Genomic DNA, 57,671 nt, shown 5'->3' with positions numbered 1-57,671 from the left:
CATGGCATATGGAATCCTGGAATATCGTCATATGTTCGGTAGCATGGAGAAATATAAAAGCGGTAATTTCTGGGCGAAATGTGGTTTTGTCGGTTGGATCGGCACGGGTACGATCGGGAACGCTCCCATCGTAGACTGGAGCAAATGGAAATTCAACTATGGCGTAGGCCTCCGTATCCAAATGCAACCCGGCAAGAACTTCCGCCTAGACATAGGTAAAGACCCGAGCCAAAAAGGAATGGCGGTTTATATGAATATGACGGAAGCCTTCTAAAACCAGAGCGAAGGGAGGATATATAACCTTGCGTTAAAATTATCGTTTAAAAGCCGGAAATATTTTAATATCGATTTTTTTCATTAAGTTCGCGTTATTAAAGGGGTGCCATACTATATGGGCTGAGATCATACCCTTATTACTTGATGCGGGTAATGCCGCCGTAAGAAAAACGAATGTTGGATGAATAAAAATGAAACGTACCGTTATCCGGTAGCTTTGACGATCGCTGGTTCTGATAGTGGCGGTGGCGCCGGGATACAAGCGGATATTAAGACTTTTTCCTCACTGGGGGTTTTCGGAACCTCGGCGATAACCGCTATAACCGCTCAAAACACACAAGGTGTACGAGGAATCCAGGCGATCTCCCCAGAGATTCTAAAAGGACAAATCGAGGCTGTTTTAGAGGATTTTATTGTAGATGCCATAAAAATAGGGATGCTGCATAATGAGGATGCCGTAAAGGTCGTAGCAGAGACTTTGCCTTCCTTCCGACAGACCCCTGTCATTTTAGATCCCGTGATGATATCCACGAGCGGAAGTAAATTATTGGAAGATGACGCGATCCATGCCATAATCGAAGAGCTGTTCCCTAAAGCGACGTTGCTTACGCCGAATATTCCTGAGACAGAATATCTTTCCGGTATAAAAATCAATAACGAGAAGGAAATCCTACTTGCGGCCCGGAAACTACAGGAAAAAGGCTGTAACGCTATACTGATTAAAGGAGGACATCTTCCCGGAGCGGAAATGGTGGATTGGTTATTTATCAATGAGGACGCCCCGATTTGCTTGGCCTCCCCAACGGTAGAGACATTCAATACGCATGGAACCGGTTGTACGCTGTCGTCTGCCATCGCCGCTTATATGGCACTCGGCCATTCATTGGTAGAGGCCGTACGATTAGCCAAGGAATATATGGACAACGCGCTCATACACGGCGCGAATGTACATATGGGGGAAGGGCACGGGCCTGTAAACCATTTCTTCTCCCCTTCCACCCTTCATAAAATCCGATGGAATCATGAATAAGCTGATCGTGATCACCACACCTTCTTTTTTCCCGGATGAAGCTTCCTTGATCAAACTTCTTTTCGCGGAAGGAATGTCTCGTCTGCACCTGCGTAAGCCAGGTTGTGGGCGTGATGAGCTGGAGGTCTTATTGGATAAAATTCCTACGGTCTATTACGAAAGGATCGTCCTCCATGATTGGTTTGCTTTGGCAGAGGAAAGAAATTTGGGTGGAATCCATTTGAACAGGAGGAATCCGGAGGTTCCGCCTTTATATAAAGGTAGTATAAGTCGTTCTTGCCATAGCCTGGAAGAGATTATCGAATATAAACCGGTATGTGATTACGTATTCCTTAGCCCGGTTTTCCAGAGTATATCGAAGGAAGGATACGGAAGCGGATTCTCCTTGGACGAATTGCGGAACGCAAAAGGTATCATCGATGATAAGGTGATCGCCTTGGGAGGCATCAGCCCACAGACAATAACAAAATTAAAAGATATCCCCTTCGGCGGTGCCGCTGTTCTTGGGGCCCTTTGGGGAAATGATCCCTCCCTTCTTGTCGCGGATCAACTTATAAAACAATTCAAACGATTACAAGTATGGCCTTAAATTATTATTTCGGATATGACGAGAATGGAAGAGTCGGTCGGAGAACAACAGGATTACGCCCTCCTTTTGGTGGAAACAACCGCTTGATGTTTATAACGCATCGTACGCCTAAATATACGGAATGCGACGAGGTACGCATGGCAATCCGAGGAGGATGTTCGTGGATACAGTTGCGCATGAAAGACGGTATCTATGAAAATACCGTGCGTGAATGCGCGAACATCTGCGCGGACGAATGTGAGCGAGTCGTGGATTTCTGCGTAAACGATGATCTGGAAGCCGCCGTGACATGTGGCGCTACGGCTTGTCATCTGGGCAAGAATGACATCCCCGTGGATATCGCTTGGGAAGTATTGAGAGACAAGTTAGACTCCAATGCCATCTTTTATATCGGGGCCACAGCCAATACGTTCGAGGATATCCAGCTAGCCGCGGAGCGAGGCGCCTCGTATATCGGGCTCGGGCCGTATCGTTTTACGGAGACTAAAAAGAATTTGAGCCCTGTCTTAGGCCTGGAAGGTTATCGTAAAATTGTCGCTCAATGCAAGGAGGCCGGCATTGATGTTCCTATCTTCGCGATAGGAGGCATTACATTGGAAGACGTGGGGCCTCTGATGGAGACGGGTATAACCGGAATCGCTGTTTCGGGCGCGATTATCAACGCTCCCGATCCCGTGGAGGAAACTCGCCGGTTTATTGAAGAGATCAATAAATATTAAACTTACATATATGGCTAATAAAAAGAATATGCGTATTTCCTATCCGTCCTCGGAAAAGATTTATGTGCCGGGCGAGATCAATAAGATCAAGGTAGGTATGCGTAAGATTAAGTTATTGGACACGGTTACTTTGGATGAGAATGGGGAACGGATCTTCAAGAAGAATAATCCGGTAATCGTTTATGACACGAGCGGTCCGTACTCCGATCCTAAGATATCGATCGATATCGCCAAGGGACTTCCCCGTATACGTGAGGAATGGTACGGTAAGCGTAAGGATGTGATCCAATTGCCGGAACTGACTTCCGCTTACGGACGTGAGCGATTGGCAGACTCGAGCTTGGATTCTCTGCGTTTTCCCGAACGGCATCTGCCTCTCCGGGCTAAAGAGGGTAAGAATATCACCCAGATGTATTATGCGAAGAAGCGTATTATCACCCCGGAAATGGAGTACGTGGCGATCCGTGAGAACCAGCAAATCGAGGCTTTGGGATTGAAGTCTTACATCACCCCGGAATTTGTCCGCAAGGAAGTCGCCGCCGGACGTGCGATCATTCCGGCGAATATCAATCACCCGGAAGCAGAGCCGATGATTATCGGTAAGAAGTTCTTGGTAAAGATCAATACCAATATCGGCAACTCCGCTCTTTCCTCCGGTATCGACGAGGAGATCGAGAAGGCGATATGGAGTTGTAAATGGGGTGGAGACACGTTGATGGATCTCTCTACCGGCGATCATATCCATGAGACACGTGAATGGATTATCCGTAACTGCCCGGTTCCGATGGGTACGGTTCCTATTTATCAGGCCTTGGAGAAAGTAAACGGTAAAGCTGAAGATCTTTCCTGGGAGATTTACCGGGATACGTTGATCGAGCAGGCGGAACAGGGCGTGGATTATTTCACGATCCACGCGGGTTTGCTGCGTAAGCATGTGGAACTGACGGCGACTCGCCTGACGGGGATTGTCTCCAGAGGCGGATCGATCATGGCTAAATGGATGCAGCTTCATAACGAGGAGAATTTCCTGTATACGCATTTCGCCGAGATTTGCGAGATACTGAAAGCCTATGACGTGGCGGTCTCTATCGGCGACGGGCTTCGTCCGGGTTCTATCTATGACGCGAACGACGCGGCGCAATTCGCCGAGCTTCACACGATGGGCGAACTGACGAAAATAGCTTGGGAGCAATTCGTACAAGTGATTATCGAAGGCCCGGGGCATGTTCCCATGAATAAGATCCATGAGAATATGAAGGAACAGCAGTATGCCTGCCACGGGGCGCCGTTCTATACGCTGGGCCCGTTGACGACCGATATCGCTCCCGGATACGACCATATTACGTCGGCTATCGGTGGCGCGCAAATCGCTTGGCATGGAACGGCTATGATCTGCTATGTTACGCCGAAGGAACATTTGGGATTGCCGAATAAGGAAGACGTGCGTAACGGGGTGGTCGCTTATAAGATAGCGGCGCATGCGGCTGACTTGGCGAAAGGGCATCCCGGCGCTCAGGTACGTGATAACGCATTAAGCAAGGCTCGTTTTGATTTCCGCTGGAAAGATCAGTTCAATTTGTCCTTGGATCCGGAAAGGGCCTTGCAGTATTATAAGGAGAGCGCGGTGACGGATGGGGAGTACTGTACGATGTGCGGTCCTAATTTCTGCGCGATGCGGTTGAGTAAGGATTTGCAAAATTGTAAATAGAATACAATACTATTTTGAGGGGATGAGACGGGGCGTGCCCCGTCTCTACAATTGGGTGATTTGTTTGCCGCATTCGTAGCCTTCCTCGTATAGTTCTTCCAGTTTTTGGGTGTTGCTTTCGGTACGACCTACTTTAATTGGGTTTCGCGGACGGATGATGAAGGCTTTTCCTTCGGCTTCCAGTTGGTCTATGTAGTCCAAGACTTCGTTGTACCGCCGGTAACGTAATCGTAATTGTTCCCGGATCGCCGGATATTTCTTATAGATGAAGCCGGGCAAGTAGAAATCTTTTTCTTTTTTCCGATAGCCTTTGTTACGGGTAAGGATAATGACGTTCTTGGAGAAACCGTCGGCGATAGCCCGCCGGATGGGGATAGCGTCGCATACGCCTCCGTCTACCATCGGTATTCCGTCTACGTACGTAATCGGGCAAAGAACCGGTAAGGTGCAAGAGGCCTTACAGATATCTACCAAACGCTTCTTATCTTTCTTCTCCTCGAAATATTCCGCTTTACCCGTCAGGCAATTGCTCGTGACCATAACGAACCGGTCCTTAGACTTGAAATAGGTGTCGTAATCCAACGGATAATACAAATCCGGATAGACATAAAACAAATAATCCAGGTCGATATATCCCCTTCCCCGCAAGAAATGGCGAAGACCGATGTAATTATATTTCTTCAATAAGTCGATATTGCTAAAACGAGAGCGTCCCCGCTGGCGGGAAGCATACGAGATACCGTTACTCGCACCCGCCGATACCCCGATCGTATAAGGGAACCAAATATCATGATCCATGAAATAATCCAATACTCCCACCGTAAATATGGCACGCATTCCACCACCTTCCAACACCAAACCTGTCTGATTGTCTATTTCCATATATACCTCTGAATTAAAAAAGCCATTGCTGGATTTCCACCAAGCAATGGCCACAAAAATATAATAAATCAGCGATAAATAATAGTTCCTTTTTAGAATTTACTTGGTCACTTCGTTCACCAAGGGACGGCCTTCCTCGAAATCCTTGATGTTCCGCAAGGTGGTCTCGGCGATATTATGCAGCGCCTCTTTCGTAAAGAACGCCTGATGGGAAGTAACGATCACATTGTTGAACGAGAGCAGACGGGCCAAGACATCATCATCGATAATCTTATCCGATTTATCCTCATAGAAATAATCTCCCTCCTCCTCGTAGACATCCAATCCGGCGGCAGATACTTTCTTGGTCTTCAATCCCTCGATCAAGGCGTTGGTATGGATCAGTAACCCACGTCCCGTATTGATAATCATCACGCCGTCTTTCATTTTGGCGATCGAATCGTCATTAATCAGGTAACGGGTCTGGTCGGTCAACGGGCAATGCAAGGAAATGATATCGGACTCTTTGTATAACTCGTCTAAAGAGACATAAGAGATCCCTTCCTCCTTGGCGAATTTCTCATCCGGATACAGATCGTTTGCCAGTACACGCATTCCCAATCCTTTTAAGATATGAATCAATATCCTGGCGATCTTTCCGGTACCGATAATACCGGCGGTCTTGCCATGCATATCAAATCCCATCAAACCGTTCAAGGAGAAGTTACCGTCTCTCGTACGCCAGTATGCCCGGTGTATCTTGCGGTTTAACAATAACATCAAGGCCAGCGTATATTCGGCGACCGCGTAGGGTGAGTAAGCCGGCACGCGTACGATCGGCAATTTCCCTTTGGCGGCATTCAAATCCACATTATTAAAACCGGCGCAACGAAGCGCCAACAGTTTCACTCCATTGGCTACCAATGCGTCTATTACGGCTGCATCCGCCGTGTCGTTCACGAAAATACATACTGCGTCTACCCCTTGGGTCAAGACGACATTATTGATATTCAGATGTCCTTTATAGTAACGAATATCGAAACCATACCGCTCATTGATCTTATCGAAAGAAGCGATATCATAGGGTTTAGCGCCAAAAAACGCAATCTTATATGCCATATAACTTTAGTTTTTTAATATAACTAAATTAGGCCCTTGATTGTTTATCGAAAAAGAAATCCATTCGTTTAATTATAGTACTTTTGTCCGCTGGGTAACAATATAGATGAGCATGAATCAATCCCATAAAAGATCTTTTATCGCAGTTCTTGTTTTTATTGGCTTTCTCTCGTTTGTGGCATTTTGGGGCATCGACCTGATCTTAGGGGCGTATGCGGGACATAAATTGGGTAAACTTGCCGAAAGGCATCATCTGGACATACGCTATGATAAAATCCGGTTGACGGGGCTGAGTACCGTACGTATGGAAGGATTGACCGTTATTCCGGTTGGCGCCGATACGTTGATACATGCGGACAGGCTTCAAGCGAAACTGGAGCTTGGCAAGTTATTGCTACTTACCCCTTCCATAGAGAGTGTACAAGCGGATAATTTGCATATTCATTTTATTAAGAAGGGAGAGGTCTCCAATTTTGATTTCCTTTATAAACCATCGAATCATCCGGATGAGCCAGAGGAAACGGCCGTAGATGATAAGGAACGGGATTACGCACGCAAGGCCGAACGCTCCCTGAGTCTGCTTTTCAATTTATTGCCCGGCAATGCTTTGGTACATGATTTATGTGTCTCTTATAGTAATAAAGGAGATGAACTAATACTAGAGATACCCGAGCTTATTCTCGCTAACAATCAATTCTCTACGCATATAAACAGCACGGAGAACGGTGTTCGCAGCGAATGGATTTGCGAAGGTTCCCTCTCCTATCATTTCCGATTGGATCTGGATTTCGGACAGGTAGATAGCTTGATCTTGGAATCTACTTTGAAAGCGAAGGATTTCCAGATCCTCGCTTATGGGAATACGGATTTGCGGAAGATGAACGAGCCATTCGAATATACCGTCTATGAGCGAGGCGAGCCGGTACGCTCTTTCGAGATAGGTCCGGCGAATCCCTCTTTCCGCCCGTTCAATACCGTATCCCGTTATCTTCCTTTGGCGATCATGCAGAGTGAGGACGCGGGCTTCTTTTATCACAACGGCTTTATTCCAAGCGCTATCCGGGAATCGTTGATACAGGATATCAAGGAGCGACGTTTCGCCCGTGGCGGCAGTACGCTCAGCATGCAATTGGTGAAGAATGTATTCTTGAGCCGTAACAAGACGATCGCCCGTAAACTGGAGGAAATATTAATCGTATGGCTGATCGAGAGCAATCATTTGACCTCTAAAGAACGGATGTTTGAGGTTTATCTGAACATCGCCGAATGGGGCCCCATGATTTATGGAGCCGCCGAGGCCTCACGCTATTATTTCGCGAAGGAACCTTCCCAATTAAACCTTGCCGAGTGCATTTTTATGGCCAGTATTATCCCCAAGCCTAAACAGGTCCGCTATTGCTTCGACGGGTCGCGGTTGAAGCCGTATTATGAGGATTTTTACAGGGTGATACTGGATCGCTTGGTAGATCGCGGACTCATATCTTCGGAAGAGGCGGTAGGCGTAACGCCGGAGTCTGTCGAAATAACAGGTCCGGCTAAAGAATACCTGACGGCTACCCAAAGTCGATCTCCACTTTCGTCCCAACCCCTAGATCAGAGGTAATATTCACCTTTGCCCCATAGGTGTTCAATATACGTAGCGAGAGGCTTAGCCCGACACCATGCCCGGCGTATTCCCGGGTATTGCTAGCCCGGTAAAAGGGCTGGAAGATGCGTTTCAATTCCTCGGGAGGAATGCCGATACCCCGGTCGGATATGGTCAGGACACTACCCCGGAGCCACATCTCTACCGGTTTATCGTCCGAATACTTACAGGCGTTGCTCAAGATATTCTTGATCGCTATCTTCAATAAATAGGGATTGGCACTGATCATATAAGAGAAATTATCCGGGGAGAACGAGATCCGGGCCGAGGAGAACTGCATCAAGAAGTCCGCTAGGAAAATCGTCTCCATCGCGCTTTTCTGGATCTCCTTATCTCCGTGCGACAAGAACAACAGGTGTTTGATCAATTGTATGATACGACTCGTCTCCGTGGCGATACGCCTTAATGCCGCTTGGTATTCCTCCGGGGAGCGCTGTTTCAGCAGGCTGATCTCGCATTCGCCCTGAATGGCTGTCAGCGGATTGTTCAACTCATGCGAGGCGTTGCTGATAAACGCTTTCTCGCTTTGGTAAGCAGCGTCGATCCGGTCTACCATCCGGGTCGCGTATAGCCTGCCGACAAAATAGATCAATACCGAGCTAACCAATATCAATCCCAGCAACAGCCAGCCGATCCGATGCTGGATATCCACCCCATACTGATTCCCGGAAAGGACGATCACGATGAAATTCCCCTCGTTGTCCGGATAATACAAGGCCGCCCCCATTTGCGTATCATGCTTGAAGTGAACGATATCCTCATGGTATAAAGATTTTACCTGCATGGTGTCCAGATAACGGGACAACACTTGCCGGGTCTCCAAGCTATCGGCGTTCAGTAGTATCTCGGTAGCGACTGGAAGGGTTTCCTCGTAACGTTGTTGGATGCGGGCATAACTTTCGTCGTCGGTCTCGTCCTTTTCCCAATGCTTCTGTGCCGTGGCATAGGCCTTTTCCGTCAGGTAAGAATAATACAGGCGAGAGATATAGCTTGTGGAAACCAAGTAGAAGACAAGCGTCACGGCGGCTATCACGCCTATGGTAATGGCCGAGTAAAAGAGAGCGATCTTGTTTCCTGTCTTCATGCTTCCATCATATAGCCCACGCCCACTACGGTATGGATTAGCTTAGGTTCGAAGTCCTTGTCTATCTTCGTGCGCAAATAATTCACGTAAACATCGACTACGTTCGTATTGGTATCGAAATCCTTGTCCCAGACATTCTTTAGCAAGTTCATCCGGTTCAAGGCTGTTCCTTGATTCTGTATGAAGTATTCCAAGAGCCTATATTCTTTAACAGTCAGGTCGATGATCTGTCCATTCCGTATAGCCCGGTGGCTTGGAGGATCTAAGACCAGGTCCCCGCACCGGAGCGCCGTATGAGCGGATTCGTTTCCCGAGCGGCGTAACAACGCCTTTATGCGGGCCTCGAGCTCTTGGAAGCTGAAAGGTTTTACCAGATAATCATCCGCTCCGGCATCCAGCCCACTAACGATATCCTCGGTGGTTCCCAAGGCGGTCAGCATGATTACGGGGGCATAGTAACCGAACCGTTGCCGGTACTGTTTGCAAAGTTGCAGGCCGTTCATCTTCGGCATTATAATATCCAGGATCAGCAATTGAAAATCGTTCTTCTGGGTTAGTTCCCAACCGGCGGCACCGTCATAAGCGACGTATACCTCATGTCCGAACTCCCGCAAGCCCCTTTCTATGAAAGAGGCGATGTTTACCTCGTCTTCTACTAATAATATCTTCGCCATTGTATCGTATGTATTAATAAGAATGTCCATCATTAGAGTGCGTACTTAGGGTGATACTAATCGTATCACAGAAGTGAAACGCTCTTTTCACGGTTGTGATACGATCGTTTCACCCCTGTGATATGATCTTTTCACAGCTGTGAAAAGACCAGTAAGCAGAGTGCTTTCGCATAATCACCCCGATCGCCCTCCCTAATAAATCCGGACTTTCTTGCTACAAATATAGCAATTACAACCTACGTTGCACTAATTTACCATTCTTATCATAGAGCATTCGTCGATAAAAAGCCTCCACCATCAGCGGAAAGACAAAGAGAGTGAAGAACGTGGCCCCTATTAATCCACCGATGATCACGATCGCCAAGGGACGCTGGCTCTCCGACCCGATACCGTGGCTCAAGGCGGCCGGAAGCAGGCCGATAGCCGCCATGGAGGCGGTCATTAATACGGAACGTACCCTGGATTTCACGCTCATCTTGATCGAATCCTCCAGAGGATGCCTCTCCCGCAAGTTATTCTTGATGTCCGATATCATGATCACGCCATTCTGTATACAGATACCGAAAAGGGCGATAAAGCCGATACCGGCAGAGATCGAGAAGTTGAAATTCGTGATTAATAAGGCTAAGATACCTCCCACGGCGGCATAAGGCACGTTCAATAAGACCAATCCGGCATCCCGGGCGTTGCCGAAGAGGACGAATAGGATCACGAAGATGATCGCTATACTTACGGGAACGACTTGGGCCAAGCGTTTGGTAGCCCGCTGCTGATTCTCGAAATCTCCGGTCCATTTCAAGGTATAGCCTTCGGGAAGCTTTACCTGTCGCTCCACTTTCCGCTGGGCCTCTGCCACAGCGCTACCCATATCACGGCCCCGGACCGAGAACTTCACGGCGCAGAAGCGGGCGTGGTTATCCCGGTAGATAATCAGCGGGCCGGTAATCGTATGGATGTCTGCCAGCTCGCGAATGGGGATCATGGAACCATCCTTCGCCGGAACCAGTATCTTGCCTATCTCATTCTCGCTGCGGCGAAAAGCGGATTCGTAGCGGACCATGATATTGAACTTGCGCTCGTCCTCGTAAAGCAGGGAGGCGCTCTTACCGCCTATCGCCATCTCGATAATGGATTGTACGTCCTCCTTGGCCACGCCGTAGCGGGCTAAACGAGACTCGTTCAACTCGATCCGTAGCTCCGGCTGGCCGATATTCCGGATAACACCCAGATCCTCGATGCCGTCTACAGTCTCCAAGACCTTGAAAACCTCTACCGCCTTCTTCTCCGACTCGTACAGATCCTTACCGAAGACTTTCACGGCGATGGAACCTTTCACGCCGCTGGCCGCTTCCTCCACATTGTCTGAGATAGGCTGCGAGAAATTAAAGTCTACGCCCGGATAGATCGCCAGATCCTCTTGCATCTTCTCGATCAGGCCGGCTTTCGAGAGTCCGCTTTCCCACTCTTTCTCGGGATATATATCCACATGGAACTCGATGTTGTAGAAACCTGTCGCATCCGTGCCATCGTTTGGCCGGCCGGTTTGCGACAAGACCTGACGAACCTCCGGATAAGCCGCCAGCTTCCGGCGCATCTGGTTGGCCAAGGTAACGGATTCATCCAAAGATATACTTTGCGGCAAGGTCGCACGGATATAAATAGAGCCCTCATTCAATTGCGGAAGGAACTCGCTACCTAGCAAGGTGAAGCTCCAGATACCTACGGCGGCTATCAGCGTGGCGAACGTGATCGTCCGCTTCTTGCGGGCGTGGCACCAGTCGAAGATGCCGATCGACTTCCGGTTGATCCACGCAAGGAACGGATTATGTTTCTCACGCACCTCTTTCTTCAATAGCATGGAAGATAAGACAGGCACCAATGTCAGCGTAAATATCAACGCTCCCAACAAGGCGAACCCCAAGGTATAAGCGAGCGGGCTGAACATCTTCCCTTCCACCTTCTGGAAAGAGAAGATCGGGACCAAGGCAGTGATGATGATCAACTTAGAGAAGAAAACCGCTTTCGCACGATCCTTCGCCGTATGACGGATAATACCCATCTTACTCATCAAATTGAAAGCGGGCATGCCTACTTCACGGGCTTTCCGGTCCAATGCCACGAAAAGTCCCTCCACCATCACGACAGCGCCGTCGATAATAATACCGAAGTCGATCGCTCCCATGGATAAGAGGTTGGCGCTCATCCCCATCGCCCGGAGACAAATAAAGGCGAAGAGAAGCGCCAACGGGATAATGATCGACACGATCACCGTTGTACGCCAATCCGCCATGAAAATCAACACAATGAAAGTTACCAGCAGAATACCTTCCGCCAGATTATGCGTCACGGTCTTGACCGCCAGATTTACCAAATTCTCACGATCGTAGAACGATACGATTCGCACGTCTTCCGGCAAGGAGTTTTGTTGGATATCCTTGATCTTATCCTTCAAGGCAGCGATTACCTCGCTGGGGTTCTCCCCTTTCCGCATGATGACAATACCTTGTACGACATCATCTTCCTCCATACGGCCCACTTGCCCTAGGCGGGGAAGACTGGACTCGTGTACGGTAGCCAAGTGCTTGACAAGGATTGGCGTGCCATTGATATTCTTTACGACGATATTCTCGATCTCTTTCACGTCGTTAATCAAGCCGATACCCCGCACGACATACGCTTGCGAGCTTTTCGTGATCACGTCGCCACCTACGTTGATATTACTTTTCGCGATAGCGTCGTAAAGCTCCAAGGTCGTTACCCCGTAGCTGATCAGTTGGTTCGGGTTGACGCTCACCTCGAAGGTCTTTACCTCTCCTCCGAAGCTGACGATATCCGCTACTCCGGGTACGGCCCGCAATTTCCGCTCGATCACCCAGTCCTGCAAGGTCTTCAATTCCCGGACGGAACGCTTATCGCTACGTAATGTATAGCGGAAGATCTCGCCGGTCGGACCGTATAAAGGTTGTACCTCCGGCGTGACCCCTTCCGGCAGGTCGGCGTCGTTCAAGAGATTATAAACCTGCTGGCGGGCGAAGAAATCATCCACCTTATCTTCGAACATCACGTTGATGACGGAAAGACCGAAAAGGGTCGTGCTACGGATATCCGTCTTTTTCTGTACCGGGTTCATGGCGATCTCGATCGGGATCGTGATGAACTTCTCGATCTCCTCGGCGCTCCTGCCCGGCCATTGGGTGATAATCGTCACCTTCGTATTCGTCACGTCCGGAAACGCGTCGATCGGCGTATGGACAAAGCTGGTGATACCGGTGATTACGGCGATCGTGGTACAGAAGAAGATAAAGAATTTGTTCCGGAGGGAGAACGTTATGATATTATCTATGAATGTGTGCATATCGTCTGGTTACTTTAATTCGTTATACACCAAGAGAGCGTTCCGGTCTACGATACGATCTCCATCCTTCAAGCCGGATCGCAGGTAACAGAACTTCTCGGTTTGCTTATACACCGAGATCTCACGCATTTGTAAATATCCCTCCTTCGAGACATAGACAACGTATTCCTTGCCATCCTCGAAGATCACGGCATGGGCGTTTACGCAAGGCATACTTTCCCCTTTTACCGCGCTCTGTACATATACGTTCGTAAACATACCGGGCTTAAGCATATACTTCTCGTTTCTTAATTTGACTCTTACGCTCATGGTCTTACTTTCTTGGTCTAGCATATGATAGACCTTATCGATCGTTCCCGTAAATTCCATATCCTTATAGGCTAAGGTGGTGATACGAACGGTAGCCCCCTCTTTTACCTTGCTGATATCTCCCTCATAGACATCGGCCATCACCCATACATCGTCGAGACCGGAAATGGTAAACATCTCCTCTCCTTGATCGGAACGTATCTGCATATCCCGGTTTATATTCTTATCGATGATGAAGCCGGAGACCGGTGCTTTCACCACATAGGTGGACGGGTCCGTTATGTTATAAATGGAATACATTTCTTTTATACGCTTGGCCTCGGCCTCGGCATTGGCTTGCTCTTGCCGGGCTTGCAAGAAGTCCCGGTCGGAAGCCATACCGCTGCGGGCCATATCCCGGGTAGCTTCCAGATTACGGTTAGCGATAGCCAGTTGATGCTCGGCCTCCTTTCGCTGCTTGTCGATATCGGCGATCTCACCGCTCCGGATCACCGCCAGGATCTCTCCTTTCCCCACGTAATCGCCAACTTCCGCATGAACGGAGGTGACATTTCCACCGAACATCGGGTATACATGGGCCACTCGCTCCGGATTGAAACTGACACGGCCATTGAGCAACAACTCGTTGGTTAATGGTGTGTCACGAACCGTATCCAGTGTTATAATCTCTTGTAAACTATCATTTAATAGTAAAGGCTCCCGGGTATCGACCGAAGTGGTCGCCTGTTTCCCGCAGGAACATACCAAGGGTACTAAAAGGATGCATGTGATTAGATGCTTATTCATATCGTTTGATTTACTTTTAATAGTTGAATACATGGCTGCCTGTTACGGTATTTACCTCCTCCAAGGCCAGTAACACTTCTTTTTGGGTTTGGTAAAGTTGCAGGCAGGTTGTTTTGTAGGTCTCATAATAATCGATAAACTCTAGGAGGCTGATATTCCGTTTTTGGAAATTCGAGTTCACGCCTTCGATAATCAAGGCGAAATCTTTCTCCAACCCATAGTTCGAGGAACGATAAAGCTGAATCGCCTTTTCCAACCGAGCATAGCTGGTAAATAACTCATTCTCGGCCTGTCGGCGGGCGTATTCTTCCTTATGAGCCTTTTGAGCGACGGATATTTTCGCAGCCCGGATATTCCCTTGATTCCGGTTAAATATAGGAAGGGAGACGCTCAATCCGATCGCCCAATAATCATCGATAAAGTTACCGGCCTTATCATACGTACCCTTTACGCTCACTTCCGGAAAAGCAAGGGAACGTTGTAATCTCACGTCTGCCTCCGAAGCCTTGATGCTTGCTTGCGCCAACTTAAGATCCGGACGTTCATATAATAAAGAGGTCAATTCCGAGAAAGAGACGGAATCCATATCGATCCGGTCTAATACGGACTCATCGAATATCGGCTCGAAGGTATCATTGCCGGATAATCCTAGTAAAAGCCGCATGTCTCCTTGCAGGGAGATAACTTGGTTGGCGATATCATTCCGTTCCTGTCGTAAGGAAAGCAATAGGGCCTCGATACGGGACTTCTCTAATAAAGAGACGTTCCCCTTCTCATTCTGTTCCTTGAGAACCTCCAACAGATGAGCCAATGAATCGATCTCACGATCGTAAATAGACTGGGATTTCCGGGTGAAATAAAGCGTTACGAATTTCTCCTTCAACTCGCTCCGGAGGGTTCTCAATACTTCCTCGAACTGGTAAAGGGCCATTTCTTTATGGATCTTCTCCAAACGGACACGTTTGTTTCGCTGCCCGGCGATATAGATCAATTGTTCCACCTCTACGATCGTTTCCCCTTGTTTGCCGAAATCAAAGTAACGTCCGTTCAAGCGGTTATAGACATTTTGCTCCAAAGAGACCACGGGATTCTCGAAAAGCTTGGCCTGTACCACCTGAGCCTCGGCTATATCGATGTTATACCGTTCGGCTATCACTTCCAGATTGTGTTCAGAGAAACGTTGCTCGGACTCTTTCAAGGAAAGGGAGACAACAGAGGCTTTCGCCCCGAAGAAAAGAAAAGATACAAAAAGTAAAAGAGTGACTCGTCTATCCATTTGCGTTAAATTTTACGCAAAGGTAGAAGTCACTCTCTTATCGCTTATGAATATTTAGTTAGAATACTCTTAGGCCAAATTAGAAGTTTATTAGAGGGATTTAAAGTACAATATCGTTTTCTTCAGCCCTTCCTCTAAACAAACCGTGGGTTCCCAACCTCCTAATCTTTCCTTAGCCAACGTAATATCGGGCTTACGTTGTTTCGGATCGTCTCCCGGTAGCGGGCGATATACGATCTTAGAGGAAGAGTTCGTCAAACGAATCACGATCTTAGCTAATTCATTCATCGAGAACTCTCCCGGGTTTCCGATATTTACCGGACCGATAAAATCATCCGAGGTATTCATCATACGAATCATTCCCTCGATCAAATCGTCTACATATTGGAAACTGCGAGTCTGGGTTCCGTCTCCATAAATCGTAATATCCTTATTTTGTAATGCCTGTATGATGAAATTAGAAACGACACGGCCATCGTTCGTACTCATATTAGGCCCATAGGTATTGAAGATACGGATAATTTTGATGCGAACCTTGTTTTGACGATGGTAATCCATAAATAAAGTCTCGGCGCAACGTTTGCCCTCGTCATAACAAGAGCGAGACCCTATCGGATTTACATTTCCCCAATAACTCTCCGGCTGCGGATGCACGATAGGATCACCGTATACCTCACTGGTAGAGGCTTGCAATATCTTGGCGTTTACCCGTTTTGCCAGACCTAACATATTGACCGCTCCTAACACGGATGTCTTGATCGTCTGTATCGGGTCTATTTGATAATAAACAGGAGACGCAGGACACGCCAAGTTATAAATCTCATCGACCTCCGCATAAAACGGTGTCGAAACATCGTGCCTGATCAACTCAAAATGTGGGTTTTTCAACAGAGGTATCACATTCTCCTTATTTCCCGTGAAATAGTTATCCAAACAAATTACCTCATTTCCTTCGTCCAATAAACGAGCGCATAAATGAGATCCGATAAAGCCGGCCCCCCCGGTGATAAGAATTTGCTTCATTTGTACTAATATTATTTCGTAAATTTGATCCTATAAGGTGGATCCGGACGTAAGTAATCTATATCCAGATAAGGAATCTTCGGATAGATCAAATCCAGATAGCGAAGGTCTAAAGGGCCGGGAACAACTTCTATCCGTACTTTAGCGATACCTTTATCGATAAATCCCAATATTTCGGCGGCGCTTGCTGATACATCAATGATCCGTTTTCTATAATAAGGCCCACGATCCGTCACGCATACGATGACACTGTTCATGTTCTCCAAATTCGTGACTCTTAAAAAAGTACCAAAAGGATACGTGCGGTGCGCGGCAACTAATTCGTCCTTATCATGAATCCTTCCACTAGATGATCTCCTACCGTGGAAACGATGGTGGTAATACGAAGCAAGCCCTTCCTCTTGTGCCCATATTCCTTCTCCACATTTAAACGTGACAAATATAAGGAATATGTAGAACAAGCGGAAGGACATATGTCTTTTTTTAACTAATTATTGAAGCATTTCTCCATTCAAAGTCCTTAGAAAAACAACGATTTTTTCAGTCTCTACGTCATTGATCTTTCTTCCGACTTGAAATTCATGCATAATACGGATAGCGTCCTCTACAGAGGCTACTGTCCCATCATGCATGTACGGATAAGTCAACATTACGTTACGAAGTGTCGGGGTCTTGAACTTATGACGATCGGATTCTTTCTTAGTCACGGCATAGCGTCCGTTATCTCCGTCCGTCAATCCTGTATTCCGGTAATCGAAATAGCTGTTCTTAATACCCATGAACTCGTAAGATTGACCACCGATATTTACACCAACGTGGCAAGTAGCGCATTTATTGTCCTTGAATAGTTGATACCCCTCCAATTCTTCCGCTGTAAGTGCGTTTTTATCTCCCATCAAGTATTTATCGAAACGACTTGGCGTAAGCAAAGTCTTCTCAAACTCCGCGATAGCGTCCGTGATCGTAGATTGGGAGTATCCTTCCGGATACACTTCCGTGAATTTCTTCGTGAAATCCTTATCTTGCGCTAAAGCCTCGCAGATCTGGTCGAATGAGGTACAACCCATTTCTACCGGATTCAAAGGAGGACCGGCTGCTTGCTCTTTCAGGTCTGCCGCACGTCCGTCCCAGAATTGAACAAAATTAAGCGCCGCATTATACACGGTCGGAGCGTTAACGCCACCAAACTGCCCATTAATGCCCTCCGAGTATTGCTTGCGGTCCACACCACCTGTGTTTAAACCATGGCAAGTGGCACAAGAGATCGTATTATCTGCCGACAATCGAGTGTCATGATATAAGGCGAAACCTAACTCCACCTTTGCCGGATCTGTAGGCAAGCTCTTCATAAGAGGCTGAAGGGGCTCATTCTTAAATTCTTCCGCTACGGTTTCGGTCGTAAAATGATCTTTACGGACATTCTTCGCCCATGAGATGATCACCGCTTTTTCATTGTTGTCAAGGCTGGTTCCCCAGTGCATCGGCATATGAGAATACTTAGCCGGTGGCATAGAACCGCTCAAGGCCGTATTCTCTACTTTCGCCAAGTCTACCTCTGAAACGGGCTGGTCGTTCTCCAATGCTTCCACCATAGAGGTCAAGTCCACATAGAGAGCAGCTTCTTTCATGTCTGCTTGCACCATAGAACTGATTAACGGTAAATTACCGTAAAATGGCAGAGGCGCATTTTCAGAGTGGCAAGCCAGACAGTCGTTCTCCCGAAGGATAGAGGCAACTTGCTTACCTTCATTGCCGGTGAATTTCTTGTACTCGGAAGAACCACACGAAGTAACCGTAAAAGCTAAAGCGCAGAGTCCTACCGGTAACACCGCCATTTTAGCATAAATTGTTTTACGCATAACTATATTTATTTAGATTTATTAAGCGCAAATATAGAACAATTCACTTACATGCGTCTTAAAAAGCCTTGGATTTCATTGATATGTTTTATCTATGAGAAGATAAATGGAATTTATGTGGCGAGCTTCCGTCCGGTTCATCGCAATAAGCCCTTTTTTATAATGCCTAGTATGAGGTTCTAACAACGGGCAATATAAGGATGTTATACTGCCCGTTATTAGCAGTCGCCAATCGCAGTTATAAGCTGCCGCCAACCGCTATGTGGATAATCCAATTTTTTTATATAGCTTTGCCCCGTTATGTATAATCAATAAATTATAAGGCAAAGATGTTTAAGAACAAAGTTGTATGGATAATCATCGCTATCGTAGCGATATTATTCTTCTGGGTGAAAGGTGTGTATAATAATATGGTGACTCAAGACGAGGGTGTAAAAACCGCATGGAGCCAAGTTGAGAACCAATACCAACGCCGTATGGACTTGATCCCGAATTTGGTAAACACGGTAAAAGGATACGCCGCACATGAGAAAGAGACTTTAGAAGGCGTGGTCAGCGCTCGTGCCGAGGCGACAAAGACTACAATCGATCCTTCCAACCTTACCGAGGAATCTTTGAAGAAATTCCAGTCCGCACAGGGGGAATTAGGAAACGCCCTCTCTCGTTTGATGCTTGTTCTAGAGCGTTATCCGGATTTAAAGGCAAACCAGAATTTCATGGAGCTTCAAGCGCAATTGGAAGGGACCGAAAACCGTATCTCGGTAGAACGTAAACGTTTTAATGAGGTTGCTCAATCTTATAATACCTATATTCGCCAATTCCCGAACAATATATTGTCTGGAATGTTCGGTTTCCAATCGAAAGCTTATTTTACCGCTGAATCTGGCGCAGATAAGGCTCCTAAGGTAGAATTCTAATAATCCTTCGCTGAATGAGTGAGATAAAGAATATGGGATCTAGGCGTAAGCGTTCGGCAAGCCTTTTGTGGATCGGTTTATTACTGATCGGTTTCGCCTCCTCTATTTTCGCCGCTAAGGATTATTCGATCGAGACTATTCCGAACGTACGTCTTTCCAACCGATTGAACCACGTCAGTAATCCGGATGGTATCATTACCCCGGATGACGTAGTACGTATCAACCAATTACTAAATGTTGTGGAAGACAGCCTAGGTATCGAGGTGGCTGTCGTTGCCGTGAATAGTATCGGAGATAATGACGCCCGGATGTTCGCCACGGATTTATTCAAGTATTGGGGGCTGGGCCAAAAGAATAAAGACAACGGTTTGTTGATCCAGTTAGTAACGGAGCCAACCCAGCGTTCGGTCGTTTTCGAGACGGGATATGGTATCGAAGGAGTTCTTCCCGACGCTATTTGCTACCGGCTTCAACAGCGATATATGATACCGGACTTAAAAGCCGGGGATTATAGTGCCGGAATGCAGAAAGGAGTCATGGCCGTTACCAAATATTTAATGTCTAGCGATTATGAGCGGGCAGGTATGACCGGTAACCGTTCTTCTTCCTCGTCCGATAATGATTTTATATGGATATTCGTGGTGGGGATGGTCGGTATGATCGGCATCTCCGCATTTATCGCATACTTGAAACACCGCCCGAAAGTATGCCCTCGTTGTGGAAAGAAAACCTTTGTTTATATGGGCCAACAAGTAATTCGGGAGGCGACTCATTTCTCGGAAGGTCTGGCCGAAGATGTATACCGCTGTAAGAATTGCGGATATACCGAGAAACATAAACATACCATTGACCGGATACACCGGGGAGGTGGAGGCCCTATTATTATGGGTGGTGGTGGATTCGGTGGCTTTAGCGGAGGTGGAGGCGGCTCCTGGGGAGGAGGAAGTTCCGGTGGTGGAGGTTCAATCAGCCGATTCTGAAAATATTGCTCCATATTACACAAGCGGTCTCGTAAAGCCAACGAGACCGCTTGTTTTTTAGACTTATTGTTCTTTTAGATAGTAATCGGAAAGTATATCCCGGACCTTCTCAGGAGTAACCCTTCCATAAACCTTCCCTCCGATCATGACTACCGGAGCCAACCCGCAAGCACCGACACAGCGTAGACAATCTAAAGAGAACAGACCGTCTGGCGTAGTCTCTCCGACCTTTATTTCCAATTGCCGTTGCATTTCCTCTAGGACTTTTTCCGCTCCACGTACATAACAGGCCGTACCCAAACAAACCGAGATGGGATATTTCCCCTTAGGGGTCATCGTAAAGAATGAATAGAAAGTAACCACGCCGTATACTCTCGATACAGGGATATTTAATTCGGTAGCTATAACCTGTTGGACCTCCGGTGGTAAATATCCGAACAAGCCTTGAGCGGCGTGCAAGATATTGATTAACTCCCCGGGATCATTGTTTCGTTCGGCACATATCGCATGTAGCTCCGCTACTTTTGTTTTAGGCAAATGTATCTCATTCATGGCTTATTTACTTTTTTCAGTTTCTGTATACATACCGACTACTTCCTTCCGGTCTATATAATGGGTATGCAATAATTCATGCGCTTTCGGTCCGCAAGGTTCTCCCAAATAGTCTTTGTACAATTGCTGGATATAGGGATTCTCGTGACTCTTGCGAAGTGGTTTGTTAGCGTCTTCCCTGTAAAGAGCGGCGGCACGCCGACGAAGTACTTCCATACGGCCCCGGTGGAATGGTTGTCCTCCACCGCCAATACAACCTCCCGGACAAGCCATCACCTCGATCGCATGATAAGGTGATGTGCCGTTTTTTATTTCTTCGATCAATTTACGGGCATTTCCCAGGCCATGGGCGATACCGATCTTCACCGGAGTACCGTCAAAATCGACTGTAGCGCTACGGATGCCCTCCAGTCCGCGTAACTCTTCGAAGTCTACTTTATCCAGATTTTTTTTCGTATATAATTCGTAAGCCGTACGGCAAGCGGCTTCAATAACACCACCCGTAGTACCGAAAATAACACTCGCCCCGGTGGATTCACCCAATGGACGATCAAACTCTCCATCCGGTAATTCCTTGAAGTCTATATTCGCATAACGAATCAAACGGGCTAGCTCACGGGTATAGATCGAATAATCCACGTCAGGATTACCCTCCACGCTGAACTCCGGACGGCTAGCCTCATACTTTTTCGCTAGGCAAGGCATGATAGATACGACTACCAAGTTCTTACGGTCTATCCCTAACTTCTCGGCAAAGTAACTCTTAGCGATTGCCCCGAACATCTGCTGTGGGCTTTTGGCCGTAGACAGATTATCCCGTAACTCAGGGAAATGTTGCTCCACAAAGCTAACCCAACCCGGGCAGCAACTTGTCATTAATGGTATCTTCACTTCTTTGTCTCCATTCAAGTAACGACCTAAACGGTGCAATAATTCCGTACCTTCCTCCATTATGGTCAAATCGGCGGCAAAGTCCGTATCAAATACATAATCAAAGCCCAGTTGACGCAAAGCGGAAACCATCTTACCCGTAACCAATGTACCCGGCTCATACCCGAAATCACGTCCCAAAGCAGTACGAACCGCGGGCGCAGTTTGGGCGATAACGATTTTTGTTGGATCGGCCAAAGCATCCAAGACCGGTTGTTGGGTGTTACGTCCGCTAAGTGCGTTAACAGGGCAAACAGATACGCATTGCCCGCAATAAGAACAGGTACTTCCAGCCATATCTCGCTCAAAAGCCGTTGATACGGCAGCGTTAAATCCCCGGTTCACGGCTGTTAAGGCACCAACTGTCTGTATCGTATTACACATAGTCTCGCAACGGCGGCACATGATACATTTATTCATGTTCCGGACAATGGAAGGAGAACGGTCTATAGTAAACGTCGACATGTCTCCTTTATACCGGATCTCACGGATCCCTAAGTCGTGTGCTATCTTCTGTAATTCGCAATGCCCGTTACTACTACATGTCAGGCATTCTGCCGGATGGTTTGAGAGAATCAGTTCCATCACGGTCTTACGGGCATTCATTACCCGAGGGGTATGTGTCCGTACAACCATACCTTCCGTACATTCCATCTTACAGGATGGAGCCAAATTCCGACGTCCCTCGATCTCTACGACACAAATACGGCAGGCTCCCGGATTATTCTCGTAATGTAAGTCCTCCAGCTTCATGTAACAAAGTGTCGGGATGTGGATACCCACACTTTTCGCGGCATTTAAAATGGTAGTTCCTTTCGGTACTTCCACTTCTTTATTATCTATGATTAATTTTATTGTTTCCATGATTGTAAATGAATTTAGTGAACATAAATCGCTCCGAACTTACACTTTTCCATACAGGTTCCACAACGTATACAGGATTGCGGATCGATTATATGAGGAATCTTCCGGTCTCCCGTAATCGCATGTACCGGACAAACACGGGCACAGAGCGTACATCCTTTGCATTTTTCCGGATTGATGAAATATTGAGTAAGTTCCCGGCATTGATGAGATGGACAACGATGTTCACGAACATGTGCCAGATATTCATCATAGAAGTTATCCATCGTAGATAAAACCGGATTTGGGGAGGTCTGCCCTAAACCACATAAAGCGGTATCCTTAATCACTGTCGCCAGGTTCCGCAGACGTGTCAAATCGTCTTCGGTTCCATTTCCACTGGTAATCTTCTGTAAGATCTCATGTAGGCGTTTATTACCGATACGGCATGGAGCGCACTTACCACAAGATTCCTCTACCGTAAAATCTAGATAAAACTTGGCCATGGCTACCATACAATCATCTTCATCCATGACAATCATACCACCGGAACCCATCATAGACCCCGCGCTAAGTAAATTATCATAATCAATAGGAAGATCAAGATGTTTTTCAGTCAAGCAACCCCCTGAAGGACCACCGGTTTGTACGGCCTTGAACTTTTTTCCATCTTTAATACCCCCGCCGATCCCGAAGATAACCTCACGTAAGGTCGTACCCATTGGAACCTCGATCAATCCTACATTGTTCACTTTCCCGGCCAAGGCAAATACTTTTGTTCCTTTGCTTTTCTCCGTTCCGATACTACTGAACCATTTAGCACCTCTTAATAAGATAACCGGGATATTCGCATAAGTCTCTACATTATTTACATTGGTAGGACAACCTTTATAACCATGTTCACTAGGGAACGGGGGCTTTACGGTGGCCTCGCCTCGTAACCCTTCCATACTATGAATCAAAGCGGTCTCCTCCCCACAAACAAAAGCCCCGGCACCGTACCGGATCTCAATATCGAAAGAGAAATCTGTTCCGAATATATTCTCACCCAACAATCCATATTCTTTCGCTTGCCGTATGGCGATCTTCAAACGCTCTACGGCTAATGGATATTCGGCACGAATATACACCAATCCTTTACTGGCTCCCGTACAATATCCGTTGATTGCCATAGCCTCTACTATCGAATGTGGATCTCCTTCTAGAATGGAACGATCCATAAAAGCTCCCGGATCACCTTCATCCGCATTACAAACTACATATTTCTGAGGTGCTTGCACTTTACGGGTAATCTGCCATTTCAAGCCAGTAGGAAAACCACCTCCGCCACGCCCCCGCAAGCCGCTATCCATGATTTCCTTGATTACCTCCTCGGGGGTCATTTCCACCAAAGCTTTTCCCAAAGCCACATAACCATCGCGAGCGATATACTCGTCGATATTCTCCGGGTTGATAAAACCACAATTCCGCAAGGCGATTCGTAATTGCTTCTTATAGAATCCGATGTGTTTAGAATCTGGTACTAGCTCATGAGTCTCCGGATTCACGTAAAGTAACCGTTCAACCTTACGGCCTTTTACCAAGTGTTCTCGTACGATTTCATCTGCGTCGGATGGTTGTACTTGTACATAAAAAGTATTATCGGGGATCATCTTAACCACCGGGCCTTTCTCGCAGAAACCAAAGCACCCGGTACGGATTACTTGGGTATCTTCCAAGCCGTATTGATCGACGGCGGCTTTCAGATTCTCTATGATCTGCTCACTTTGTGATGCGCGGCAACCTGTGCCACCACACACCAATATATAATTCGTGTATTGTGCCATTTATGTAAGATATTAAATTTCTTATTCGGGTTTTACGGCGGTATAAGTCACAGGAATGATTCCATCTACCAAGATGCCCTGACGGATATACTTGTTTATGATCTCTTCAACCTTTGTTTTATCGACATAGCCGAATACCAATGGCTCTTTACCCGGTAGCTTGATCTCGATGGTAGGCTCCGCATAACAATATCCCATACATCCGGTTTGGGTAACCAACGCATCAATATTCTCCCGGTTTAAAACTTCAATAAAATAACTCATTATTTCCTTGGCTCCAGCAGCTATACCGCAAGTAGCCATAGAGACCTTGATTTGTACGAGTTGATCGGGAGTATTGCTTTTTTCACGCAGATCTAAAGACGCACGAAGAGACTCGCGCATTTTCTTAAGATCATCTAATGTCTTAACTTTGTTCATGGTTATATTCTATCATTTAAGGAAAACACCGTAATGTCATTTGTACAAACATACGGAATCTCTTTTAAATAATATCATATTTCCATGAATTTTTCTTCGGCTCGTGTTTGGGATATCTTAGAATTGGGAGGTACGCTATGGGTAAGCCAGATGTTACCACCGATAATGGACCCTCGACCAATGGTTATCCGTCCTAAAATAGACGCATTTGAGTAAATCGTTACATGGTCTTCGATAATCGGATGACGAGGCAAGTCCATAGGAAGTCCTTCATCATCCAACGTAAAACTCTTGGCCCCAAGTGTCACTCCTTGATAAAGGCGGACGTGGTTCCCGATAATAGCCGTTTGTCCCACCACAACACCCGTTCCATGATCAATACTGAAGTATTCCCCGATCTGCGCCCCGGGGTGAATGTCGATCCCGGTTTGCGAATGTGCCATTTCCGTAATAATACGAGGAAGTACCGGTACACCGAGTTTAAATAACTCATGAGCAGCTCGTTGATGTAAAAGCGCATAGACCGCTGGATAGCAGAATATAATCTCACTTACGCTTTTAGCCGCCGGATCACCATCTAGGATAGCCTTCACATCTGTAGACAGCAAATATTTGATATGAGGAATCCGGTTGATAAAAGCAATCGAGATCTCGGAAGCCCGATCCTTGGAATCGCAGCAACGCTCTACCTCAAAACAGAGTCCATTATATATTTGCTCTTGCAAAAGATCATATATCTTCTCTAGATAGACCCCCGTATAATATTGGATAGAACCTATCTGAGCCTCTTGCTCCGTACCAAAAAAACCGGGAAAGATAACCGTACGCAATAAACGCATGATTTCTTGCAACGCCGCGACTGATGGTGACGGTTTCTGATGTAATGGGATATACTTATATTCCGTTACATCAGGAGTCGATAACCGTTCTACGTTCTTTTGTATCTGTTCTAAGATCGTTGTTCTATTCATCTTTAATTATCCCAAGTAGGATCGTAACTGATTAATGAGTTAGAGGCATTGCCTAAACCGATATAAATATAATCATCTAAGACATACATGCAATGGACAGATCTGTTAGCCGCAGGTAGTTGAGACTTCTGGCTCCAGTTTTGGGTATCCGGATCATAACGCCAAATATAACCATCCCCGTCCACTCCATAAATATAATTACCGTAAGCGACAGCACATAAAAGCATCTTTCCGGGGAATGACGCCTCTTTTTCCCAAACTACAGCGTCTCCATCTGTAGACCAAAGTTCTGTCGTATACTCCAAGGAAGGATCTGTTTTATTAATAATACCTAACCCTGCATATATACGACCTCCTATTACAACGGATATTCCACCATATTGTTTAATCGGGAATTTAGATTTCTTACTCCAAATGAAGGCTGCCGGCTCGTAAGTCCAAACTTCATCAATTAATTCATTGCCCCTACGTCCACCTATAAGGAACGCACGACTTTCCATCCTGCAACACGTCGCACGATACATGCCTTTAGGACGTTGCAGATCTGTTTGTACCGCACTCCATGAATTATCTGACGTAGAATATACATATAGACTGTCACATATTTTCCCCGTGTTGTCTAAACCTCCGAAAGTCCATAGGCCAAATCCGATACTGAAACATGCTTGCCCCGATAACTTTTCAGGCTGGGATCTTAAAGGCAGCCACTCTTTCTTTGAGGTCATATATCCCCAAAGCTCATCCGTGTACTCCCGACCTGTATCACCACCTAATAAAAATCCCGTACTATTAGCTAAGGTACAGAACGAGGTAGATCCTGGTATCCGGAAAGCACCCTCAAACCTTATCCCCGCTCCAAATATGTCCGGAGTTTGAAAATAGACATCTTCCCCATAAGCTATACCTTTTTCATTTTTAGCATAAGCCCTCAAATAATAGGTTGTCCCCCCCCTTAATTCATTTATCGTACCTGTAAACGATTGTATACCGGAAGAAAGGGCTAGGGCACCTTCACAATTATCGAAGGCTGGGCTAGGGCTAGTACCCCAACATACGCCAGCCTCTGTAACTGGCGAGGCGCCTTCAGCCAAAACCTCTCCTCCGACCCAAGCGGAACCGTTCTTTAGGCCAGATACCTCCTTGGTGTTGACTGTAGGCAATTCGCTTTCCAGAATCGTATGGATACCTTCGCCTACGCTATAAGTCGTACCTAAATCATTGGTTGCATAGGCACGTACATAATACCCTTTCTGCTGTTGCATATCATAGATTTTACCACTAAACTCTCCGATACCCGCTCCACAAATAATCGTATCACCATTTTCTATTGTCGGAAACTTATCGGTGCTAAAACAAAAGCCACATGCCGTGATCGGTAAATCTCCCTCACTCGTTATTTCCATGGAAAACTCCGCATAGGTAAATTCTGTCGTTATTTTCTTGAATTTACTATCATCTAATACAGGACGACCATTCGTGGTTTTAAAGGTCTCTATTTTTGCCCCGTTATATTCACCATATTTACTTTTTGCGTAGGCTCTGACATAATAGGTAGTTTCCGGTTTTAAACCGGAGATCGTACAATAAAACGAATCGGCCTCCATGTCTATGCGAATTGTAGAGTCTGCCACTGAAGGTTCCGGATTCAACATTAAGTAAACACCTCTTTCTTCAATCTCTGCTTCTCCCTGTTTGGTGATCACGCCTCCACATTGAACGGAAGTAGACATTACATCGACCGGAGATAGGGTCTTAACACTTCCTAATCCATCTTTTGTCTTAAAAGGAAGAATATCTCCATAAGCGGTGTCTACCGCATTGATCGCATAAGCCCGGATATAGTAAGCCTGATCATTGGTTAAACCATCGATCGTAGCCTCATATTTTACCTTGCGCTTGGATACGGCTTTCTTGTTTTTTTCTATTAATGTAAAAGTCGATTCCGTACTCCAACAAAAACCGGCTTCTGTCACCGGAGCTCCGTTTTCTTGCAAGACTTCTCCCGATACTGTCACGGAACTAGCTGTGGATTTCAATATCTCATCTGTTTTAACAGAAGGCTTTTTCGCGTTCCGAATACCACTATCAATATCCGGATCATTTACACATCCAGCCATTAGTAAAATCGCAAGTATGATAGAGAAAAGTAAGTATATATGTTTCATAGACAATCAATATTAAAAGAATATACCTAAACCTGCATTTAAATCTAAATATTTGAAATTAACAGTATTGCATCCAACACTGATAAATACAGAGTTCGTTATTTTCATCATCAAATCAACCTCGGCGGCGACCCCTTTATATGAGGAATCAATATTCCGGCACCATATTTCCCTCGTACTATCATAGTTTTCATAAGAATGGGTCGTAAAAGAATGTAGCAGAGCTCTTTCACCATATCCTAAACCAACGGAGGCATACAACCAAGGGAAACATTTTACGATTAAACCGACCGTTCCTGCCACACTGTTTGTCTTCGAGGATTTACTTGTGTTAAGCTCATAGGATTCTCCCTCTGAATTAGAGAATTTGATAATCTGTCCTTGGTTATTACATTCGTCCGTGTAATTCATAAAAGACATATTCGTCTTAAAACGTACATACCAACCCAAACGTTGTCCCAAACCTCCAACCGTGATTCCATAAGGCGACTCGATCGAATACGAATACCCCACAAAAAACTTCATCCGTTTTCTAGGGGATACCACAATGGAGTCTACCGGTTGGGATTCGGTTTCCACCGGCTTTAACAACATTTCTTGGTACTCTTTCCAATAGGTAGCCAACTCCTCACTTTTAGGGGTTCCGATACCTTCCGAATAATAAATGATTAATTTAGAAATAGCATCCGGATCATCTTCCGTGGCCTTGACAGTCAGACAATTTAAGCATTTATTCATTAAGCTACGCATAGAAGGACGCATTCGCTCGTTAGAAAGCCAAATCGTGGTTAACTGGTTTATGCTGTATGCGTCGCATTGCGATACACCTTCTTCATACCACATTTTAGCGTCACTATAATCAAGACGTTTCATCGCTTCGTCTCCCTTACGATTGTATTCCGTATGCTGTTGCGCCATCAGACCTAAAGGAAATACCACACATATCATCAATATCCAAAGTCTTTTCATATAATAGGTAAATACATGTTTAGTAGTCCATAATGTTACAATCAATAATAAGTAAGACCTTCGCTAATCAATGATCCATCAGAATTATAAATATCAAACAAATTATCTTCCCGTTCGAACGCTCGACCATTATCTGCGATACCGACACTTAAGTACTTACAAGGGATACGTTCTTCCGCTTTCGAATCGATTGCCCCGTATCTATTGTTTGACTTCTTACGTACGATCTTATATCTACCGAAAGCCATTTTTTCCTCGTATTGAGCCTTTTTGTCCGCTATACGTTTTTCCTCGGCTTTCTCATCGCAAGCGATAATCAATCGAACTACCTCTTCCGTAAGTTTCGTATCTTTTGCCTCTGACAAATCTTTCTTAGCACCTGAATAATCAGCTTTAGCCATTTTTTCCTTGCCGGATGTGATTAATGAGTCATATTTCTCATTTATCTCATTTTCCGAAGGCTGATCCGGAAGAACATTCTCTTCTACCGTATGCTCAGTTTCCGATGGCTGCTCCTCTTTCACTTTAGGTGCTTGCTCCTCTGTTTTTACCTCCGAGACAGGTCGTCTCACCTGTGAAACGGAATCATTCGGCATCTCTACATTTTCCACGACCACAGATTCCATGACACTGCTATCCTGATCTGCCGCTGAAGGCAAATCAATATTTCCAACAACCTCTTCCGCTGGTCTATTATTATGCACCAAAAGGGCCGTAGCAGATCCTACCACGACAAATATAGCAATTCCAATAGGAATTATTTTCTTTTTGGAACTTTTCTTTTCCATTACAGGCTCCACAATGGGTGGATTAACCACATTAATGACAGTCTCCTCGTCATCCGATCCCGCTAATTTAGAATCTGTGGAGGATGAATAGATCACTGTTGTTTCCTCATTCGCAAATTCAGGTAATGGGTTGGATACAACCGGAACCTCTTTTTCTGCTTGAGAAAAATCCAAAGAAGCCAACATCTCTCCTACTGTATTAAAACGATCCGTCGGAATGATCTGCATCGCTTTTATGATAGCAGCCTCTGTCTTCGGACTAATCGCCGCATTGATTTCCGAAGGTTTTTGCAAAGGACGTGTAGCACGGAGTATAGATTCCGTAGGGATTTTTCCCGTTAACAGGTTATACATCGTGGCTCCTAACGAATAGATATCCGGACGAGGTGAGAACACTTGTGTTCCTTCATTATCGTATTGTTCTATGGAAGCGAATCCTTTAGAAAGTGTCAACATTGTAGTGCTGGTCTCCTCCTGCTCAATATCATAACGTTTGCTGACCCCGAAATCAATTAATCGAGCGTTCCCATTCTTATCGATCAAAATGTTACTGGGCTTAATATCCAAATGTAAGATACTCTTATCATGAACGAATTGTAATGCCTCTCCAATTTGCCGCACATATTTAAGGACTGTTGCTTCGGGTAATATCCCATTTTTCTCAAGCATATATTTTAACGAGAAACCGGAAATATACTCCATGGCAATATACGCCGTATTGTTTTCTTCAAAAACCTCCAGTACATTTACGATATAGGGATGATGAACTTCCGATAAGATCTTTGCCTCTTTAATCAGTTTTTCCTTAAACTTGTTAAACAAGGCTTTTCCCGTCTCCGAATGAACCTTTACGGCCTGGGAACCAGGGTCTCTATAACAATAATCCTTGAAGAAATATTCCTTGACACAGATCGGGACCTCAGTCTTTACGGTACCTAAAGATCCTTTAACCTCTGTGTACCAAACTCCTCTGTAGGTTATGCCAAAACCACCTTGACCAACCACATGAGTAAGTCTGTATTTTCCGTTTTGAAGAAGATGTCCGTCTGGCAGATTCATAACCTTGAATAATTCCATTTAATCTGCCAAAAGTACGTTATTTATACAAAAGAATAAAGAAAAGAGAGAATATTTTGCTTAAACCCCATGCTATCTTGCACTTTTTGAATAGGTATGATGTAAAAAGAAAAGTTATCCCGCGTCTTACCATCACAAGCCTCCAGAATAGCGTCTTTTATTTCGGGAACAGATAAATGACCATCAAAAATCTCTGCTATTTTTTCACTCTTCAATCTTTCTAAGACCCCATCCGTACAAAGGAATATGAAATCTCCGGGTTGTATGTCACTCAAGGTGATAACATCGGCCTCTGTTGAAGAATGGGTACCTTGTATCGCCCGGATAATCACATTCCGTTGAGGATGGGTCAACGCCTCTTCCGGAGTGATCTTACCTAACTTAACTAATGAGTTTACCAAGGAATGATCTTCTGTTTGATATAAAACTTTCCCCTTTCTCAGATAATAAGCCCGACTATCCCCGATATGAGCCAACACGATTCCGGTGGAAGCGATATAAGCCATAGTAAGCGTAGTGGCCATACCCATCGCCTCAGAATGTTCTTGAACATAAGAATCAAAACATACTTCCGTATAGTGCACGGCCTTATGGATAAATTCAGGAGTAAGATCACCTTTCAGGAATGTCGAAAAGAATGTTTGTATAGACTCGCAAGCTAAAAAACTTGCGACCTCTCCTTTCTCGGCTCCACCAACACCATCGCACACCATAAACAATTTTTGGTCAAAGGTTACTTGTTCAGGAAGTGGATAAATAGAATCCTCGTTATTCGATCTGCCTCCTTTTTCCGTAACGGCACATGGCTTATCAATCGTTATAATCATAACAAATGAGTTTTATTCATTAAAACGCAAGACTGTACGGCCAATAATAATTTCGTCATTATCATTGAGCACGACTACCTCGCCATTCTCTAAGTAACTGTTATTATATAACGTATGATTTTTACTATTATTATCGGTAAGGAAATGTTTATATCCACCTTTTGGATCTTTTTTCACCTCAATACAAATATGCTCACGGCTCATCGTACGATCAGCCGTGATAATTGGCATAGTAGCTTGTGAGGCGTTTGACTTCCGGCCAATAACAACCTTACCTTCGTGAAGAGGAAACGCTTGTTCAGGTGTATCGGCATCAGGAAGAACCGTCAGTCTGCCGATTCCGCTCTTGACTGGTGTCACTAGAATCGTATCGGAATCGACTTCCTGAAGATTACTTTTTTCGGATAATAAGGACAAAGGAATAGATTTTTTACATTTCGGACACTTAAAAGAGGTAATACCGAGGGGGATTTTCCCCTCGTCTACCTTCAATCCTACATGGCAATGTGGACATTTAACCGCGATCATATGATAAATGAAATATCTGCACCATCCATATCCGTAGAGTACAGATCCATCATATCTGTATCGGAAAGCATGACGGTATCGTCTGCCAGTGTTATAAAGTCTGAATGATCGAAAGATTCGATACTGCTATTGTCTATAACCACGGCATCTCCTAAGTCAACACCACCTCCCTCTACATCCACTATGACAGCGTCTGCTGGCATAATGTCATTGCCGTCTAAAGTCACGAATGTATATTCCTCTTCTTGCATAACCTTTGTTCCTAAATCGTTAATATTCCGGAAACAAAAGTACAAAAAGCAATGGATTAATAAACTTACTATTCTCTCTTATAATCAAACATTTGGGTTTCATGTACAAAAGAGGCTGTTTTACTATACGAAAAGAAAGGCTCATTCTCTCACCCATTTAGCCTTACAGGAAGAAACGGGGCATTGTTTCCGGTTTTTCAATGATTCCCAGGGGATCTCACCTAAAAATGTCCCGCATTTCGGACAAACATAGTCTATCTTGAATTGATTGGCGATATCTTGTAATTGCTGAGGTATTTTTGCCGATTGCTTAGCTCCTAAATAAATTCCTACCGTAGGGGCACAAATTGTTATCAGAAGACTGACACCAAATAGTTCCGGGCTACCTTTTCCTAAAAAACCTACCACTACCCCCACTACTCCTGGTAAAGCAAATGGTAAGGATTGGAACAATCTAGTTTTAAACTGATTAGAGGATTGAATCTTTACCTTTTCTTGAATATAATCATCATAAACTTTCTTCAATGCGGCAAATTCCTCGCTATAATCGTTATTATATTTAAGAACTTCGGAAAGATTTAAATTATAATTATCTCCCAATTGAACATGATCAGTGGGAGTAACACGTTTCTTCACAACTTGCGTTCCATTCACGAACGTTCCGTTGGTAGATCCCAAATCTTCTAATAATAAATTACCACCATCCTCACGTATCAAGCGGGCATGATGGCGGCTTACATGAGGATCGTTAACGACAAAATCGTTATCTTCTGCCTTTCCTATCTTTATAATCATGGTCTTATTCTTTTTCTTCCTGGGGCTTCCCCATCTCCTTCTCAAGAGTATCTTTCAGTACTTTCAACGGATCCTTAGATATTACCAACTCCTTGGGCTTACCTTCTTCCGTCAATAGCAACAAACGTTGTTTTGGTAGATTTATTTGTAAGATATGATTCTTATTTATGATATGACTTTTTCCGACACGCATTAATATCTTGTTACAACCTGCGACTTGCTTTTCTAGGATTTCTTCTATTTTTCCGATATTTATGGCAAAAGTAAATTGGATGCCATTTGATAACAATAGTTTCGTATAGTTCCTGTCTGCTTCAAAATAAAGGATCTGACCAATCTTAATGCGCAACAACTCATCCCTTGTTTTTATTATTAAATACCGCTCCATACGTAGAAATTGTTTTTTCGTTTCTCTTTAAGAAACAAATATACGTATTTTCTTTATTCAGTTGACATCTTTTCGGGGAAAGATTGGTAAAGTACACCAAAAACGAGAGCCCTTCCCTAGTTCAGAAGAGACACCGATATGCCCTCCTAATTTTTCGATTATATTCTGACAGATGGCAAGTCCAAGTCCTGTCCCTTGTTTTTGGTTATGTCCTTTATAAAAACGATCGAACACGTGAAGCATTGTTTCCTCCGGTATTCCTTCACCTGTATCGATCACAGATAATAAAACTTCTTTCTCTGTGACTTCATATGATACAGTAATACGCCCCATGGAGGTATGCTTTATCGCATTGGTTATAAAATTACCGAGAATTTGCTTCAAACGAATACGGTCGGAGCGAAATACAAAAGAATCCAATGAGTCCGGATAGCCCAAAGTCACTCCTTCCGAGACCTTGATTTGGAAAGACGATACGGTTTCTTCGAGCAATTGCTTCAGATCAAACTCCGTAAAATTGAAAGTCATGATATCAGACTCAATCCTAGCCAAATCCAATACCTCATTAATAATACCTAATAATAATTCATTATTGGTTTGAATGATACGGATATAATTTTGTCTCATTTCATAATCCTCCTCATCCTCTAAAAGAGAAGAAAATCCGACAATCGCATTTAATGGCATACGAATCTCATGGCTGATGTTCGCCCAAAAAGCAGATTTCAAGCGACCTAGCTTCTCCGCTTCGAGCATTCGTTTTTCCATGGCTTTCAGTTCAGATATATCATAATTCATCAGCAATAAGATTTGTCTTGACTTCTCGCCTCCTACCTCTATTGTATCCTGACGAATCCATTTCCATCCCTCACCATCCTTAACCCGGACTTCCTTTTGGTCATGATCTGTTTCTTCACGAACAATTCGATTTAAGGAAACTTTCATGCTTTCACGATCCTCAGGTTGAACCTTGGAATATATACCTACTATCTGGTCTAGTGGAGTTCCCGGAACTTCCCCCATATTCAGGTACCATTGTTCCATTGCCACTCCTTCCCCGGTGGATAGATCATATTTTGCACAACCTATCTTGGAATGATGGCTTATTTGGGAAAAGAAAGGTTCGAACTCTATGCTTAACGTTGTATTCATATATATCCATTTCTCATTATATTTTTACGCAAAAAGAAGCTCCTACCGTGAAAACGAATGAATTAATCGTTCGTTTTAATTAGTCGTTTATATCTATTATCTTGCAAGGATATAGTAAGTTTAATAAAATGCTCCAAAAGCCGCATTAAAATTACGATCTAAGGTCTTTTTAGCTTTCACATGTAAATGTTTTTTACGACATTTGTAAACGACTAATTAAAACGAACGATTAAAACAGCCGTTTTAACTCTACTCCTATCCTTATAATAATTTGATATACAATATCATAATATGATTATCAAAAAAATAGAGGATAGATTGATCACTCAATCTACCCTCCTTGTCTATCGTGTGCTTAAACTATTAAAAATCAAATTCTTGATTAATCTTCTATAGCCGCCTGCGCCGCTGCGATACGAGCGATAGGAACTCTAAAAGGTGAACATGATACATAATTCAAGCCAACCTTATGGCAGAACTTAACAGAAGAAGGCTCACCTCCATGTTCACCACAAATACCACATTTCAGATCCGGACGAATGGCACGACCTTTTTCTGTTGCCATACGAACCAACTGTCCTACACCGTTTTGGTCTAAAACTTGGAACGGATCCACTTTTAAGATCTTCTTCTCTAAGTAAACCGGCAAGAAAGAAGCGATATCATCGCGAGAGTAACCAAATGTCATTTGGGTTAAATCATTCGTTCCAAATGAGAAGAATTCAGCGCTAGAGGCAATACGATCCGCAGTTAATGCCGCACGAGGTATTTCGATCATCGTACCAACTTTAAAATCGATACGATCGCCAACTTCTTTAAATAACTCTTCAGCCGCATTACGAATTACTTTCTCTTGTTCCTTGAACTCATATAAGATACCTGTTAATGGCACCATAATTTCCGGTTTAGCCTCGATACCTTCTTTCTTCAATTCCAAAGCGGCACCTAAAATCGCACGAGTCTGCATCTCCGTGATTTCTGGGTATGTATTACCCAAACGGCAACCACGATGCCCCAACATAGGATTATGCTCACAAAGGGATTCTACACGTTTCTGGATTTCTTTAACAGATACACCCATTGTTTCAGCCATTTCCTCTTGTCCTTTTAAATCATGAGGAACAAACTCATGCAAAGGTGGATCAAGCAAACGAACAGTAACGGGGCATCCAGCCATAGCTTTGAAAATACCCTTGAAATCCTCTTTTTGATAAGGAAGAATCTTTTCTAATGCTTTCTTACGACCTTCGGCATCTTCGGCCAAGATCATTTCACGCATAGCTTTAATCTTCTCGCCCTCAAAGAACATATGTTCCGTACGGCATAGACCGATACCAACGGCACCAAAACTACGTGCGATAGAAGCATCGTGAGGCGTATCTGCGTTTGTGCGAACTTGTAGTTTCGTATATTTATCAGCCAGAGTCATTAATTCAGCGAAATCTCCTGACAACTCTGCGGCTTTCGTCTCAACCTGTCCGACATACACTTCTCCAGTCGTACCATTAATTGAGATATAATCACCTTCTTTCAAGGTTACACCGTCAACGTCTACGGTCTTATTCTTATAATCGATATTTAAAGCCCCAGCTCCGGATACACAACACTTACCCATACCGCGAGCTACAACAGCCGCATGAGAAGTCATTCCTCCACGAGCGGTAAGAATACCTTCAGCGACAGCCATACCTGCTAAATCTTCCGGGGAAGTCTCTATACGGACCATAACAACTCTTTTACCATCAGCATGCCATTTAGCGGCATCTTCAGCAAAAAATACAATCTGTCCGGTTGCAGCTCCCGGAGAAGCAGGCAAACCTTTTACCCATACTTTTGCCAACTTCTCAGCTTTTTTATCGAATACCGGGTGAAGTAATTCATCCAATTTATTCGGCTCGATACGGCTCAATGCTGTTTTCTCATCAATCATACCTTGATGTAACAAATCAATAGCGATTTTCACCATAGCGGCACCGGTACGTTTGCCGTTACGAGTTTGCAAGAACCAAAGTTTACCTTCCTGTACGGTAAATTCCATATCCTGCATATCACGATAATGATTCTCCAATTTTTCCTGGATAGCATCTAATTGCTTATAAATTTCCGGCATGGCTTCCTCCATGGATGGATATTTAGCGATGCGTTCTTCTTCCGCAATCCCTGCACGCTCTGCCCAACGTTGTGAACCGATCTTTGTAATCTGTTGCGGGGTACGGATACCTGCCACTACATCTTCACCCTGAGCGTTAATCAAATACTCGCCATTAAACAAGTCTTCACCGTTACCAGCGTCACGAGAGAAACAAACACCTGTGGCAGAAGTATCACCCATATTACCAAAAACCATGGCTTGTACGCTAACCGCAGTACCCCACTCGTCAGGAATACCTTCCATCTTACGGTATAGGATAGCACGCTCGTTCATCCAGCTATTAAATACGGCGCAAATAGCTCCCCACAATTGCTCATAAGCACAGGTCGGGAAATCTTGTCCAGTTTGGGCTTTAACGGCCGCTTTAAATTTAGAGACCAATGTTTTTAAGTCTTCAACATCAAGCTCATTATCCAATTTAACGCCTTTCGCTTTCTTTACCTCCTCGATAATCTCCTCAAACGGATCAATATCCTCTTTACTTGTCGGTTTCATTCCCAATACGACATCACCATACATTTGAACGAAACGACGGTAAGAATCCCAAGCAAAACGAGCGTTACCCGTCTTTCGAGACAAACCTTCTACTACCTCATCGTTCAAACCAAGGTTTAAGATCGTATCCATCATACCCGGCATAGAAGCACGGGCACCGGAACGAACTGAAACTAACAAAGGATTGGCAACATCACCAAACTTAGAGTTCATTAGCGTCTCTATGTTAGCGATCGCTTTTTCAACATCTGCCTTCAGCAACTCTACGACCTTATCTTTACCTAATTCGTAATACTCAGTACAAACTTCTGTTGTAATCGTGAATCCCGGAGGAACCGGTACACCTATCAAATTCATTTCGGCAAGGTTAGCACCTTTACCACCCAGCAGATTTCTCATATCTGCCTTACCTTCGGCTTTTCCATTTCCGAATGTGTAAACTCTTTTTCTTTCCATATTCGACAGTATTGAATTTAGATTCTAGTTTTGTTGATTTCAATTATATTATTGCTATCTCAACTTTGCAATGCTGCAAATATATGCTATTTCTACTTTGCAAACACAAATAGCATTAAAGATTTTTACATGTTTTACAACTATTCTTCACCATTTATATTTAGTAAATGCTTATATTTGCGTGCGGAAGTTTGCTAGCTTACGGTTTCGGTGGCCTTCGGTAGTCACGACAACAATTATCACACCCTCTATGTCTATTAGGCTTATGCCGATCATATCTCCTGTGATTGTCAGGGTGGATAGTACCCCAGTGGTAATTCCAATAATTATCTTCATAACGACAACATTCGTGAGACGGGTGGCGGTCCGGATATCTTGGATTCGCATACCATCCCCGATAATCATGGATACGTTGCGGATGTTCCCTTACAAAACGGACATACAGACTGAACTGGTCCGGAGTCAATATACGTTGGATCTTACGATCTCTTTCCATACGTAGATTATAAATACGATGAGCGGCCCGATCCCAATGACGATAATCACAGCGAGCCTCTTTTTCTATTTTTTGCCCATATTTATGGATAATCTTATGATATTCCGCAGCCTGACGAGCGGGCAAATGCATCGCTTGTTCCATCCAAAGGCAATTTTGACAATGCGGCTCATTCCACTCAAAACTGATCCAAAACTGGCTATAAGCAGGTAAACTACACAATATGGCCAGTATACATAATAAACAGACTCGTTTCATTCCTTTTCAATTTTAAGTTAATAATAACGCAAATCGTTTTTATATCAAATTCCTCTATTTAAGACGGTCTTGCTCCAGGAAGGTTTAATCCTTGATTCCTAACAAATCTTTTGCATTGGCTAAAGAAGCCTCTGTCAGCGAAGCCCCACTCAACATACGAGCGACTTCATTCACACGTTCTTCCCCCTCTAATTGCTTGATATGCGTAAATGTACGGTTTTTGGTATCTTTCTTATAAACAAAATAATGAACTTGTCCTTTGGCCGCTATTTGAGGCAAATGAGTAATAGCAAAGACTTGCATCTTCATACCGAGTTCTTGCATGATATCCCCCATTTTATCGGCGATATCGCCAGAGACACCCGTATCTACCTCATCAAAAATAATAGTCGGCAAAGCGGTGAAACCCGCAATCATAGCCTTAATACAAAGCATCAATCTGGAGATCTCTCCTCCTGAAGCGGTTTGAGCTACAGGCTGTAAGTCTGCGCTCTTATTTGCCGAGAACATAAACCGGATATCGTCCATGCCATCACTCTCCGGTTCCTTGCGAGGAATAATGTCCACCCGGAAACGGGTATTTGGCATTCCTAGCGGGATAATCATCTTGACCAATTGTGAGGCCATCGCCGTAGAAGCGATTTTCCGTTGCTCGCTAAGTATAGAAGCTTGTTGAAGTAATTCTTTATACGAAGCATCCAATTGGCTTTCTAATAGGTCAATTTGCTCATCGAAAGAGTCGATCGCATCCAATTGCGCTTGATATTGATCCCGTATAGCGATCAATTCACTCACGGTAGAAACACGATGCTTTTGTTGAAGTGTATAAAGAGTATTCAAACGTTCGTTCACCCATTCCAGTCGTTCAGGGTTAAACTCTACATCCTCCTTTAAAACATCTGTTTCAGAAGCCAGATCATTCAAATCAATATATGCCGAACGGATTCGTTCGGATATCTCTCTAGCTTTCGGGAAGCACCTTTCTATGGAATCTACGGTGGAAAGGGCTTCTTTCAGTATTTGAATAGCTCCTTGCTCTTCGCCATCCAACAATTCAGTTACCTTATATAAAGAGCTTTTGATCTCCTCTGCATGAGAGAGAGTCTCTTGCTCTTGTTCCAACTCCTCTTGCTCGCCCGGTTGAAGGTTCGCTTCCTCCAATTGCTCTAATTGAAAGCGAATATAATCTTCCTCCTGTTTACTTTGAGCCGCTTTTTCCTTTAAATCTTTTAGTTCCTTTCGTAATGCCTGATAGCGGGTAAATTCTTTCTTATAAAGAATAAGTAAAATCTCATTTTCAGCCATTACATCGATCACTTTCAATTGAAAACGGTTATCTCCCAACAATAGATTCTGGTGCTGCGAATGGATATCGATTAAACGACTTCCTAAATCTTTTAGAATCGTAAGGGATACCGGAGAATCATTGACGAAAGCACGGGATTTCCCTGAGGCATAAAGTTCTCGGCGCAAGATGCAACTATCAGCGTCATACTCAAGGTCGTTACTTAGGAAGAAAGGCTCCAATTGATATTTAGAAACGTCAAATACAGCTTCGATCACACATTTATCCGAACCGTTCTTTATACTCTTGCCATCAGCACGTTGCCCTAACACTAATGACAAGGCTCCCAATATGATTGATTTTCCCGCTCCGGTCTCACCCGTTATCACAGAGAAACCTTTATCAAAATGGATATCCAAACTGTCTATCAAGACAAAATTCTGTATAAATAAGGATTTCAACATGGCTTTTTTACCTTACTGTTTTTTGAAGCTCCTCCAAACGAGTGGATTGTGCCGGATATATCTCGAACAACATCTTGTACCCTTCTTGCCGCTCTTGTGTAGTCGCTTTCGAATAAATCGCAATAATCTCATCTAATTTAGCATCGGAAAACATTTGCAAAAGCACAGAGGTAGGCCGGGCTTTTCTTACTTCCTGCAACGCCGGGAGTGCCTCGATGATCGTCGTGCGTCCGCGATCCGGATTGGCCGCCATTTCATCGAGTCCTTTCCGGTGATAGGTATACCACATTTCACGAAAAGCGTCGGATGCATTATCTTGTAGAGCCGTCGCTACAGCATGGCGGTTCTGGTTACTATCAAAAGCTTTCCAACCTGTCCACGACATCTCAGACTGGGCCATATTGACAATTTGCTGGGCCTGTTGTATATAAGTAGATCCACCCTTCGGGGCGAAACTATCAAAATCAAGGCCCAAAATAACATAGACATAAAACACGATGGTTGCTGTAAGATTGCTGGTCAATGTATTTGAGTTATAGTCCAGCGGTTCCCCCTCCGTATATTCAAAATCCAACTGTTGATCCCGGAAATTCAGAAGTGTAGTCGTATAACTGGAATTATAGACCGGACGACGAGCTTGTATCTGGATCTCACTTTTGAAGTTTGTCTCATCCAACTCATTCACGATAATCGTCATCGTACAGTCAATTTTCTCATTAACGGCAAACGTTGCATCCGTCCATTTTCGATTATTAACAAACTCGGTCAAGGAATTCTGCAAGGTCGTGAAGATTTGCTTGTTTGCGGTAGCGATCTTGTCTCCGTTCACCGTAATACGGGCATTCAATTCTTGTGCCTTTCCTAAAAAAGGAACGGCACCGCAAAGCATGAATAGATAAAACAGTCTTCTTATTTTTCTCATCTCAATAATGTTACCAACTTATTTACGATATCGCTGGCTACCTCCCTCTTGCTTTTTAACGGATAGCTCGTTACACCTCCGGCATCGTCAATAATCGTGATTTTATTGGTATCACAACGGAAACCGGCACCTTGGTCTCGCAAAGAATTCAAGACGATGAAATCAAGGTTTTTCCGCTTCAGTTTACCTTCGGCATGAGTGGCTTCGTTGTTCGTCTCCAAGGCAAAGCCCACCATGACCTGTCCTTCCCGCTTGATCGCACCCAAAGAGGCGGCAATATCCGGATTCGGAACTAAATGAAGTGTCATATCCCCTTTCGTTTCCCGTTTGATCTTCTGTTCAGAAGCATTCTCCGGACGATAATCGGCGACAGCGGCACATAATATGGCAGCATCGCTACCCGGAAACGCTTCCATCGCCACTTGGTACATTTCCCCCGCAGACTCGACATCAATTCGTTTAATAGCCGGATGATGTGTTTTTAAAGAGACCGGACCGGCAACCAAAGTAACCTCCGCTCCTCTCTCCGCACAAACTTCCGCTAAAGCGAACCCCATCTTACCGGAAGAGTAATTACCAATAAAACGTACAGGATCTATCTTTTCATATGTCGGACCCGCTGTTATTAAGATCTTTTTTTTTTCAAGATCTTTTCGAGCGGCGAAAAAGTCTTCTAAGACCTCAATAATCTTATCAGGTTCCTCCATCCGACCTTTACCAACCAAATGGCTAGCCAATTCTCCCTCGGTTGGTTCGATAATCCGATTACCGAATGAGCGCAAATGTTCCAAATTCTGCTGGGTGCTCGGATGAGCGAACATATCCAAATCCATAGCCGGAGCCACGAATACAGGAGCTTTACAAGAAAGATAAGTAGTTATCAGCATATTATCGGCTATTCCGTTCGCCATTTTTCCAATTGTAGAAGCAGTAGCCGGGGCAATCAACATGGCATCTGCCCAAAGTCCCAGATCAACATGACTGTTCCACGTTCCATCCCTATTGGAAAAAAACTCACTGATTACAGGATGGCTACTTAACGTCGATAATGTAAGTGGAGTGATAAACTCTTTTCCCGCAGGCGTGATAACCACTTGTACCTCGGCTCCTTTTTTCACCAATCCCCGAATGATATAAGCAGCTTTATATGCTGCTATACTTCCCGTAATCCCTAGTATAATATGTTTATCTTTCAATGTCATATAATCGAATCTATTTATCCTTACCTATAGAGGCGTAGTATGCTGCGTCCCTACAACCTCAACAGAAGAATCTCTTTAGCTACTTTTGAATTTATATTGCCATACTCACCAAGTTTCCATCCCATCCGATCAATAGGTTCTACTAAAGCATCCAAGTCAGACTTTTTAATCCCATAGTCGGAAAGGCGGGTCTTTAATCCCATGAATTGGAAAAATTTTTCTGTAGCTTCTATTGACTTTTGCGCCTTTTCATCGGCAGATCCTTCGGTAATACCGAATACGACCTCTCCCATCCGGATCAGTTTAGCCTCTTTCTCCTTACGCATATAGGTCATGACACCCGGCAAGATAACGGCCAATGTCTGGGCATGATCCAAACCGAATTGCGCCGTCAATGAATATCCCATACGGTGTGAAGACCAGTCTTGGGGTACTCCTTGACCAATCCAACAGTTCAAGGCATTCGTCGCCGCCCACATCAAATTAGCGCGAATATCATAGTCATTCGGGTTTTGCAGGACCTTACAGCCTTCTTCTACGATCGTCTTCATTAATCCTTCGGCAAAATAATCCTGCACCTTAGCGTTCACCGGGTAAGTCAGGTATTGCTCGACCACATGGATAAACGAGTCAACGACACCGTTAGCCACCTGTCGTTCAGGTAAAGAATAAGTTACCTGCGGATCTAATATAGCAAACTTGGGAAATACCAACGGAGACATAAAATTCAATTTCTCACGGATAGCCTCCCTAGAAATTACCGCTCGCTCATTCATTTCCGAGCCCGTAGCGGCCAAAGTCAGTACCACACCTAAAGGAAGCGCTTTCTTTATCACGCCCCCCTTCGACAAGATGTCCCAAGGATCTCCCTCAAAGAACGTAGCCGAAGCAATAAATTTAGTAGCATCAATCACTGATCCTCCACCTACCGCCAGCAAGAAATCGATACCCTCTTTCTTCACTAACTCGACAGCTTTCATACAAGTCTCATAATGGGGATTTGCCTCGATACCTCCAAATTCATAAAGATGAAAGTTTCCCAAGGCAGCCACCACCTGCTCATAAATGCCATTTTTCTTGATACTACCTCCACCGTATACCATCAAGACCTTACTTCCTTCAGGAATTAACGCCGGTAAACGGACAATCGTCCCCTTGCCGAACACAACCTTTACAGGATTACAGAATTCAAAATTATTCATTGTCTTTATTTCGAATTAAAGTCTCTCAACCGAATCTCTGTCAACATTTTCTTCGTATTTAACGGGAAATCTCCATTCATGATCCAAGAGTAATATCCCGGGTCCGATTTCAAGACTTCCGTTACCAGTCGACCTTTATACTTACCGAAGTTAATGACCTCTTCACCCTTGTCGTTGTAAACCATACGTCCGGCAAAATCCACATTATTTGAATAACTGGAATATTGAGAAAGGAAAGCTACGTCATTCTTCAAATCCGGATAACGATCCAATTGCGCTTTTAACACCTCATACGTAGCTAGCGTATCAGCCTCCGCCGTATGAGCGTTCTCCAGATTCTTATTACAATAAAATTTATAAGCGGCAGACAACGTACGTTGTTCCATCTTATGGAAAATAGTCTGTACGTCGATAAATTTACGTCGATTTAAATCAATATCCACATCCGCACGCAAAAACTCCTCCGCAAGCATAGGTATATCAAAACGATTGGAATTATATCCGGCTAAGTCGCACCCCTCAATCTGGGCCGCCAAAGATTTAGCGATTTCTTTAAAGGTAGGACAATCTTTTACATCCTCATCGGTTATACCATGAATAGCAGTAGATTCTGGAGGAATAGGCATACCGGGATTTATTCGGCGTGTCTTTGTTTCTTCTTTCCCATTCGGGAATACCTTCACGTAAGAAATCTCCACGATCCGGTCTTTTACTATATTTATACCCGTGGTCTCTAAATCAAAAAAGACCAACGGGTTTCTTAAATTTAATTGCATTATTTATTTATTAGTCATTCAACATCATCGGCATCAGCAACATAAGCAGATCCTCATCCTCGTCATTCTCAGATGGGACGATCAAACCTGCGCGTGAAGGATCCGCCAATTCTAATATAACCTCTTCCGAGCTGATATTTCCGAGTATCTCAATCAGATAAGTCGCCTTAAAACCAATACTTAGCTCTGTTCCGTCAAATTGACAAACAATATGCTCCTCCGCGGAAGTAGAGAAATCAATATCCTGGGCAGAAACTGTAACCGAACCATCCTTCAGATGCAGTTTTACCAAACTACTCGCCGGATTAGAGAAAACAGATACACGTTTTAAAGCATTCAAGAAAGAGATACGGTCGATCGTTACCTTGAACGGGTTTTCTTGCGGGATCACGCTATTGTAGTTCGGATAACGACCCTCTATCAAACGACAAACCATCTCGAAGTTCGCACAAGTGATATATGCATTGTTATCATCAAACTTAATCAAGACTTGCTCTGATTCCTTTGCCAACAGGTTCTTCAATAAATTAGCCGGTTTTTTAGGCAAGATGAAAGATGCCCGCTCCGGGGATTTCACGGCGAAGTTACGTAAACGAACCAATTTATGTCCGTCCGAAGCCACAAACGTCAGATCGTCCGCATGAATATCAAAATAGACACCATTCATTACCGGACGAAGCTCATCATCGGCAGTAGCGAACAAGGAACGACTGATGCCGTTCAACAACATTTGAGCATCCATTGAGATAGAGATAGCGTTATCGTTCAACGGCTTCTGCTGTGGATATGTATCTCCCTTCTGACCGATAAAATTATACTTACCATTCTGGAAATGGATGAAAATCTCTAAATTCTCATCATTGATATCAAAAGTAAGCGGCTGTTCTGGAAGCTCCTTCAGCGGATCAAGCAATATCTTGGCGGAAACCGCAAAGAGTCCGGCACCTTGAGCATTTATTACGTCTACGGAAGTCACCAATCGGGTCTCGGCATCAGAAGCCGTTACCGTAAGCGTATTTCCTTCTAAGTTAAAAAGGAAACTGTCCAGAATCGGTAAAGAGTTCTTGGAAGCAATAACCTTACTTATAGACTGTAAACGTGATAATAACGCAGTGCTGGATACATCGAATCTCATAGCTTTAATATTTTATCTTGTTATACTATTATTTCATGCAAACTACCATTTGATAGAAAGAGACGGGGTATGCCTGTCCCTACAAATTAACCCAACAAAATTAAGAAAATATTTTGTTTGTAACCAACTATACTTTCAAAAGTTTAGGACATAAAAAAAGCTTCCCTCCACTTTACCGGAGAGAAGCCTTTTATATTCTTTATTATTCGCTACTCTATTATTTAGCGAAATAATCTTTCACAGCTTCGTTAGGAATCATTTCTTCATGGAAGATGTATGCACCTGTTTTCGGAGACTTAACCATTTTAATCACTTTGGAATAAGTACGACCGTCACCTTTCTTAAATGTTGCAACTGCTTTTTTTGCCATCGTTTAAAATCTCCTATTACTTAATTTCTTTGTGTAACGTCATCTTCTTCAAAATCGGATTGTACTTCATCAGTTCCAATCTCTGAGTAGTATTCTTTCTATTCTTTGTAGTGATATAGCGAGACATACCCGGCATTCCACTCTCTTTGTGCTCTGTACACTCAAGAATCACCTGTACTCTATTTCCTTTTGCTTTTTTTGCCATTTTCTATATCCTCCACAAATTATGCGTTCAAATAACCTTTTTCAGCCGCCATCTTAATAGCTGCATCTAAACCTAACTTATTGATTGTACGTAAGCCAGCCGCAGAAATATTCAAGCTAACCCAGCAATCTTGTTCTACCCAGTAGAACTTCTTCGTAAACAGGTTGACATTGAACTTACGTTTCGTTCTTCTCTTTGAGTGAGAAACGTTGTTTCCAACCATTGCTCTCTTTCCAGTAATTTGACAAATTTTAGACATTTCTAATCTGTTCTTTTAAATTATACGAAATTTAAGTCAACTCCTGCTATGTGTCTTCCCTTTCTGAACTAGCATCATGAACAAAAACGAAGATTCTAATAGAGTCTTAATCTTTACAGGGTGCAAAGGTAAAAATTATTTTGATTTATTCGCAAGAATTCTCTAATATTTTTCTTCAACAAATCATGTCTCTATTTAGTTATAGGTATATAACAATAAAACATGATATTCATTATGGCAAGAAGTTTTAAAGAAGCAATCCGGCATCGCCGGACCTATTACAGAATAGGTAACAACTCTCCCGTCTCTGACAACGAGATCCACGAAATTATAAAAACAGCGGTCACTCATGTTCCCTCCGCTTTCAACTCACAATCTACGAGAATCGTACTATTACTAGACGAGAGCCATAAGAAACTTTGGGAAATCGTAAAAGACACTCTTCGAAAAATCGTCCCTGCCGAAGTCTATAAGACTACTGAGACAAAGATAGATAATTCTTTCGAGGCCGGCTATGGTACGATCCTATTTTTCGAGGATATGGCGGTAGTTGAAGGCTTGCAGAAACAATTCCCTTCTTATAAAGATAATTTCCCTGTATGGTCTCAACAGACATCCGCTATGCATCAATTCGCGATATGGACTATGTTGGAAGATGCCGGTTTCGGTGCTTCTCTGCAACATTACAACCCATTGATCGACGAGGCGGTCGCTAAACAATGGCATATCAATCCAAGCTGGAAACTGATTGCCGAGATGCCATTTGGTACCCCTATGCAAGAACCAGGGGAAAAACAATTCACCCCATTAGAGGAACGAATTTTAATATTCAAATAGATTAATGTATATAGAATACGACATGATCATACATAAAATATATATCCACTAGAACACCTAACTAAAAAAGTTTTTTTGATGCTTTGCATTCACAATACACAAACAGACCCCTATTTCAATTTGGCAGCTGAAGAATATTTACTTAAAAGTTTCAAAGATAATATTTTCATGCTTTGGCAAAACGAACCATCAATCATTATCGGTAAACATCAGGATGTCTGGACTGAAGTAAATCTAAAATTCGTACAAGATCAACAAATCACGATCGCACGTAGACTTTCCGGAGGTAGCGCAGTTTATCATGATCCGGGGAACTTGAATCTTACTTTTATAGAGAACGGACAGATTATACAGACCGATAAACATACGATTCAAATCATGAATTTTCTTAGAACATTAGGAGTACATGTCACGATGGACGGATGGGATGGATTGGCTATCGGAGGATTTAAAATATCTGGTAGCGCACAAAGTATTCACAAAAATCGATATTTGCACCATGCGACTTTATTATTTTCCACAGATTTGGACAGACTCGTCACCTCCTTGAAAAATACGTCTCGCCAGACACTAGCGAAAACAAGAGGTAAACGATCGACATTCGTAAAATCCGTACGAAGTCCGGTCACGAATATCAGAGCACACCTTCCGGCTTCTATCTCCATCCAGCATTTTAAGAAAGCGCTTCTTTACTATTTTACGATCAACAATCCCGGCATACAAAATTATTCTTTCACGCAAGCAGACTTGGAAGCCATTTATCGGCTTAAAGAGCGGAAATACGCCACCACTAGCTGGAACTTTAATACTTATACTCTATAGTATGATGATCCTATTTTTATTAAATATATAATGATAAAAATAGGATCTATACTACAACTGATATATGATTGATATTGATTAGCCGTAGAAATAAACAAAATAGGATATATCTTTAGAAAATAGAAGATATATCCTATTTTTATTCATTTCATAATAGACTTATATTTACTATGAAATAAATATATCAAAAGTCTATTGATTTATTTAAATATTCAATGCTCCAGTTAATTCTTTTACCGATTTGAAACCATGCCGGTCGCAATAGTCATTCAATCCATCAATAACTTTAATAGAAACAGTTGGATCCACAAAGTTATAAGTTCCGATCTGAATGGCACTAGCTCCGGCCAACATAAATTCTACAGCATCTTTCCAGTTAGAAATACCTCCCAAACCTATAATTGGGATTTTCACCGCCTGATAGGTTTGCCATACCATACGCAAAGCGATAGGCTTCACACAAGGTCCGGAAAGCCCTCCGGTTATTGTAGATAATATAGGTTTACGTTTCTCTGCGTCTATAGCCATTCCCAGCATTGTATTAATCAACGAGACAGAATCTGCGCCCTCTGCCTCGACAGCCTTAGCAATCTCTGCAATGTCCGTCACATTTGGAGAAAGTTTTACAATAAGTGTCTTTGGATAAACCTTACGAACAGCCTTAACAACTTCTCCGGCACCACAAGCAGTAACGCCAAAAGCCATACCACCTTGCTTTACATTCGGACAAGAAATATTCAGTTCTATAGCTGGAATCCTATCCAACTCGGCTATCTTTTCCGCACATTCGACATATGTCTCGATCGATGATCCACTCACATTTACGATCATATTCGTATCAATATCCTTAATCTTCGGATAAATATGCTCGGCAAAATAATCGGCACCTTTATTTTGAAGCCCTACAGCATTTAACATTCCAGAAGGGGTCTCTGCCATTCTGGGATAATCATTGCCTTCACGGGGTTGGATGGTAGTACCTTTTACAAAAATACCTCCCAAACGTGAGATATCCATGAAATCAGCATATTCTATACCATATCCGAACGTACCGGATGCTGTCATTACCGGATTTTTCAACGGTAAATTTCCTATGTTTACATTTAACTCTGCCATGACAAATTCTCAATATTAAATACAGGACCTTCTGTACACACACAAACATTATGACCTTCCTTATTTTTTTCCACACAACATAAGCAAGCCCCCAAACCACAAGCCATCATGTTCTCGAGAGAGACCTCACAAGAAATAGCCTTTGCTCTTGCATATCTCGCTACCGCCATCATCATCGGTTTAGGGCCACAAGTGTAAATCTGGTCAAAACAAACCTCCTTAAGGATTGTATGGTCGGTCACATATCCTTTCTCACCCAACGAACCATCTTCAGTAGTGATATAAACCGTACCAAATTCTTGGAATTCATTCAATTGCAATACATCATCCTTAGAACGAGCCCCTAGCAAAAAAGTAGGTTCAAAACCGGCCTCTTTTAAACAGGCCCCTAAATATAACATCGGAGCGGTTCCAACACCACCGCCAATCAACAAAAGTTTCTTGTTTTTCTGTTCCTTGGAAGGCATCGTAAAACCATTACCTAATGGTAGCATTATATTTACAATCTCGCCCAGACGAAATTCTGACATTTTCCTCGTACCATCACCAACAAGCTGAATCAAGAGCCACAACTCGTTTTTAGACTTATCCACATAATTAACAGAAATCGGACGACGTAAGAATGTCGTAGGAGAGTTTTCTACACGAACCTCAACGAACTGTCCGGGAAACATCTCTGGAAGATTCTCATCCGAGGTTAACTTTAACAGGCAATAATTTTTATGAAGGCGATAATTTCCGGTCACCTTCATATCTAAGATGTACTTTTTCATATATACAATTGCTCAATTTGTATGCAAAGATACATGAATATAATGTATATACCGAACAGTTTACCTTAGTCTTTCTTGTTTTTTTCAGGAACAAAAGTATCAAATGTGTTATCAGAATAGAATATCATTATTTTACTAACATTTTTAGAAGGCTTTTCTTGACACATAACTTGCTCTACCATAGGTTGTTTATAGGTGTTTACAGGCATCTCAACCCCAATTTCCTTGCGATTTTCGGCAACAACCTGTACATTAGGACGATTTTCAGGCATATTTGTAAACAAATTGGGCTCAGTCAACACATGTTCCCGGAGCATTTCACCTTTACCAAATAATAACCAGTCGGAGTCAACATAAGTGAACCGTTCTAGTATCTTTAAAAGAACATCCAAACTGGGATTATTTCTTCCTGATATAATATGCGACATGGCTGAACGTTGTATTCCGATTGATTCAGCAAATTTAGAAGGAGTAAGTCCCTCAAGCTCCATTATTTTCAAAATACGATCTCTCATTATTATACCCTTAAATTCTTACTTGGCCCTCTGCCATTATGACCGTTCACTAAGATAAATTGCCCTAAAGTAAACTTGATACAAATATAAATCATTATTTCTATTCTTGCAATTTATTTTTATAAAACTAAATCGATACATACGTAACCATATTGACACAAATGTTTTGGATAGATATGTAAACAACTCTTGATAGCGTAAATATCACCATTCAGAATTACTTTAACAAAAGCATGTATACCATTGATAAATAATACAATAATCTAAATATAGGCTATATGTACACCTCCTTTTTCACGTTTGTAGACAGAAAAACAGATCTCATTTAATGTAAACAATCAATATTTTCACATAAAAATCTGGTTATTTATTATTTATAGTAAATCATATACAAACAAAGAAATCTATAATAATTCGCTGTTTAGATTAGTAATGTAAATATGTTACGTTTGTATCACCCTTGATTTGGTTACAGAAATAAATCACATTTGTGATCATCCCCAATCTTTTTATTAGATATACAAAAGTAAACAACCTTTTAAGTGCTACATTCATATACACTATAAACCAACTTCATTTATAATACTGTCATCTTGTCTTTTTTCTTTGGCCCGGCAGTGAGACTGCTACAGGACGATAAGCGTAAGTATGGATTTTTTGAGATTTTTGAGGAGGGAAGTACGTAATCAAATAAATTTTAAAGTCTCAGAGAGATAAAATCAACTTAATTAATTGATAAATAAAAGAAAAGACCATTTTTTCTAGTTCAAGTTTTTCACCATTCTAGAAAAAAGGTCTTTCTACCTCTATCGGGTCTATGATTTTTGTTTAATGTAAGATTTTGTAAAGTAACTCTTTCAATAAATCCGCATCTGTTGCTGAAGAATTTTCCACCCCCTTGGATTTTGCGTCAGTCGTTCGGATATCACTGATCAAGTTAAAGACTTTCATGGCAGAATAATTTTTCATGCCCAGAAGATAATCCTTTACCTGATAGGTTCCCCTCAAACCAAGCTCGGCCATTAGTCCTGATTCTGACCGATCCTTTGAATAATAACAAATCAACAAGTTCGAGAAATAGTTAAATAATACAGGAAGGGTCATCTGTATCGGATTACTTTTAGGATTCTTCTCAAAATACTGAGCAATCCGGTTTGCCTTTAACACATCTTTTATGGCTAGAGCCTTTATCAACTCAAAGTTATTGTATTCTTTGCTAATCCCTATATTTTGCTCGACCAATTCCGGCGTGATGCGTTTTGAGGCCTTTTCAGCCAAGATAATCGCCAGCTTATCCAATTCCTTATTGAGACGGTTTAAATCGTTTCCAAGGAAATCTGAGAGCATTTGAGCGGCTTTAGGATCGATACTGATAGAACGTTGTTGCATCAAAGAAGTAATAAACCCCGGCATTTTATAATCCGGGACCTTTTTCGACTCGTATAAAATACCATTTTTATCAGCGGCAACCGCTAACGCACGTCGGCGATCTAAAGTCTTATATTTGTAATTTATGACCAAAATAGTCGATGACAAAGGGCTTTTCACGTAATTACTCAACAACTCAATATCCTTCACTAATTGAGCTTCTCGGACAACGATTAATTGGTACTCGGACATCATCGGAAAACGCCGTGCCGCATTAATAATTGAAACAGCATTCGTATCTGCGCCATATAAAATAATCTGATTAAAATCCTTCTCAGACTCTTCCAGTACGTTTTTTAATAACAAATCCGTTATCTGATCGATGAAGAAAGGTTCTTCACCCATTAATACATAAACAGGCTGGAATTTTCTGGCCATTATATCCTTACAAATCTCCTCGAATGAAATTTCTTTTTTTGCCATAAATTAGAAGTTTTGCCATCACCAACTGAAACGGATGTGACGAATTGTTTTCTTACCATCTAAAATTTGCTGGAGAGCCTCAATCCCCAACATTACCTGTTCTCCTACAAATTGCTGGGTTACTTTCCGATCGCTCGCTTCCGTTTTCACGCCATCTTCCTCCATCGGTTTATCCGATATCATCAACAACGCACCTGTAGGTATCTGGTTGGCGAAACCTGCCGTAAGCAAAGTCGCAGTCTCCATATCAATGCCCGTGGCATGCGTGCTACGCAGATATTCCTTAAATTCATTATCGTATTCCCAAACCCTGCGATTTGTCGTGTAAACCGTGCCTGTCCAATAATCTTTCCCATGGTCTCGTATAGCGGAAGAAATGGCACGAAGCATTGAGAAAGCAGGCAATGAAGGTACCTCTGGCGGCAAATATTCATTCGACGTTCCTTCACCCCGGATGGCAGCGATAGGTACCACATAATCTCCTAACGCATTCGCCTTTTTCAATCCTCCACATTTACCTAAGAAAAGAACGGCCTTGGGCATAATCGCAGATAATAAATCCATGATCGTAGCAGCGTTCGCACTTCCCATGCCAAAATTGATGATGGTAATTCCTTCTGCCGAGGCATTGGGCATCGAGCTTTTCAATCCCAAGATCGGTACATTGAAATGATCCGCGAATATTTCGACATATTTAGTAAAGTTCGTGAGTAATATGTGCTTAGTGAAGTCCTCTAACTTTCGCTCGGTATAACGAGGCAACCAATTTTCTACGATTTCTTGCTTTGTTCTCATAAATAACTACCTTTGAGGTGTGTTTTAGTTAGAATATAAATAGCAAATATAGCAAATGCTCCCATTAAATCTACCAAAATTCTCAGTCAAAGTGACGGAGAAAGCCGGAAAGCTTTCGATCTGGGATCCCGTACGCCGGAAATTTGTAGCGTTAACACCCGAGGAATGGGTACGGCAACATTTCGTGAACTATCTGATCACGGAAAAAAAATACCCCAAGGAACTTCTCGCAAATGAAGTGGCAGTGAAACTAAACGGAACATCCAAACGATGTGATACAATTGCGTACAACCGGTTTCTACAACCTCTAATGATTGTCGAGTATAAGGCCCCCCGCATAGAGATAACACATACCGTATTCGATCAAATCGTACGTTATAACATGGCTTTACATGTAAAATACCTGACCGTAAGCAACGGTATTCGGCATTTTTGTTGTAAAATCGACTATGAAAAGCAGACGTACGTATTTCTCGAAGGTATACCGGAATATAGCGCTATAGAAGAAACCGCCTAAATTACCTAATAAAGTACCCCTTATCCTTCTATGCGCCCGCACGGATCGGATAAGGGCTGACTCAGCCCAACCGGTAAACAGCTCTATCGACCAGGAATTCATTGTTTGCGTACAAGTACCCTCTCTCTATACGCAAAATCTCCCCGGAAGTCCTCAAGTGTATCAAAACCGATACTCTCGCCTCCTCATTTTCAAGGCACTCAAATTTAAACAGATTATATACGTTTGATAGAAGAAGATAAAAAAGAAACAGGAATGTCTCTGCGACACTTCCTGTTTTTTCCATATATTGAGTAGATTTTAATTCCATATCCCATACAATTATGGGCACAAACATAGCAATATTCGTCAAATAAACAAATATTTTAACACGAAAATTTTATTTCGTCAAGAGATAATCCTCCGGTTCTACGATCTGTAAAACATATTCCGGAGTGTTAGGTAACCTTTTCGCATACAAAGTGACAGAATCACCCCGCTCAGTTATCGTAGAATTAGATTCAGACGATATCTGGTCAACATTACGCAGCTTTACTTCCTCATCTTTATCGAAAAAGAAGGAATATCCCAATAAAACCGCAAAAAAAGATAAAATCAATGGCTTCATGTCTAACTTGTTTTTATGACTATATATGCTTAGATGCTTATAAAACGATAAACGCTGCATATTATTTCAAAATAATTACATATTAATCCACAAACACAAGTTCACACGCCTATAAACACGGAGCCATACGCATTATCTACATCTACAAAAAAGGCGAGGAATAATCCCCGCCTTCTTATCTATGTGATATAACTGAAGTTATTATCCACCGAAATCGTCAAAGTGCAACATCTCACGAGGTACACCCAAGTTATCCAGCATATTTTCCACAGCCTTCGACATCGGGCCCGGACCACACATATAGTACTCAATATCTTCCGGAGCCTCATGATCCTTCAAGTAAGTATCAAGGATTACCTGATGAACGAAGCCTGCCGTATACTTAACACCCGCAGCGTCAGCGGCAGGATCAGGACGGTCAAGGGCCAGATGGAACGTAAAGTTCGGGAATTCTTTTTCGATTTCCAGGAAGTCCTCTAAATAGAATACCTCATTCAAGGCACGCGCACCATAGAAATAAGACATCTTGCGATCCGTAGTCTTCAAGGTCTTCGTCATGTGCATGATCTGGGCACGCAACGGAGCCATACCTGCACCACCACCAATCCACATCATCTCTCTCTTAGAATCGAAGATCGGATGGAAATCACCATAAGGACCACTCATGGTCACTTTGTCGCCCGGCTTCAACGTGAAGATATAAGAAGAAGCGATACCCGGCATCACATCCATGAAACCTACCTGTGGTTTCGGCTTAAACGGCGGTGTAGCGATACGAACCGTCAACATGATGCGATCACCCTCCGCAGGATAATTAGCCATAGAATAAGCACGGATAGACGGTGAGTCATTCTTACATTTCAAGTCGAACAAACCGAACTTCTCCCAAGCGGGCAGATATTCCGGACCAATCAAGCTCTTATCGATATCCTTGTTGTAATCCATTGAGTATGTAGGGATCTTGATCTGAGCGTAAGAACCCGGGATAAAGTCCATATGCTCACCCTTAGGCAACGCAACGATGAACTCTTTGATGAACGTAGCGACATTCTTGTTGCTGATAACCTCGCATTCCCATTCCTTAACGCCAAATACCTCGTCCGGTACCTGAACGACCATATCCTCTTTTACCTTGCATTGACAAGCCAAGCGCCAATGATCTTTTACTTGTTTACGAGAAAAGAAACCTTTCTCTGTAGGCAAGATCTCGCCACCCCCTTCTAATACTTGGGCACGGCACTGACCGCATTTACCACCACCACCACAAGCGGAAGACAAGAAAATGCCACCACTCTGTAGCGCACCCAACAAAGTTCCCCCTATGGGTGTCTGAATATCTTTCTCTCCATTAACCTTCAGGTCTACGTTTCCTGACGGCACCAACTTTGCTTTGGCAGCCAACAACGCACCTACAAGGATCAGCGTAATCACTAAAAAGACTACCGCACCCGCAGCGATTGTTAATCCACCAGTCGTCATTAATAAAGTCATTTCTCTAAATGTTTAATGCGTTAATATTATATCTTAAGACCTGAGAAGCACATGAATGCCATACCCATCAAACCGGTAATGATAAAAGTGATACCAAGACCTTTCAATGGTTTAGGTACATTCGAGTAAGCCAATTTCTCCCGGATAGCAGCCATACCTACGATAGCCAACATCCAACCGATACCAGAACCTAAGCCATAAACAGTAGCGACACCCACATTAGGGAACGCTTTCTGTTGCATAAACAGAGAACCGCCTAAAATCGCACAGTTAACAGCGATCAACGGCAAGAAGATACCCAAAGACGCATATAATGCCGGGGCGAATTTCTCTACCACCATCTCCACCAACTGAGTGAAAGAAGCGATGATAGCGATAAAGATGATAAAGGCCAAGAAACTCAAGTTTACACCGGCGTACTCAGCACCTAACCAGCTCAACGCACCTTCTTTTAATACATAATTTTCGAGCATATAGTTAATAGGTAACGTACACGTCAAAATAAACGTTACAGCCATACCTAGTCCTAAAGCAGTCTTCACATTCTTGGAGACAGCCAAGAAAGAACACATACCCAGATAGTATGCGAATATCATGTTGTCTACAAAAATTGAGCGGACAAATGTGCTTAATAATTGTTCCATTCTATTATATCTTTAATAGTTTGCATTAATTCTCTTGAAGTTCCTTGTTCTTAGAACGGTGTACCCAAATAATCACGGCTATCACGATCAAAGCCATCGGAGGCAAGATCATCAAGCCATTGTTCACATAACCGAAGTCATAAAAGGCTTGAGGAATAACTTGGAAACCCAAAAGCGTCCCTGAGCCTAGCAACTCACGGAAAAATCCGACGATAATAAGAATAACCGCATATCCCAAACCATTACCGATACCGTCCAAGAATGACTCCCATGGGCCATTTCCCAAAGCAAAAGCCTCCAAACGTCCCATCAAGATACAGTTCGTAATAATCAAACCAACGAATACGGATAACTGTTTATTTACATCATAAGCAAACGCTTTCAATACCTCGCTAACGATCGTTACCAAAGCGGCAACCACCACCAATTGCACGATAATACGGATACGGTTAGGAATCGTATTACGAAGCAATGAAATAATCACGTTAGCGAAAGCCACTACCGCCGTCACAGAAAGCCCCATAACAATAGCCGGTTCCAATTTTGAGGTTACGGCCAAAGCAGAACAAATACCCAACATCTGCACAACCACAGGGTTATTGATGCTTAACGGGCCTAACAGAACATCTTTATTCTTTTCAGATAATAATCCCATCTTCTATTTAATTTTGTGAGGTCAGAAATTTAATATAACCACTTAAACTATCAAAGAGCATATTACTAACGCCTTGACTAGTAATCGTACCACCAGAGATACCATCTACATAATCTTGTCCCGCAACGCTTTTACCCGGTTTAACGATAGCGATAGACTTAAACTCTCCATTCATGAATATCTTCTTACCCTTGAACTCGTCGCTGAATACCGGTTTCGAGATCTCGGCACCTAGACCCGGAGTTTCACCCTTGTGGCTGAAATCCGCTCCGTATACCGTATTCTTATCGCTATCTACGGAGATGTATCCCCATAGCGGTCCCCAAAGACCAGCTCCATGCAAAGCCATGATGTATTTCGGCTGACCATCCACATTCGCCACGAAAACCGGATATTGATGTTCCGCGGCAGCTTTAACCACGTCTGTGGCGAAAGCGTCGCCCTCGACCTTCTCACCATTCTCGTTTACCAAGAAAGCTTCCTTGATCAACTCGTTGTACTTAGTCTCAGCCTCGGAAGGAGAGACATTTACGTTGATGGAACGCAAAATCTGCTGTCTCTTATCGTTATCCTCGTTTTGTTTCTGGAAACTTCTCAATGACTGTGAAGTAAACGCCAATATGACAGCCACTAGCACAACCATCACCGCCGCATAAACAACCGTATAAACATTGCTATC

The 57,671-nt window shown here is 43.3% G+C and carries 56 protein-coding genes and 1 riboswitch (2 of these 57 only partly in view); of the genes, 11 read left to right on the top strand and 45 right to left on the bottom strand.

Annotated features, from left to right (window positions below):
- The 5 genes from Q0110_RS03175 to thiC all read left to right on the top strand — a co-directional run.
- A protein-coding gene (locus Q0110_RS03175) for a BamA/TamA family outer membrane protein (protein ID WP_297902355.1) crosses the window boundary here: on the top strand, positions 1 to 274 show its 3' portion. It extends 956 nt beyond the left edge of the window; the window shows 274 of its 1,230 coding nt (coding positions 957-1,230); the start codon falls outside the window, past its left edge; the stop codon is at positions 272 to 274.
- Between the two features lie 91 nt (positions 275 to 365).
- Positions 366 to 460, top strand: a riboswitch (TPP riboswitch).
- Positions 458 to 1,306: a bifunctional hydroxymethylpyrimidine kinase/phosphomethylpyrimidine kinase gene (gene thiD, locus Q0110_RS03170; RefSeq protein WP_297902352.1), complete on the top strand. Its 849-nt coding sequence runs from the start codon at positions 458 to 460 to the stop codon at positions 1,304 to 1,306. It overlaps the preceding riboswitch by 3 nt.
- Entirely contained in the window at positions 1,299 to 1,895 is a 597-nt protein-coding gene (locus Q0110_RS03165) for a thiamine phosphate synthase (protein ID WP_297902349.1), read from the top strand. Before thiD ends, Q0110_RS03165 begins: the two co-directional genes overlap by 8 nt.
- Positions 1,886 to 2,614 carry a thiamine phosphate synthase gene (locus Q0110_RS03160; RefSeq protein ID WP_297902346.1) on the top strand — a complete coding sequence of 243 codons (729 nt, stop codon included), beginning with the start codon at positions 1,886 to 1,888 and terminating at the stop codon, positions 2,612 to 2,614. The genes Q0110_RS03165 and Q0110_RS03160 overlap by 10 nt, the downstream gene beginning before the upstream one ends.
- Positions 2,615 to 2,624: 10 nt before the next feature.
- Positions 2,625 to 4,322 carry a phosphomethylpyrimidine synthase ThiC gene (thiC, locus tag Q0110_RS03155; protein ID WP_297902343.1) on the top strand — a complete coding sequence of 566 codons (1,698 nt, stop codon included), beginning with the start codon at positions 2,625 to 2,627 and terminating at the stop codon, positions 4,320 to 4,322.
- Between the two features lie 45 nt (positions 4,323 to 4,367).
- Here thiC and Q0110_RS03150 read toward each other — a convergent pair whose 3' ends face one another.
- Positions 4,368 to 5,204: a patatin family protein gene (locus Q0110_RS03150; protein ID WP_297902340.1), complete on the bottom strand. Its 837-nt coding sequence runs from the start codon at positions 5,202 to 5,204 to the stop codon at positions 4,368 to 4,370.
- A 99-nt stretch (positions 5,205 to 5,303) separates the two neighbouring features.
- Positions 5,304 to 6,302 carry a 2-hydroxyacid dehydrogenase gene (locus Q0110_RS03145; RefSeq protein WP_297902337.1) on the bottom strand — a complete coding sequence of 333 codons (999 nt, stop codon included), beginning with the start codon at positions 6,300 to 6,302 and terminating at the stop codon, positions 5,304 to 5,306.
- A gap of 112 nt (positions 6,303 to 6,414) precedes the next feature.
- Between Q0110_RS03145 and Q0110_RS03140 the strand changes: the two genes are divergently transcribed.
- Positions 6,415 to 7,905: a biosynthetic peptidoglycan transglycosylase gene (locus tag Q0110_RS03140; RefSeq protein WP_297902334.1), complete on the top strand. Its 1,491-nt coding sequence runs from the start codon at positions 6,415 to 6,417 to the stop codon at positions 7,903 to 7,905.
- On the opposite strand, the gene Q0110_RS03135 is transcribed toward Q0110_RS03140, so the two are convergent.
- The 8 genes from Q0110_RS03135 to Q0110_RS03100 all read right to left on the bottom strand — a co-directional run bounded on the left by Q0110_RS03135 (position 7,856) and on the right by Q0110_RS03100 (position 18,313).
- Positions 7,856 to 9,031, bottom strand: coding sequence for a HAMP domain-containing sensor histidine kinase (locus tag Q0110_RS03135; protein WP_297902331.1), 1,176 nt, complete (start codon positions 9,029 to 9,031; stop codon positions 7,856 to 7,858). The two genes, Q0110_RS03140 and Q0110_RS03135, sit on opposite strands and share 50 nt — an antisense overlap.
- On the bottom strand, positions 9,028 to 9,705 hold the full coding sequence (locus tag Q0110_RS03130) for a response regulator transcription factor (protein WP_297902328.1): 678 nt from the start codon (positions 9,703 to 9,705) through the stop codon (positions 9,028 to 9,030). The genes Q0110_RS03135 and Q0110_RS03130 overlap by 4 nt, the downstream gene beginning before the upstream one ends.
- A gap of 229 nt (positions 9,706 to 9,934) precedes the next feature.
- Positions 9,935 to 13,060 (bottom strand): CusA/CzcA family heavy metal efflux RND transporter, encoded by a 3,126-nt coding sequence (locus Q0110_RS03125; protein ID WP_297902325.1) that lies wholly within the window; start codon positions 13,058 to 13,060, stop codon positions 9,935 to 9,937.
- A gap of 9 nt (positions 13,061 to 13,069) precedes the next feature.
- The gene (locus Q0110_RS03120; protein WP_297902322.1) at positions 13,070 to 14,155 is read right to left on the bottom strand and encodes an efflux RND transporter periplasmic adaptor subunit; all 1,086 of its coding nucleotides are present in this window, start codon (positions 14,153 to 14,155) and stop codon (positions 13,070 to 13,072) included.
- A 16-nt stretch (positions 14,156 to 14,171) separates the two neighbouring features.
- Positions 14,172 to 15,431, bottom strand: coding sequence for a TolC family protein (locus Q0110_RS03115; RefSeq protein WP_297902319.1), 1,260 nt, complete (start codon positions 15,429 to 15,431; stop codon positions 14,172 to 14,174).
- A 90-nt stretch (positions 15,432 to 15,521) separates the two neighbouring features.
- Complete coding sequence (locus tag Q0110_RS03110) at positions 15,522 to 16,454, bottom strand: UDP-glucuronic acid decarboxylase family protein (RefSeq protein ID WP_297902316.1); 933 nt, start codon at positions 16,452 to 16,454, stop codon at positions 15,522 to 15,524.
- Positions 16,455 to 16,465: 11 nt separating this feature from the next.
- Positions 16,466 to 16,927: a septal ring lytic transglycosylase RlpA family protein gene (locus Q0110_RS03105; protein ID WP_297902313.1), complete on the bottom strand. Its 462-nt coding sequence runs from the start codon at positions 16,925 to 16,927 to the stop codon at positions 16,466 to 16,468.
- An 18-nt stretch (positions 16,928 to 16,945) separates the two neighbouring features.
- Positions 16,946 to 18,313 (bottom strand): cytochrome c peroxidase, encoded by a 1,368-nt coding sequence (locus Q0110_RS03100; protein ID WP_297902311.1) that lies wholly within the window; start codon positions 18,311 to 18,313, stop codon positions 16,946 to 16,948.
- Positions 18,314 to 18,642: 329 nt separating this feature from the next.
- Between Q0110_RS03100 and Q0110_RS03095 the strand changes: the two genes are divergently transcribed.
- Both Q0110_RS03095 and Q0110_RS03090 read left to right on the top strand, forming a co-directional pair.
- Complete coding sequence (locus Q0110_RS03095; protein WP_297902308.1) at positions 18,643 to 19,230, top strand: LemA family protein; 588 nt, start codon at positions 18,643 to 18,645, stop codon at positions 19,228 to 19,230.
- A gap of 14 nt (positions 19,231 to 19,244) precedes the next feature.
- On the top strand, positions 19,245 to 20,210 hold the full coding sequence (locus tag Q0110_RS03090; protein ID WP_297902305.1) for a TPM domain-containing protein: 966 nt from the start codon (positions 19,245 to 19,247) through the stop codon (positions 20,208 to 20,210).
- Positions 20,211 to 20,273: 63 nt separating this feature from the next.
- On the opposite strand, the gene Q0110_RS03085 is transcribed toward Q0110_RS03090, so the two are convergent.
- The 25 genes from Q0110_RS03085 to rpmB form a co-directional block, all read right to left on the bottom strand.
- Positions 20,274 to 20,762 (bottom strand): NAD(P)H-dependent oxidoreductase subunit E, encoded by a 489-nt coding sequence (locus Q0110_RS03085; protein WP_297902302.1) that lies wholly within the window; start codon positions 20,760 to 20,762, stop codon positions 20,274 to 20,276.
- Positions 20,763 to 20,765: 3 nt separating this feature from the next.
- Positions 20,766 to 22,556: an NADH-dependent [FeFe] hydrogenase, group A6 gene (locus Q0110_RS03080; RefSeq protein ID WP_297902299.1), complete on the bottom strand. Its 1,791-nt coding sequence runs from the start codon at positions 22,554 to 22,556 to the stop codon at positions 20,766 to 20,768.
- Between the two features lie 14 nt (positions 22,557 to 22,570).
- A complete protein-coding gene (locus tag Q0110_RS03075; protein WP_297902297.1) occupies positions 22,571 to 24,361 on the bottom strand; it encodes an NADH-ubiquinone oxidoreductase-F iron-sulfur binding region domain-containing protein in 1,791 nt (596 codons plus the stop codon).
- A gap of 21 nt (positions 24,362 to 24,382) precedes the next feature.
- The gene (locus Q0110_RS03070) at positions 24,383 to 24,781 is read right to left on the bottom strand and encodes a (2Fe-2S) ferredoxin domain-containing protein (protein WP_297902295.1); all 399 of its coding nucleotides are present in this window, start codon (positions 24,779 to 24,781) and stop codon (positions 24,383 to 24,385) included.
- A gap of 74 nt (positions 24,782 to 24,855) precedes the next feature.
- Positions 24,856 to 25,752 (bottom strand): serine acetyltransferase, encoded by an 897-nt coding sequence (locus tag Q0110_RS03065; RefSeq protein ID WP_297902292.1) that lies wholly within the window; start codon positions 25,750 to 25,752, stop codon positions 24,856 to 24,858.
- A gap of 2 nt (positions 25,753 to 25,754) precedes the next feature.
- A complete protein-coding gene (locus tag Q0110_RS03060) occupies positions 25,755 to 27,917 on the bottom strand; it encodes a kelch repeat-containing protein (protein WP_297902288.1) in 2,163 nt (720 codons plus the stop codon).
- Positions 27,918 to 27,929: 12 nt separating this feature from the next.
- Positions 27,930 to 28,886: a hypothetical protein gene (locus Q0110_RS03055; RefSeq protein WP_297902285.1), complete on the bottom strand. Its 957-nt coding sequence runs from the start codon at positions 28,884 to 28,886 to the stop codon at positions 27,930 to 27,932.
- A gap of 41 nt (positions 28,887 to 28,927) precedes the next feature.
- Positions 28,928 to 30,751 (bottom strand): serine/threonine-protein kinase, encoded by a 1,824-nt coding sequence (locus Q0110_RS03050; RefSeq protein ID WP_297902282.1) that lies wholly within the window; start codon positions 30,749 to 30,751, stop codon positions 28,928 to 28,930.
- Positions 30,752 to 30,774: 23 nt separating this feature from the next.
- Positions 30,775 to 31,578, bottom strand: coding sequence for a protein phosphatase 2C domain-containing protein (locus Q0110_RS03045; RefSeq protein ID WP_297902280.1), 804 nt, complete (start codon positions 31,576 to 31,578; stop codon positions 30,775 to 30,777).
- 12 nt (positions 31,579 to 31,590) lie between these two features.
- Positions 31,591 to 32,106: an FHA domain-containing protein gene (locus Q0110_RS03040; RefSeq protein ID WP_297902277.1), complete on the bottom strand. Its 516-nt coding sequence runs from the start codon at positions 32,104 to 32,106 to the stop codon at positions 31,591 to 31,593.
- The gene (locus Q0110_RS03035) at positions 32,103 to 32,357 is read right to left on the bottom strand and encodes a hypothetical protein (RefSeq protein WP_297902274.1); all 255 of its coding nucleotides are present in this window, start codon (positions 32,355 to 32,357) and stop codon (positions 32,103 to 32,105) included. Before Q0110_RS03035 ends, Q0110_RS03040 begins: the two co-directional genes overlap by 4 nt.
- 141 nt (positions 32,358 to 32,498) lie before the next feature.
- Complete coding sequence (locus tag Q0110_RS03030; RefSeq protein WP_297902271.1) at positions 32,499 to 33,152, bottom strand: FHA domain-containing protein; 654 nt, start codon at positions 33,150 to 33,152, stop codon at positions 32,499 to 32,501.
- Between the two features lie 4 nt (positions 33,153 to 33,156).
- Complete coding sequence (locus tag Q0110_RS03025; RefSeq protein ID WP_297902267.1) at positions 33,157 to 33,540, bottom strand: LytTR family DNA-binding domain-containing protein; 384 nt, start codon at positions 33,538 to 33,540, stop codon at positions 33,157 to 33,159.
- A gap of 57 nt (positions 33,541 to 33,597) precedes the next feature.
- Entirely contained in the window at positions 33,598 to 34,692 is a 1,095-nt protein-coding gene (locus Q0110_RS03020; protein WP_297902264.1) for a HAMP domain-containing sensor histidine kinase, read from the bottom strand.
- A gap of 382 nt (positions 34,693 to 35,074) precedes the next feature.
- Positions 35,075 to 37,795: a pyruvate, phosphate dikinase gene (ppdK, locus tag Q0110_RS03015; protein ID WP_297902261.1), complete on the bottom strand. Its 2,721-nt coding sequence runs from the start codon at positions 37,793 to 37,795 to the stop codon at positions 35,075 to 35,077.
- A gap of 199 nt (positions 37,796 to 37,994) precedes the next feature.
- Positions 37,995 to 38,549 carry a hypothetical protein gene (locus tag Q0110_RS03010; RefSeq protein WP_297902258.1) on the bottom strand — a complete coding sequence of 185 codons (555 nt, stop codon included), beginning with the start codon at positions 38,547 to 38,549 and terminating at the stop codon, positions 37,995 to 37,997.
- A gap of 84 nt (positions 38,550 to 38,633) precedes the next feature.
- Positions 38,634 to 40,298: a DNA repair protein RecN gene (recN, locus tag Q0110_RS03005; protein WP_297902255.1), complete on the bottom strand. Its 1,665-nt coding sequence runs from the start codon at positions 40,296 to 40,298 to the stop codon at positions 38,634 to 38,636.
- Between the two features lie 7 nt (positions 40,299 to 40,305).
- Positions 40,306 to 41,220, bottom strand: a complete 915-nt coding sequence (locus tag Q0110_RS03000; protein WP_297902252.1) for a DUF4835 family protein — start codon at positions 41,218 to 41,220, stop codon at positions 40,306 to 40,308.
- The gene (gene coaBC / locus Q0110_RS02995; RefSeq protein ID WP_297902249.1) at positions 41,217 to 42,422 is read right to left on the bottom strand and encodes a bifunctional phosphopantothenoylcysteine decarboxylase/phosphopantothenate--cysteine ligase CoaBC; all 1,206 of its coding nucleotides are present in this window, start codon (positions 42,420 to 42,422) and stop codon (positions 41,217 to 41,219) included. Before coaBC ends, Q0110_RS03000 begins: the two co-directional genes overlap by 4 nt.
- A 50-nt stretch (positions 42,423 to 42,472) precedes the next feature.
- Positions 42,473 to 43,624 (bottom strand): iron-containing alcohol dehydrogenase, encoded by a 1,152-nt coding sequence (locus Q0110_RS02990; RefSeq protein WP_297902246.1) that lies wholly within the window; start codon positions 43,622 to 43,624, stop codon positions 42,473 to 42,475.
- 5 nt (positions 43,625 to 43,629) lie between these two features.
- The gene (locus tag Q0110_RS02985; protein WP_297902244.1) at positions 43,630 to 44,400 is read right to left on the bottom strand and encodes a 3'-5' exonuclease; all 771 of its coding nucleotides are present in this window, start codon (positions 44,398 to 44,400) and stop codon (positions 43,630 to 43,632) included.
- Positions 44,401 to 44,410: 10 nt separating this feature from the next.
- The gene (gene dnaN / locus Q0110_RS02980; RefSeq protein ID WP_297902241.1) at positions 44,411 to 45,535 is read right to left on the bottom strand and encodes a DNA polymerase III subunit beta; all 1,125 of its coding nucleotides are present in this window, start codon (positions 45,533 to 45,535) and stop codon (positions 44,411 to 44,413) included.
- A 217-nt stretch (positions 45,536 to 45,752) separates the two neighbouring features.
- Complete coding sequence (locus tag Q0110_RS02975; RefSeq protein WP_297902239.1) at positions 45,753 to 45,905, bottom strand: DUF4295 domain-containing protein; 153 nt, start codon at positions 45,903 to 45,905, stop codon at positions 45,753 to 45,755.
- A 16-nt stretch (positions 45,906 to 45,921) separates the two neighbouring features.
- On the bottom strand, positions 45,922 to 46,110 hold the full coding sequence (gene rpmG, locus Q0110_RS02970; RefSeq protein ID WP_297902237.1) for a 50S ribosomal protein L33: 189 nt from the start codon (positions 46,108 to 46,110) through the stop codon (positions 45,922 to 45,924).
- 19 nt (positions 46,111 to 46,129) lie between these two features.
- On the bottom strand, positions 46,130 to 46,369 hold the full coding sequence (gene rpmB, locus Q0110_RS02965; protein WP_005857630.1) for a 50S ribosomal protein L28: 240 nt from the start codon (positions 46,367 to 46,369) through the stop codon (positions 46,130 to 46,132).
- 234 nt (positions 46,370 to 46,603) lie between these two features.
- Between rpmB and Q0110_RS02960 the strand changes: the two genes are divergently transcribed.
- Complete coding sequence (locus Q0110_RS02960) at positions 46,604 to 47,206, top strand: nitroreductase family protein (RefSeq protein ID WP_297902231.1); 603 nt, start codon at positions 46,604 to 46,606, stop codon at positions 47,204 to 47,206.
- Positions 47,207 to 47,284: 78 nt separating this feature from the next.
- Positions 47,285 to 48,028, top strand: a complete 744-nt coding sequence (locus Q0110_RS02955) for a lipoate--protein ligase family protein (RefSeq protein WP_297902228.1) — start codon at positions 47,285 to 47,287, stop codon at positions 48,026 to 48,028.
- Positions 48,029 to 48,232: 204 nt separating this feature from the next.
- On the opposite strand, the gene Q0110_RS02950 is transcribed toward Q0110_RS02955, so the two are convergent.
- The 5 genes from Q0110_RS02950 to Q0110_RS02930 all read right to left on the bottom strand — a co-directional run bounded on the left by Q0110_RS02950 (position 48,233) and on the right by Q0110_RS02930 (position 53,078).
- Positions 48,233 to 49,144, bottom strand: coding sequence for a dihydroorotate dehydrogenase (locus tag Q0110_RS02950; RefSeq protein WP_297902221.1), 912 nt, complete (start codon positions 49,142 to 49,144; stop codon positions 48,233 to 48,235).
- On the bottom strand, positions 49,132 to 49,917 hold the full coding sequence (locus tag Q0110_RS02945) for a dihydroorotate dehydrogenase electron transfer subunit (RefSeq protein WP_297902217.1): 786 nt from the start codon (positions 49,915 to 49,917) through the stop codon (positions 49,132 to 49,134). The genes Q0110_RS02950 and Q0110_RS02945 overlap by 13 nt, the downstream gene beginning before the upstream one ends.
- A gap of 65 nt (positions 49,918 to 49,982) precedes the next feature.
- Complete coding sequence (locus Q0110_RS02940; RefSeq protein ID WP_297902209.1) at positions 49,983 to 50,432, bottom strand: helix-turn-helix transcriptional regulator; 450 nt, start codon at positions 50,430 to 50,432, stop codon at positions 49,983 to 49,985.
- A gap of 828 nt (positions 50,433 to 51,260) precedes the next feature.
- Positions 51,261 to 52,283 carry a DNA polymerase III subunit delta gene (gene holA, locus Q0110_RS02935; protein WP_297902205.1) on the bottom strand — a complete coding sequence of 341 codons (1,023 nt, stop codon included), beginning with the start codon at positions 52,281 to 52,283 and terminating at the stop codon, positions 51,261 to 51,263.
- Positions 52,284 to 52,301: 18 nt separating this feature from the next.
- Complete coding sequence (locus Q0110_RS02930; protein WP_297902202.1) at positions 52,302 to 53,078, bottom strand: AMP nucleosidase; 777 nt, start codon at positions 53,076 to 53,078, stop codon at positions 52,302 to 52,304.
- Between the two features lie 55 nt (positions 53,079 to 53,133).
- Between Q0110_RS02930 and Q0110_RS02925 the strand changes: the two genes are divergently transcribed.
- Positions 53,134 to 53,595, top strand: coding sequence for a type I restriction enzyme HsdR N-terminal domain-containing protein (locus Q0110_RS02925; protein ID WP_297902200.1), 462 nt, complete (start codon positions 53,134 to 53,136; stop codon positions 53,593 to 53,595).
- A gap of 379 nt (positions 53,596 to 53,974) precedes the next feature.
- On the opposite strand, the gene Q0110_RS02920 is transcribed toward Q0110_RS02925, so the two are convergent.
- From Q0110_RS02920 to nqrC, 5 genes are all read right to left on the bottom strand, one after another.
- Complete coding sequence (locus Q0110_RS02920) at positions 53,975 to 54,202, bottom strand: hypothetical protein (protein ID WP_297902197.1); 228 nt, start codon at positions 54,200 to 54,202, stop codon at positions 53,975 to 53,977.
- A gap of 201 nt (positions 54,203 to 54,403) precedes the next feature.
- Complete coding sequence (gene nqrF / locus Q0110_RS02915; protein WP_297902195.1) at positions 54,404 to 55,693, bottom strand: NADH:ubiquinone reductase (Na(+)-transporting) subunit F; 1,290 nt, start codon at positions 55,691 to 55,693, stop codon at positions 54,404 to 54,406.
- Between the two features lie 26 nt (positions 55,694 to 55,719).
- Entirely contained in the window at positions 55,720 to 56,337 is a 618-nt protein-coding gene (nqrE, locus tag Q0110_RS02910; protein ID WP_297902169.1) for an NADH:ubiquinone reductase (Na(+)-transporting) subunit E, read from the bottom strand.
- A gap of 25 nt (positions 56,338 to 56,362) precedes the next feature.
- Positions 56,363 to 56,992 carry an NADH:ubiquinone reductase (Na(+)-transporting) subunit D gene (locus tag Q0110_RS02905; RefSeq protein WP_297902159.1) on the bottom strand — a complete coding sequence of 210 codons (630 nt, stop codon included), beginning with the start codon at positions 56,990 to 56,992 and terminating at the stop codon, positions 56,363 to 56,365.
- A 7-nt stretch (positions 56,993 to 56,999) separates the two neighbouring features.
- A protein-coding gene (nqrC, locus tag Q0110_RS02900) for an NADH:ubiquinone reductase (Na(+)-transporting) subunit C (protein WP_297902151.1) crosses the window boundary here: on the bottom strand, positions 57,000 to 57,671 show its 3' portion. It continues 141 nt past the right edge of the window; the window shows 672 of its 813 coding nt (coding positions 142-813); its start codon lies beyond the right edge, outside the window; the stop codon is at positions 57,000 to 57,002.

Source organism: uncultured Parabacteroides sp. (assembly GCF_947855115.1).
In the GTDB taxonomy this organism is placed as follows: Bacteria; Bacteroidota; Bacteroidia; order Bacteroidales; family Tannerellaceae; genus Parabacteroides.
Note: the sequence above shows the minus strand (reverse complement) of the source record. Positions and strands in the feature narration are given on the sequence as shown.

Coding starts and splice junctions, on each gene's coding strand:
- holA (WP_297902205.1), bottom strand. CDS start 52,283: ATGGCAAAAAAAGAAATTTCATTCGAGGAGATTTGTAAGGATATAATG.
- rpmB (WP_005857630.1), bottom strand. CDS start 46,369: ATGTCTAAAATTTGTCAAATTACTGGAAAGAGAGCAATGGTTGGAAAC.
- Q0110_RS03080 (WP_297902299.1), bottom strand. CDS start 22,556: ATGGAAACAATAAAATTAATCATAGATAATAAAGAAGTGGAAGTACCG.
- Q0110_RS03100 (WP_297902311.1), bottom strand. CDS start 18,313: ATGCGTAAAACAATTTATGCTAAAATGGCGGTGTTACCGGTAGGACTC.
- Q0110_RS03120 (WP_297902322.1), bottom strand. CDS start 14,155: ATGAATAAGCATCTAATCACATGCATCCTTTTAGTACCCTTGGTATGT.
- dnaN (WP_297902241.1), bottom strand. CDS start 45,535: ATGAGATTCGATGTATCCAGCACTGCGTTATTATCACGTTTACAGTCT.
- Q0110_RS03055 (WP_297902285.1), bottom strand. CDS start 28,886: ATGAAAAGACTTTGGATATTGATGATATGTGTGGTATTTCCTTTAGGT.
- Q0110_RS02905 (WP_297902159.1), bottom strand. CDS start 56,992: ATGGGATTATTATCTGAAAAGAATAAAGATGTTCTGTTAGGCCCGTTA.
- Q0110_RS02945 (WP_297902217.1), bottom strand. CDS start 49,917: ATGAAAAAGTACATCTTAGATATGAAGGTGACCGGAAATTATCGCCTT.
- Q0110_RS03050 (WP_297902282.1), bottom strand. CDS start 30,751: ATGGAATTATTCAAGGTTATGAATCTGCCAGACGGACATCTTCTTCAA.
- Q0110_RS03115 (WP_297902319.1), bottom strand. CDS start 15,431: ATGGATAGACGAGTCACTCTTTTACTTTTTGTATCTTTTCTTTTCTTC.
- Q0110_RS02930 (WP_297902202.1), bottom strand. CDS start 53,078: ATGAGAACAAAGCAAGAAATCGTAGAAAATTGGTTGCCTCGTTATACC.
- Q0110_RS03135 (WP_297902331.1), bottom strand. CDS start 9,031: ATGAAGACAGGAAACAAGATCGCTCTCTTTTACTCGGCCATTACCATA.
- Q0110_RS03160 (WP_297902346.1), top strand. CDS start 1,886: ATGGCCTTAAATTATTATTTCGGATATGACGAGAATGGAAGAGTCGGT.
- Q0110_RS03145 (WP_297902337.1), bottom strand. CDS start 6,302: ATGGCATATAAGATTGCGTTTTTTGGCGCTAAACCCTATGATATCGCT.
- Q0110_RS02920 (WP_297902197.1), bottom strand. CDS start 54,202: ATGAAGCCATTGATTTTATCTTTTTTTGCGGTTTTATTGGGATATTCC.
- Q0110_RS03095 (WP_297902308.1), top strand. CDS start 18,643: ATGTTTAAGAACAAAGTTGTATGGATAATCATCGCTATCGTAGCGATA.
- Q0110_RS02960 (WP_297902231.1), top strand. CDS start 46,604: ATGGCAAGAAGTTTTAAAGAAGCAATCCGGCATCGCCGGACCTATTAC.
- Q0110_RS03150 (WP_297902340.1), bottom strand. CDS start 5,204: ATGGAAATAGACAATCAGACAGGTTTGGTGTTGGAAGGTGGTGGAATG.
- coaBC (WP_297902249.1), bottom strand. CDS start 42,422: ATGACATTGAAAGATAAACATATTATACTAGGGATTACGGGAAGTATA.
- Q0110_RS02955 (WP_297902228.1), top strand. CDS start 47,285: ATGCTTTGCATTCACAATACACAAACAGACCCCTATTTCAATTTGGCA.
- Q0110_RS03025 (WP_297902267.1), bottom strand. CDS start 33,540: ATGGAGCGGTATTTAATAATAAAAACAAGGGATGAGTTGTTGCGCATT.
- ppdK (WP_297902261.1), bottom strand. CDS start 37,795: ATGGAAAGAAAAAGAGTTTACACATTCGGAAATGGAAAAGCCGAAGGT.
- nqrE (WP_297902169.1), bottom strand. CDS start 56,337: ATGGAACAATTATTAAGCACATTTGTCCGCTCAATTTTTGTAGACAAC.
- Q0110_RS03060 (WP_297902288.1), bottom strand. CDS start 27,917: ATGAAACATATATACTTACTTTTCTCTATCATACTTGCGATTTTACTA.
- Q0110_RS03165 (WP_297902349.1), top strand. CDS start 1,299: ATGAATAAGCTGATCGTGATCACCACACCTTCTTTTTTCCCGGATGAA.
- Q0110_RS03010 (WP_297902258.1), bottom strand. CDS start 38,549: ATGAAACGAGTCTGTTTATTATGTATACTGGCCATATTGTGTAGTTTA.
- Q0110_RS03130 (WP_297902328.1), bottom strand. CDS start 9,705: ATGGCGAAGATATTATTAGTAGAAGACGAGGTAAACATCGCCTCTTTC.
- Q0110_RS03125 (WP_297902325.1), bottom strand. CDS start 13,060: ATGCACACATTCATAGATAATATCATAACGTTCTCCCTCCGGAACAAA.
- nqrF (WP_297902195.1), bottom strand. CDS start 55,693: ATGACTTTATTAATGACGACTGGTGGATTAACAATCGCTGCGGGTGCG.
- Q0110_RS02985 (WP_297902244.1), bottom strand. CDS start 44,400: ATGCAATTAAATTTAAGAAACCCGTTGGTCTTTTTTGATTTAGAGACC.
- Q0110_RS03040 (WP_297902277.1), bottom strand. CDS start 32,106: ATGATCGCGGTTAAATGTCCACATTGCCATGTAGGATTGAAGGTAGAC.
- Q0110_RS03020 (WP_297902264.1), bottom strand. CDS start 34,692: ATGAATACAACGTTAAGCATAGAGTTCGAACCTTTCTTTTCCCAAATA.
- Q0110_RS03090 (WP_297902305.1), top strand. CDS start 19,245: ATGAGTGAGATAAAGAATATGGGATCTAGGCGTAAGCGTTCGGCAAGC.
- Q0110_RS02940 (WP_297902209.1), bottom strand. CDS start 50,432: ATGAGAGATCGTATTTTGAAAATAATGGAGCTTGAGGGACTTACTCCT.
- Q0110_RS03065 (WP_297902292.1), bottom strand. CDS start 25,752: ATGAATAGAACAACGATCTTAGAACAGATACAAAAGAACGTAGAACGG.
- rpmG (WP_297902237.1), bottom strand. CDS start 46,110: ATGGCAAAAAAAGCAAAAGGAAATAGAGTACAGGTGATTCTTGAGTGT.
- Q0110_RS03045 (WP_297902280.1), bottom strand. CDS start 31,578: ATGATTATAACGATTGATAAGCCATGTGCCGTTACGGAAAAAGGAGGC.
- thiC (WP_297902343.1), top strand. CDS start 2,625: ATGGCTAATAAAAAGAATATGCGTATTTCCTATCCGTCCTCGGAAAAG.
- Q0110_RS03105 (WP_297902313.1), bottom strand. CDS start 16,927: ATGTCCTTCCGCTTGTTCTACATATTCCTTATATTTGTCACGTTTAAA.
- Q0110_RS02925 (WP_297902200.1), top strand. CDS start 53,134: ATGCTCCCATTAAATCTACCAAAATTCTCAGTCAAAGTGACGGAGAAA.
- Q0110_RS03085 (WP_297902302.1), bottom strand. CDS start 20,762: ATGAATGAGATACATTTGCCTAAAACAAAAGTAGCGGAGCTACATGCG.
- Q0110_RS03030 (WP_297902271.1), bottom strand. CDS start 33,152: ATGATTATAAAGATAGGAAAGGCAGAAGATAACGATTTTGTCGTTAAC.
- Q0110_RS03000 (WP_297902252.1), bottom strand. CDS start 41,220: ATGAGAAAAATAAGAAGACTGTTTTATCTATTCATGCTTTGCGGTGCC.
- Q0110_RS02975 (WP_297902239.1), bottom strand. CDS start 45,905: ATGGCAAAAAAAGCAGTTGCAACATTTAAGAAAGGTGACGGTCGTACT.
- Q0110_RS03070 (WP_297902295.1), bottom strand. CDS start 24,781: ATGAACAAAGTTAAGACATTAGATGATCTTAAGAAAATGCGCGAGTCT.
- Q0110_RS03035 (WP_297902274.1), bottom strand. CDS start 32,357: ATGCAAGAAGAGGAATATACATTCGTGACTTTAGACGGCAATGACATT.
- Q0110_RS03075 (WP_297902297.1), bottom strand. CDS start 24,361: ATGGCACAATACACGAATTATATATTGGTGTGTGGTGGCACAGGTTGC.
- Q0110_RS02950 (WP_297902221.1), bottom strand. CDS start 49,144: ATGGCAGAGTTAAATGTAAACATAGGAAATTTACCGTTGAAAAATCCG.
- Q0110_RS03110 (WP_297902316.1), bottom strand. CDS start 16,454: ATGAAGCAAATTCTTATCACCGGGGGGGCCGGCTTTATCGGATCTCAT.
- Q0110_RS02990 (WP_297902246.1), bottom strand. CDS start 43,624: ATGAATAATTTTGAATTCTGTAATCCTGTAAAGGTTGTGTTCGGCAAG.
- recN (WP_297902255.1), bottom strand. CDS start 40,298: ATGTTGAAATCCTTATTTATACAGAATTTTGTCTTGATAGACAGTTTG.
- Q0110_RS03140 (WP_297902334.1), top strand. CDS start 6,415: ATGAATCAATCCCATAAAAGATCTTTTATCGCAGTTCTTGTTTTTATT.
- thiD (WP_297902352.1), top strand. CDS start 458: ATGAATAAAAATGAAACGTACCGTTATCCGGTAGCTTTGACGATCGCT.